Source organism: Kitasatospora sp. NPDC004615 (assembly GCF_042873545.1).
Classification (GTDB): Bacteria; Actinomycetota; Actinomycetes; order Streptomycetales; family Streptomycetaceae; genus Kitasatospora.
The window spans coordinates 1-57,671 of sequence record NZ_JBIALQ010000014.1 but is presented as its reverse complement, the minus strand read 5'-3'; the positions used below and the strand labels follow the sequence as shown (position 1 = coordinate 57,671).

The window sequence follows — 57,671 nt, the reverse complement described above, 5'->3', positions numbered from 1 at the left end:
GGCCGATGCCGACGCCGATCAGGTCGTACGGCTCGGGCTGCTGAGTGTTCATGACGTCCTGGGTCTCGGGCCGCGCGCGGATCATCAGGGCGGCGCGCTTGTCGGGGAGGTCGAGATCGGCGGCGCGGGTGAATCCGGCGGCGGTGAACGCCCGGACGGAGGGCGTGTTGCGGACGTCGGGTTCGGCGAGCACCCGGGTGCAGCGGGGTTCGTCCCGCAGCAGCCGGGCAGCGATCGCGTCGAGCAGCAGGGTGCCCAGGCCCCGGCCGCGGGCGGCGGGGGCGAGCAGCAGATGGATGCCCAGGTCGTGCGGGCGGGCGGGGTAGTGCGCGGCGAGCGGGTCGAGGTCGGCGCGGTACAGCTCGAAGTAGCCGGTGGGTTCGCCGTCGAGCAGCGCGAGGACGGGGCGGCTGCGGCCGTCGCCGTCGAGCTGCCCGGCGAGGTGCGCCGCGGTGGTCCCGGGCGGGCCCGCGAGGGCCCACCAGCGGTCGGTCTCCGGGTCGTTCATCCAGCCGGTGATCAGGTCCAGGTCGGTGCTCAACCGGACGGTGCGCAGGACGAGTTCACCGGCGCTGGTGGCGATGGGCCTCACGCCCGGGCCACCGGGTTGTCGATCTCCACGTACACCGACTGGGTCTCCACCGGGCCGACCAGTTCGTCCAGGCCGTGCAGCCGGGTCAGCAGGTTGGCCTTGCAGCGCAGGGTGGGGGCGTCCAGCAGGTGGGCGGGCAGCGTGGAGCGGGTGGCGGTGGCGGCGGGGCCGGACAGGAAGCGGCGCAGCGCGGCCAGCAGCAGTCGTTCGTCGGCGAGTTGCTGGGAGCCGAAGGCGCCGATCAGGCCGAGCACGTGGTTGATGCCGAGGTAGTAGGCGAAGCGTTCGTCGGCGACCGCGTCGGGGACGAAGGTGTCGCTGTGCGCGCCGAGTCCGGGCAGCATCCGGTGCAGCCGGTCGGCGTGCGAGGTGCGGAAGTAGTAGCCCTGGTTGTCGCGGTAGCGGCCGCCGGTGGGCCAGCCCTGCGCGTCGAGCAGGACCAGGCTGTTCTGCTGGTGGGCCTCCAGCGCGATGCCGGCCTGCCCGTCGAGCCAGAGGATCGGCAGCACCACGGCATCCAGGTAGCGCAGGAACCATTCGGTGGCCACGGTCGCCGCGGGTCGGCCGCTGCGGGCGGCGAGTTCGCCGATCAGCTGGGCGAGTTGCGAGCCGTCCGGGTCGATGGGCTGTTCGGCGACCAGGCCGGCCACGCACAGCGCCCGGTCGGCGGGGCCGAACGGCAGCTCCCGCAGCACGGTGTCCAGGCCGTTGGGGTCGCCGAGGGCGGGGTGGTCGACGCCGATCCAGGCCGGGTCGCGGACGATGTCGAAGCCGGGGTGGGCGGCCTGCCACTTCCGGCCCAGGCCGGCCTCCAGCAGCCGGTGCACCTCGACGCCGCGGTGGAGTTCCTTGCGCAGGTTCTCCCGGCGGGAGTTGGTGATCCGCAGGCCCAGCGAGAGTTTGAGCATCCACGGGGTGCCGGGTCGGCAGACGGTGCGCACCGAGCTGGTGGGGTGCCAGGGTTCGCCGTGCTGGCCGAGGTCGGTCAGCAGGCCCTGGTCCAGCAGGTCGGCGACGGCGGGACGGAGGGTCAGCTCCCGGGCCTGCCACGGGTGCAGCGGCAGTGCGGCGGTGCCGGCGGGCAGCGGGCGGCCGTACAGCTCGGCGGTGAGCCGCTCGGCGGGGGCGCCGGCGGCGGAGTCCGCGGCGAGCAGACTGCGGTCGACGGCCCACCAGTGCAGCCGGAACGAGCCGTGCAGCTCTGGCGAGTAGGCGGCGGACTGGGCGGGGCCGAGGCCGTCGCGGCTCTTCGGGGTGGGGTGCAGCGGGTGGCCGAGCAGCAGCGACTGTTCGGCGCGCAGGAACGGGTCGACGGGGGCGGAGGTGAACGTCCGCCGGTGGGCGAGGATCTCGGCGGTGCGGCCGACCGAGTCGGCCACCCGCGACGTGAGGTCGGCGAGCTGGCCGGGTTCGGGGCGGCCGGTGGCGCCGGCCACCAGGGCGGCGACGGTGACGGCGTCCACCGGGTGTTCGGCGTTGCCGGTGGAGACGGTGGCGGGGCCGAACCGGTGCCAGCCGCAGGCCGACCAGTGCCGCACCGGCGCGGACAACTGGGCGGCGCCGCCGAGGACGGGGATGCGCAGCAGGTCTCCGTCGGGGCGTTCGGCGGCGGTCTCCCGGGCCCAGCACCGCAGCAGGCTCTCGGTGGCGGCGTGTTCGGCGGCGACGGCCGGATCCGGGTGGAGCAGCAGGTCCGGGGTGGGGTGCCCGGCCGACGGCAGGACGACCGGGAGAACCTCGGTGAGGGTGGTGGACAAATCCGCTCCTTGAGCCGCGCGAGAGCCTTCGGGTAAGGGTTACCTATCCCGGAGCGCCGGATACAAAATCGCCTCACCCGTTCCAGTGAGTTTCCGTTGATCACCCGCGCAGCAGTCGGACGGCTGGGATCCTGACGGACCGTCACCATCACGGTTCGATGACCGGACGCCAACAGGACCGCACCGCCCGCCGGTGGTTCGCGCCCCGAATGAAAGACTGTCCCGGGGGAACGGACCGTTTCAGGGGGGTTGAGAGTGAGGGCACGGGGGGTGCTGGCCGCGCTGACCGCGGCAGTGCTGCTGGGCGGGGTGGCCGGCTGCGGCTCGGACGGCGGCCCGGGCGGGGACGGGAACCCGCACAGCTTCGCCGAGTTGAAGCGCTGGGGGTTCACCGAGTGGGATCACTGGGCGCAGCGGCACAGCTTCCGCAATCCGGTGGTGGCGGGCGCGTGGAGCGCCGAGACGATGGACCAGGCGCCGCCGCAGCAGCCCGCGCCGGCGCCCGAGTCGGCGGCACCTGAGTCGCCGTCGGCCTTGCCGTCCACGGGAACCGGTCCGGGCCCGGTCCCGGCGGTCGCCGCGCAGCCGGTGCCGCGGCCTTACACCAGCTATCCGGCGTCGGGGAAGGTCTTCCTGACCGCGCCGAACGGCGGCACCGGCCAGTGCTCGGCCACCGTGGTGGCCGATCCGGCGAACCCGGGCCACAGCAACCTGGTGTGGACGGCCGCGCACTGCGTCCATCCGGGCAAGGGCGGCGACTGGTACAAGAACCTGGTCTTCGTCCCGGCGTACAACAGCTCGGGCGCGGCCAGCGACCACCAAAAAGCCCCGCTCGCCGAGGTCGCCCCGCTCGGACAGTGGTGGGCGGACAAGGTGATCACCTCACCGCTGTGGACCACCGAGGGCACCAGGGGCGGGGACGCCGCGAACCAGTACGACTTCGCGGTGATCAAGGTGCACGGCCCGGAGGGCGAGAGCCGCTCGCTGGAGGAGGTGCTCGGCACCGCCGTTCCGGTCTGGTTCGACGCGCCGCGCGAGCAGCTCGCCATCCAGGCCTGGGGCTACCCGGCCGTCGCGCCGTTCGACGGGCAGGAGCTGGAGCGCTGCGACTCCGGCCGCCCGGCCGCCCGGAGCTTCGACGCCGCCCGCCCCGCGATGCTGGTGATCGGCTGCACCATGACGGCCGGCGCCTCCGGCGGCGGCTGGTTCGCCGACGGCCCGGACGGCCGCCAACGCCTGGTCAGCAACACCTCCATCGGCACCCAGGCGCACACCGCCCTGAACGGCCCCTACCTGGAGGGCGTGGCCCGCCAGGCCCTCGACTACATCTCCCGGAAGTGACCGCCCGTCACCTCCGCACGACCTTCTCGACCGAACGACGACCACGGGGGGAATCACCCATGACCGACCAGCACCGCGTGAAGCGCCGCATCCGGAACGCGTCCGCGGCCGCCCTGGTGACGGTACTCGCCGTCACCACCGCCGCCTGCCAGAGCGACAAGCCGAAGGCGAGCCCGGCGCCGGCCGGACAGTCCTCCGGGGCTTCGAACAAGGACTCCGTCGACATCGGCGACGTGCAGAACTTCCTTTCCCAGGTGCCGAACTGGAGCGCCGACGACTGGAAGAAGTGGGCGGCCAAGAACGGCTTCAAGCCCGAGGACATCGCGAAGATCAAGGACTTCTGGGACAAGAAGAAGCCTTCCGACCCGACGAAGAGCACCGAGATCACGCCGGACGCCCCCTCGATCAAGGACCTGACCCTCCCGACCCCCGTCAAGGCCAAGGCCCAGCCGCACCCGTACAGCGCGGACACCGCCGTGATCGGGAAGGTCTTCTTCCAGGCCCCCGACGGTCCGATGGTCTGCTCGGGCACCGTGGTCTCCGACCCGGCCCACCCCGGCAAGAGCAACCTCGTGTGGACGGCCGGCCACTGCGTCCACGACGGCAAGGGCGGCGACTTCTTCACCAATTGGATGTTCGCGCCCGGCTACAACCGCAGCGGTGTCACCAGCAACGGGAAGAAGCCGGAGATCACCTGGGCCCAGGCCGCCCCGATGGGCCGTTGGCTGGCCACCGACATGCTGATCATGCCGCAGTGGGCCAAGGAGGGCACCAAGGTCGGCACCGCGGCGATGCAGTTCGACTTCGCGGTGGTCCGGGTGGCCGCGCTCGACGGCTCCGACCGCTCGCTGGAGGAGACCGTCGGCTCCTCCGTCCCGATCTGGTTCGGCGCCAAGCCGGACGAGATCACCTCGCCGTCGGGGTACGGCTACCCGGGCGCCGCGCCGTACAACGGCGAGGAGCTGGAGCACTGTGACGCCCCCAAGCTCAGCCCGTTCGTCTTCGACCGCTCGCGCCCGCCGATGCTCGCCATGGGCTGCACCATGACCGGTGGATCCTCGGGCGGCGGCTGGCTCACCCGCCAGAACGGCAAGACGATGCTGTTCTCCAACGTGTCGATCGGCGACCACGTGAACGACTGGCAGGCCGGGCCGACCCTCGGCCCGGAGGCCAAGAAGATGTTCGACGCCTTCGTCGCCAAGAAGTAACCGGAATGCCGACGGGCGGCACACCACGAAGGTGTGCCGCCCGTCCGTCCGGATGCCTCAGGCCGTGACGACCGCGTACCGCTCCAGCTCGGCCGCCAGCACCGCCGCCACCTTGGCGTGCAGCAGCGTGCCTTCCGCGGTGTGCTCGGCGCTGATCAGCTCGCCCTCCGCGTGCACCCGCGAGACCAGGTCGCCGCGGGTGTAGGGGACCAGGACCTTGACCTCCACCGCGGGGCGGGGCAGTTCCTCGTCGATCAGGGTGAGGAGCTCCTCGATGCCCAGGCCGCTGCGGGCCGAGACCACGATGGCGTGCGGCTCGCGGCGCAGCAGGCGCTGGAGCACCGCCGGGTCGGCCGCGTCCGCCTTGTTGATCACCACGATCTCGGGCACGTTCTGTGCCTCGACCGAGACGATCACCTCGCGCACGGCGGCGAGCTGCGTCTCCGGCTCCGGGTGGGAGCCGTCCACCACGTGCAGGATGAGGTCGGCGTCGGCGACCTCCTCCATGGTGGAGCGGAACGCCTCGACCAGGTGGTGCGGCAGGTGCCGGACGAAGCCGACGGTGTCGGCCAGCGTGTACAGCCGGCCGCTCGGGGTCTGCGCCCGGCGGACCGTCGGGTCCAGGGTGGCGAACAGCGCGTTCTCCACCAGGACGCCGGCGCCGGTGAGCCGGTTGAGCAGCGAGGACTTGCCGGCGTTGGTGTACCCGGCGATGGCCACCGAGGGCACCTGGTGGCGTCGCCGCTCCTGCCGCTTGGTGTCGCGGCCCTTCTTCATGTCGGCGATCTCCTTGCGGAGCTTCGCCATCTTCTCGCGGATCCGCCGACGGTCGGTCTCGATCTTGGTCTCACCAGGACCACGGGTGGCCATACCGCCGCCCGAGGTACCGGAGCCACCGCCACCCATCTGCCGGGACAGCGACGCACCCCAGCCGCGCAGGCGCGGCAGCATGTACTGCATCTGCGCGAGCGAGACCTGCGCCTTGCCCTCACGGGACTTGGCGTGCTGGGCGAAGATGTCCAGGATCAGGGCGGTGCGGTCGACGACCTTGACCTTCACCACGTCTTCCAGGTGGATCAGCTGACCGGGCGTGAGCTCACCGTCGCAGACCACGGTGTCGGCGCCGGAGGAGGCGACCAGGTCGCGCAGCTCCTTGGCCTTGCCGGAGCCGATGTAGGTGGCCGCGTCGGGCTTGTCACGGCGCTGGATCACACCGTCCAGGACTTCGGAGCCGGCCGTCTCGGCGAGCGCGGCGAGCTCGGCCATCGAGTTCTCCGCCTCCTCGAGCGTGCCGTCCGTCCACACGCCGACGAGCACCACGCGCTCCAGGCGGAGCTGGCGGTACTCGACTTCGGTGACGTCCTGCAGTTCGGTGGAGAGGCCGGCGACACGCCGGAGCGCGGCGCGCTCGGATCGGTCGTACTGCTCTCCGTCGTAGTTGCCGAGGCCCTCGTCGATCGCCGCGAGGTCCTCGTCCATCAGGGCTTCCGCCTTGAGGTCGGCGAGGCGGTTGGCCGACTCGCTCGATCGGGTGCGGCTGTCGAACGTGGAGGTCATTTCATCCTTGGATTGATCGGGTGATGCTCTCGGACAACACGGCGGAACCGCCGTGAATTCCCCACGATGGTCGCACGCCCGCTGTGCCCGAGTCATCCCTTTTACCAGCCGCCACGACGGCCTCCGCCACCGGCCCCGGCACGGCCCGCTCCGCCCCGGCCGCCGGCGCCGGGGCCCGGCCGGGCAGCTCCTCGGGCCCGCCCGGCCGGTACACGTCGTACACGCCCGACACCCGGAAGATCGCCCGCATCACGGCGGGCAGCTTGGCGGCGTCGGCGAGTTCCAGGGTGTAGCTGTGCCGCACCCGCAGCTGGCGGGGCGGCTCGACGTCGGCGGAGAAGATCGACACGCCCTCACCGGAGATCGCGGCGGTCAGGTCGGCCAGCAGCCGGGGCCGGTTCAGCGCCTCGGCGTGCAGGGTGGCCCGGTAGCCCCACTGCGGGGCGCCGCCGGGCAGCCAGCGGACCGGGACCGCCCGGCGTCCGCCGCGCAGCATCCGGGTGCCGGCCGAACAGCCGGTCCGGTGCACCGCGACGACGCCGCCGCTCAGCACGATGCCGGTCACCGCGTCGGGCGGCACGGGCGTGCAGCAGCGCGCCAACCGGACGGCGGCGCCCGGCAGTTCGGGCACATCGGCGGGCGCGCCGGGTGCGGCGGCGGGCGACGCGGGCGGGGCGGCGGCGGGCACCGGGGCGCCGGCCGCGGGCGGCCGTTCGGCGGCGGGCGCGGGCAGCGGCCCGGCCGCCAGCCGGCGCTCGATGGCGAGCCGGGCGGCGGGGGTGCGGACGTACTCCAGCCACTCCCGGTCGGGGCCGCTGTCCTCGCCGGGCGGGGCGGTGAGCAGGCCGAGCACGTCGCCGTCGCGCAGTTCGGTGGAGAGCGCGGTGAGCCGGCCGTTGATCCGGGCGCCGATGCAGCGGTGGCCGGTCTCCTCGCCGATCAGGTAGGCGGCGTCCAGACAGCTGGCGCCGGCGGGCAGGTGCAGGGTGGTGCCGTCCTCGGTGACGGCGGTGATCTCGCGGTCGTCGCGCAGGTCGGCGGTGAGCGCGGACCAGAAGGCGTCCGGGTCGGGGGTGTCCTGCTGCCACTCCAGCAGCCGGGCCAGCCAGCCGGGGCGGGCGGGGTCGGTGCGGTCCTCGGGGTCGTCGGCGGCGCCCTGCCGGTCGGCGGTGCGCGGGTCACCGAGCGCGACCACGCCGGTCTCGGCGACCTCGTGCATCCGCCGGGTGCGCACCAGGACCTCGATCACCTCGCCGCCGGGCAGCGCCACCGCGGTGTGCAGCGACTGGTACAGGTTGAACTTGGGGGCGGCCACGAAGTCCTTGAACTCGCCGGGCAGCGGCGTCCAGCAGGTGTGCAGTTCGCCGAGCACCGCGTAGCAGTCGGCGTTCTCCTCGACCACCACCAGCAGCCGCCCGTAGTCGGCGGGCCGCAGCGCCGCGCCGTCCGGGCCGGCCCCGCGTTTGATCATCACCCGGTGCAGCGAGACCAGGTGCCGGGGGCGGACGGTGACGGCGGAGGAGATCCCGGCCTCGCCGAGCTGGCGGCCGAGTTCGGTGGCGAACGGGGCGAGCACGCCGTCGGCCCAGCCGCCGGCCACCGCGCCGGTGTCCGCGTACTCCTCGGGGTGCAGGGTGGCGAACACGATGTCCTCCAGCTCCGCCTTCACCACCTGGATGCCGAGCCGTTCGGCGAGCGGGATCAGCACGTCCCGGGTGACCTTGGCGATCCGCACCTGGCTGGCCGGCTTCATGTGCCGGATGGTGCGCATGTTGTGCAGCCGGTCGGCGAGTTTGATCACCATCACCCGGACGTCGTCGCCGGTGGCGACCAGCATCTTGCGGAAGGTCTCGGGTTCGGCCGCCGCGCCGAAGTCGACCTTCTCCAGCTTGGTGACGCCGTCCACCAGGTACGCGATCTCCGGCCCGAAGACCTCGGCGACCTGATCGAGCGTCACTTCGGTGTCCTCGACGGTGTCGTGCAGCAGCGAGGCGACCAGCGTGGTGGTGTCCGCTCCGAGCTGGGCGAGGATCATGGTGACGGCGAGCGGGTGGGTGATGTACGGCTCGCCGCTCTTGCGGGTCTGCCCGCGGTGGCTCTCCTCGGCGACCCGGTAGGCCCGGGCCAGCAGCGCCAGATCGGCCTGCGGGTGGTGCACCCGGTGCGCCTGCACGATCGGTTCGATGGCGTCGGGGACGGGCGTCCGCCCGGTGGCGAGCAGCGCCGCCCGGCCGGCCCGGCCGAGCGCCGCACGGCTGAAGCGGCTCGCCTGCTGCTTGGACGGCGAGCCCGCCAACTCGGAGCGGATGGTCATCTGCACCTCCGGCAGCAACACCGGAGCGACGGCCGACCCGGTGGTCCATGCTACCGAGCACAGCACGTTCGGCGAGCCCCCGCTTCGGCTCTGCCACCGGTATCACCCGAACGGGGGGATTAGCCGGATAGCGGCGTGGGAAGCGGGAGCTGACGGTTCGTCCAGCTGACCTGCCGTTACACCAGGACGCCCTCGGCGACGATCACGGCGGGGCCGGTCATCTCGATCCGGCCGTCGGGGAACTCCTCGATCACCAGCCGCCCGCCGGGCAGGTCGACCGTCCAGCTGACGGCCCGTCCGGTGTCCGCCGGGTCCAGTCCCGCGCGGCGGATCGCGGCCACCGCGACGGCGCAGGCGCCCGTCCCGCAGGATCGGGTCTCGCCGGAGCCGCGCTCGTGCACCCGCATCGCCACGTGCCGCTCGCCGCGGTCCACCACGAACTCCACGTTCACGCCCTGGGGGTACACGCCCTGGGGCGCGGTGGCCGGCGCGTCGTACAGGAGCCCGGCGTGCGCGAGGTCCTCGACGAACGCGACGGCGTGCGGATTGCCCATGTTGACGTTCAGCGCGGGCCAGCTGCGGTCGTCGACGGTGACGGTGATGTCGTCGGGGCCGGGCAGCACCGCGCGGCCCATGCCCACGGTGATCTCGCCCGGGGTGCCGTCGGCGGCGTCCTCGGCGATCCGCACCTGCTTCACCCCGGCCCGGGTGGCGACCGCCAGCTCGCCCGGCTTCGCGTGCCCGGCGTGCACCAGGTAGCGGGCGAACACCCGCACCCCGTTGCCGCACATCTCGGCGATCGAGCCGTCCGCGTTGCGGTAGTCCATGAACCACTCGGCCTGCCCGGCCATCCCCGCCGCCACCGGCTCGGCCGCCGAGCGCACCACCCGCAGCACGCCGTCCGCGCCGATCCCGGCCCGCCGGTCGCACAGGGCGGCGACGGTGGCCTCCGACAGCTCCAGCTCACCGTCCGGGTCGGGGACGATCACGAAGTCGTTCTGGGTGCCGTGCCCCTTGAGGAAGGCCGTTCCGCTGATTCCGCTGTGCTCGCTCACACCGCCGATGGTAACGGCCGCGAAGTGCTAACCGCGCAGGTGGACGACCCGCCAGACGGCCAGCGCCAGGGCGACGGCCACCAGCAGGGTGTAGACCACGATGGCCTTCCAGCCGGCCCGCTCCGAGGAGCCCCGGCGCGGCACGCCCGGCCACTTGTAACCGGCCCGGCGGGCGGCCATCGCACCCCAGCCGACCGAGGCGGCGGTGATCAGCAGGCCGAGCATCCCGATCATCGCGGTCGCGCCCTCGCTGCCGAAGGCCAGCGGGAAGGCGAACATCAGCGAGCCGAACATCACCGTTCCGGCGATCGGCAGGATCTGCCACCAGCGCAGCCGGCGGCGCGGCCGGATGTCCCGCACGTGCACCACGCCCGGCGCGGTGGCGAGGTCGTCGATCGCGGGAAGCGCCACCGCGTACGAGGTGGTCGGGACGGCCAGTTCGGGCAGCGTCTCGGAACCGTCGGACACGTCGCCCAGCAGCTCATCGGTTTCGGGGCCGGTACCCGTTGACACGCGGCCTCCCCTGACGGCTCGACGCGAACTCCGGAGCTCGCGGGCGGTGAGGCCGGCCCGCGTGCCGGGCCTCGGTGCTACCGATGATGGCACGCGGCAAGACCCGGACAGGGCGTCCCACGGGGTGATCGGGTGATCCGATGCCAGGACGTGATCCGGCCGTGACCGCCGGTACCTCCTGCACCTGCGTCTGCCGGTGCAACTGCCCGGGCGACTGGCCTGATCACGCCCCTGGGCAGCCGAAATCCGCCGGTCAGCCGGTGTCGCCGGGGCGTTCCGGGCGATCAATCAGTTCCATTGCGCGGCCCAGGAGTTCGACCGGATCGGCGCCCTCCGGACGGTCCAGCCAGTGGATCCGGTCGTCCCGCCGGAACCACGACTCCTGCCGCCTGGCGAACCGCCGGGTGGCCCGCACCGTCTCCGCCCGCGCCTCGTCCTCGGTGCACTCGCCGGCGAAGAACGCCAGCACCTGCTGGTAGCCCAGCGCCCGGCTCGCGGTCAGCCCCTCGCGCAGCCCGACCCGCTCCAGCGCCCGCACCTCGTCCAGCAGGCCGGCCTCCCACATCCGGTCGACCCGCAGCTCGATCCGCCGGTCCAGCTCCGGCCGCGGCACCTGCACACCGATCTGCACCGCCTCGTACACCGCGCGCTGCGTCGGCAGGTTCGCGGTGAACGGCTGCCCGGTGATCTCGATGACCTCCAGCGCCCGGACGATCCGCCGCCCGTTGCTGGTCAGGATCGCCTCCGCGGCCGCCGGGTCCAGCTCGGCCAGCCGCCGGTGCAGCACGCCCGGCCCGACCCGCTCCAGCTCCTCCTCCAGCCGGGCCCGCACCTCGGGGTCCGTACCGGGGAACTCCATCACGTCGATCGCCGCCCGCACGTACAGGCCCGAACCGCCCACCAGCACCGGCACCCGGCCGGCCGCCAGCAGCCGGTCCATCTCGGCCCGGGCGAGACGCTGGTACTCGGCCACCGAGGCGGTCTCGGTGACCTCCCAGATGTCCATCAGATGGTGCGGAACACCGCCGCGCTCGTCCTCGGGCAGCTTGGCGGTGCCGATGTCCATGCCCTTGTACAACTGCATCGAGTCGGTGTTCACCACCTCCCCGCCGAGCTCACGGGCGATCGCCACCGCCAGATCGGACTTGCCGGCCGCCGTCGAACCGACCACCGACACCACCCGGCGCGGACGTACAGAAGAAGAAGAGGAGGAACCGCTCACCCCACCAGTCTCGCAAAACCCGGGCACCTCTCGTGTCGCGACCTCGTTGGCCGGGGAAGATCAGCTATGCCTGGTACCGATCTGACACGAAAAGCGAGGAACGCCCCATGGGTCTGATGGACAACCTCAAGGGCAAGGCCGAGGAACTCAAGGACAAGGCCAGTGAGCTGGCCGGAAAGCACGGCGACAAGATCGACAACATGGTGGACAAGGCCGGCGAGACCATCGACAAGGCCACCAAGCACAAGTACAGCGAAAAGATCGAGAAGAGCACCTCGGCCGCCAAGCACGCCCGCGACGACTTCGCGGCGAAGCCCAAGGACGACTGAAACCTCGCGCCCCGGTGGCCTGCTGGCGATCAGCGCCAGGAGGCCACCAGGTAGCCGACACCGTACGGAGCGTCCTCGTACCGCAGCTCGCCGCCGAGCGAGGCACCCTCCGCCGCGCCCGCCAGCACCTGCCAGGGCGCCCGGCCCTCCGCGAGCAGCTCCGCCGAGAGGTCCGCGTCCAGCGCGGCCAGCGCCGTCACGTCCGCCGCGGCCAGCGCCGCCGCCACCGCCCCGTCGTAGCCCTCGGCCCGCTCGTCCAGATACCCCGGAGCCTTCACCGAACGCCGGGCACTGCCGTCACCCAGCACCAACAGACCCACCCGATCAGCGAGTTCGGCCAGCCCCCGGCCCAGCCCCAACAACCGCTCGGCAGCCGTGTCCGGCCGCACCGCGACGGCATGCGTCGGCACCTGGACGCCCGCCTCCTCCAGCAGCCACGCCCCCACCGTCAACGCCGGCGAAAGCTCCGGGCCGTCCACCCCGCCCAGCGGCAGCTTCACGGCCTTCGGCACCCCGTACCGACGGAACGACCCCGCCCCGCCCTCGGTCCACACCCCGGCCTTGTCGCCCGTCCCCACCACGACGACCAGCTCGACATCCGCGAGCCCCCGCACCGCGTCCAGGCACGCCCCCCGCAACGCCTCCGTCTCCCCCGCGGCCCCCACCGCGACCTCGGGCACGAGCAACGGCGGACACGGGCACACGGCGGCGGCAACAAGCATGCCGATCACTCTACGCGGTGCGAAAACAGGGGCGCGGGGATACTTGCGCGAGCTGGCGGGTGACCATTCAGGGGCGCGGGGAACTGCGCGCCAAGCGCACACCACGTCCGCAAGGTCGCGATCACGTGCAGGTCATTGCCCTGCGTCGCGACCTTGCGGTGGGGTTCCTTCCGCTACGCGCAGTTCCCCGCGCCCCCGGTTTCGCACCCACCAGCCGCAGGCACGGGAGCCGGAACGCCGATCGACGGCAGGCCCAGCATCACGCCGGCCGCCTTCGCAGGCGCAGCCTGTCGCTTCTCCCACGCGTCCCCCGCCCGGGTGCGGCGCACGCCGAGCGCGGGGCCCTCCGCGAGGAGGTGGTGCGGGGCGGCGTAGGTGATCTCGACGGTCACCACGTCGCCGGGGCGCACGCCCCCCTCGGGGCGGGTGAAGTGCACGAGCCGGTTGTCGGGCGCGCGGCCGGAGAGGCGGTCCGTCCGGTCGTCCTTCTTGCCTTCGCCCTCGGCGACCAGGATCTCCAGCTTGCGGCCGACCTGCTTCTTGTTCTCCTCCCAGGAGATCTCCTCCTGGAGGGCGATCAGCCGGTCGTAGCGCTCCTGCACCACGGCCTTGGGGATCTGGTTCTCCATCTCGGCGGCCGGCGTCCCCGGGCGCTTGGAGTACTGGAAGGTGAACGCGTTGGCGAACCGGGCCTCCCGGACGACGTGCAGGGTCTGCTCGAAGTCCTCGTCGGTCTCGCCGGGGAAGCCCACGATGATGTCGGTGGAGATGGCGGCGTCCGGCATCGCGGCGCGCACCTTCTCGATGATGCCGAGGAAGCGTTCCTGCCGGTAGGAGCGTCGCATCGCGCGCAGCACGGTGTCGGAGCCGGACTGGAGCGGCATGTGCAGCTGGTGCATCACGTTCGGCGTCTCGGCCATCGCGGCGATCACGTCGTCGGTGAAGTCCTTCGGGTGCGGCGAGGTGAAGCGGACCCGCTCCAGGCCGTCGATCTCCCCGCACGCCCGCAGCAGCTTGGAGAACGCCTGCCGGTCGCCGAGGTCGGAGCCGTAGGCGTTGACGTTCTGGCCGAGCAGGGTGACCTCGACGACGCCCTCGGCGACCAGCGCCTCGACCTCGGCGAGGATGTCGCCGGGCCGGCGGTCCTCCTCCTTGCCGCGCAGGGCGGGGACGATGCAGAAGGTGCAGGTGTTGTTGCAGCCGACCGAGATGGCGACCCAGGCCGCGTACGCGGACTCGCGCCGGGTGGGCAGGGTGGAGGGGAAGGTCTCCAGCGAGTCGAGGATCTCGACCTGCGCGGTCCGCTCGATCGCGGCGCGTTCGAGCAGGGCGGGCAGGTGGCCGATGTTGTGGGTGCCGAAGACCACGTCGACCCAGGGGGCCTTGCGGACGATGGTCTCGCGGTCCTTCTGGGCGAGGCAGCCGCCGACGGCGATCTGCATGCCGCGGTTGGCCTGCTTGGCGGGGGCGAGCCGACCGAGGTTGCCGTACAGCTTGTTGTCGGCGTTCTCGCGGACCGCGCAGGTGTTGAAGACCACCAGGTCGGGTTCGCCGTCGTCGGCGGCCTTGGCGTACCCGGCCTCCTCCAGCAGCCCGGACAGGCGCTCGGAGTCGTGGACGTTCATCTGGCAGCCGTACGTGACGACCTTGTAAGTTCGCAAGCTCTCCTCCATACCCACAGAGCAAGGGTACGGGCAGCGGAAGGGGCCTCCCGCCGGGCGGTCTCGGCTGGCAGTATCCCTGCATGGCTGCTTCGACCGATCCGCCCAGAACCACCGGTGCCGTGCTGCGTTCCGCGGTGCGCAGTCCGCTGGTGCGCGTGCTGGCGGTGTTGCTGCTGGTGGTGGCCGGTGCGAGTGGGTGGTGGGTGTCCTCGGCGCGGACGGGGTCGGGGCCGCGTGGGGAGGCGGCGTTCGCGACCGGGGTTCCGCGCGGGGTGTACGACCGGTACGGGGTGCTGCTGAAGGACTCGATGCGGTCGGCGATGCCGGGGGTGAAGGTCCGGCTGGACAACTCCGAGGGCTCGTTGGACAACCTGAAGCGGTTGGTGTCGGGCCAGGACGACTTCGCGATCGCCACGGCGGACGCGGTGGCCAGCTTCCTGAAGGACCAGGACCGGCCGAAGCCGGACCTGCGGGCGATCGCCCGGCTGTACGACGACTACATGCAGCTGGTGGTGCCGGCGGATTCGCCGGTGAAGACGGTGTCGGACCTGCGCGGCCTGCGGGTGGGGGTGGGCCAGGACGGGTCGGGCGTGAACCTGGTGACCAAGCGGCTGCTGGAGGCGGCGCACCTGAACCCGGGCACGGACATCCAGCCGAAGAAGCTGGGGGTGGGCGACGCGGCGGACGCGTTGCAGGCGAAGCAGCTGGACGCGTTCTTCTGGTCGGGCGGCCTACCGACGGCGGCGCTGACCGACCTCTCGGAGCACACCCCGATCCGGATCGTGCCGCTGGGCGAACTGTCGGATCCGCTGCACAAGTTGGAGGGCGGCGGGATGGACGCGTACCGGGCGGCGACCATCCCCGCGGACGCCTACCCGCTGGCGGGGCCACCGCACACGCCGGTGCCGACGGTGGCGGTGCCGAACCTGCTGGTGACCCGGGCGAGCATGGACCCGGCACTGGTGGAGGCGCTGACCCGGGTGGTGATCGACAGCCGGGACCGGATCGGCGGCGAGGTGCACGCGGCGCAGCTGGTGGACCTCCGCACCGCGGTGTACACCGATCCGCTGCCGCTGCACGAGGGCGCGAAGCGCTACTACCAGTCGGTCAAACCCTGACGTCAGTTCCACTTCCGGCGCGGCACGGTGAGCAGCACGCTCAGCCCGTTCGGTTCGGCGGTCGCGAAGCCGAGGCTGCCGCCGCCGGCCAGCAGCAGGGTGCGGGCGATGGAGAGGCCGAGGCCGGAGCCGTCGACGTTCTGGTGCCGGGAGGAGCGCCAGAACCGGTCGCCGATCCGGGCGAGTTCCTCCTCGGTGAGGCCGGGTCCGGCGTCGGTGACGGTGGCGGTGACCTCGTCCTTGGTGATGGTCAGGCCGACCCGGACGGTGCTGCCGACGGGGGAGAACTTGAGCGCGTTGTCGAGGACGGCGTCCAGCGCGCTGCCGAAGCCGATCGGGTCGGCCCAGGCGTGCGCCATCGGCGGTCCCTGCCACTGGAGCCGGACCTGGCGCCGGTCGGCGAGCGGCTGCCAGGCGTCGGTCCGGGTGCAGACCAGTTCGGCCAGGTCGACGGGTTCGGGTTCGGGCCGGGAGCCTTCGGCGGTGGCGAGTCCGAGCAGGTCGTCGAGGACTCGGGCGAGCCGGGCGCCCTCCTCGCGGACGGCGGCGAGTTCCTCCTCGCTGCCTTCGGGGAGGTCGAGTCCGATTAGTTCGACCCGGAGCATCAGTGCGGCCAGCGGGTTGCGCAGCTGGTGGGAGGCGTCGGCGACGAAGGCCCGCTGCTGGTCGATGGCGAGCACCACGTGGTCGGCCATGTCGTTGAACGAGCGGGCCAGGCGGCGCAGTTCGGGAGGTCCGCCGCTGGGGGCGACCCGGGCGCCGAGCCGTCCGGTGGCGATGTCGTGGGTGGCCCGGTCGAGGGTACGGACGGGGCGCAGCACCCAGCCGGTGAGGCGCATGGCGAGCAGGATGGCGACGATCATGGCGAGCGCCTCGCCGCCGGCCAGCACCAGCCAGCGGTGCAGGATCCGGGCGCGCAGCGGGCCGGTGGGCGATTCGGTGAGCACCACGGCGACCACGTCGCCGTCGCGGACCACGGGCAGTGCGACGGTGAGGGTGCGGTCGGTGGTCCACGGCCACACCTGGGGCGGGTTGTGGCTGCGCCGGCCGGCCAGTGCCTCCCGGTAGGCCTGGGCGCCGGGGCCTTCCTCGGGGGCGTGCCAGTCGCCGGGGGCGACGGCGACGGCGCTGCCGTCGCGCTGGAAGACGCCGATCCGGGCGCCGTACAGCTCGCGGTAGCGGGCGGCTTCGGTGGTCAGGGCGTGCCGCCGGCCGTCGTCGCCGGGGACGGGCTGCGGGTCGCCCTTGACGGCGCTGGTGCTGGCGCCGCCCTGGGTGGGCAGGTCCTGGGCGAACCGGGCGGCGTCGTCGATCCGGTCGACGACGACCTTGGACTGCTCGGACGAGGCGATCAAGTAGGCCAGCGGCACTCCGAGGGCGGCCAGCACGCAGGCCATCAGGGCGATCAGGATGCCGAGCAGGCGGTTGCGCACGGGTGGTCAGCGCTCCGCGGTGTCGCCGGCGGGCCCGGCCGGGCCCTCGGGGTCGTCGGGGATGAGCCGGTAGCCGACGCCGCGGACGGCCTCGACCAGGCCGGGCAGGCCGAGTTTGGTGCGCAGTGAGCCGATGTGGACTTCCAGGGTGCGGCCGTTGCCCTCCCAGCCGGAGCGCCAGACCTCGCTGAAGATCTGCTCGCGGCGGTAGACCACGCCGGGGCTCTGGGCGAGCAGCGCCAGCAGGTCGAACTCCTTGCGGGTGAGCGGCACGTCGCGTCCGTTGACGCTGACCCGGCGGCGTTCGCGGTCGATCTCGACGCCGCGGGAGGCCAGCGGGCCGTCGAACTCGGGGCCGCTCTCCTCGGCGCCCTTGGGGGTGCCGCGGCGGGCCACCGCGTGGATGCGGGCGAGCAGTTCGCCCATGTCGTACGGCTTGACCACGTAGTCGTCGGCGCCGAGGTTGAGTCCGTGGATGCGGGAGCGGATGTCGGCGCGGGCGGTCACCATGATGACCGGGACGCCGCTGCCGGCCCGGATCCGGCTGCACACCTCGAAGCCGTCGCGGTCGGGCAGTCCGAGGTCGAGCAGCACCACCCGGTAGGGCTCGCTGCCGTCCGGGACGAGCGCGTCCAGCGCTTCGTGGCCGCTGCGGGCGTGCCGGACCTGGAAGCCGTGCCGGCCCAGCACCGCGACCAGAGCGGCGGCGACGCGGTCGTCGTCCTCGACCAGGAGCAGGCGCATCGGGCTCCTTCCTGCGGTGTTCGCCGGTGTGCGTGCGGGCCGCCGTCGGCAGTCGGGCGGCATGGCTCGGTCCGATGTGGAACCGGGCCATCCTGGCATCCACTCCCATCCGGCGTCACCAGGTCAACCGCATCGGCCGGTCCGTTACAGCTCCGGTATTCGACGTGCGGTGACTACCTGGCGTAGCCGAACCGTGATCCTCAAGTTCAGCTCAGATCGGCTGACTGGACGTCGTGTACCTGCCTAAAGTCGCCCCGTTCGGGGGGCCGAGAGCTCCGCCGGCTCCGGCCCCCCAGACATCAGACGGACCATCACCGGCTCTGCGGACCAAGCGAGTTGGCCCCGGGTTCGGAGGACGAGGGAGCGGACGGCGATGACCGAGAACAGTGTCGAGCTGCGCGAAACCGCGCCGTTGGTGGCCCTGCGCGGGGTGAACAAGCACTACGGCGCCCTGCACGTGCTGCAGGACATCGACCTGGAGATCGCCCAGGGTGAGGTCGTGGTGCTGATCGGCCCGTCCGGCTCCGGCAAGTCGACGCTGTGCCGCACCATCAACCGGCTGGAGACCATCGACTCCGGGACGATCGAGGTCGACGGCAAGCCGCTGCCGGCCGAGGGCCGCGAACTGGCCCGGCTGCGTGCCCAGGTGGGCATGGTGTTCCAGTCCTTCAACCTGTTCTCGCACAAGACCGTGCTGGAGAACGTGGTGCTCGCCCAGGTGAAGGTGGGCAAGGTCGCCAAGGCCGAGGCCGAGAAGACGGCCCGCGAGCTGCTGGAGCGGGTGGGCGTCGGCGCCCAGGCCGACAAGTACCCGTCGCAGCTGTCCGGCGGCCAGCAGCAGCGCGTGGCGATCGCCCGCGCGCTGGCGATGAACCCGAAGGTGATGCTCTTCGACGAGCCGACCTCCGCCCTCGACCCGGAGATGGTCAACGAGGTGCTCGAGGTGATGCGTTCGCTCGCCGCGCGGGGCATGACCATGGTCGTGGTCACCCACGAGATGGGCTTCGCCCGCTCCGCGGCCAACCGCGTGCTGTTCATGGCGGACGGCCGGATCGTCGAGGAGAACACCCCCGACGCCTTCTTCACCGCGCCGCGCTCCGACCGTGCCAAGGATTTCCTGTCCAAGATCCTGCAGCACTGAGTCCCGCAGTCGATCAAGCGTCAGTAATCGTCAGTTCGCAGTGGCCCGGAGCCTGCCGTGGCCCCCACCCGAGGAGAAGAACGACCGCATGAAGGCCCGTCGCACTGTTGCCGCCGCCCTGTCCGTTCTCGCCCTGACGGCAGTCGCCGCCTGCGGCAAGGACGGCTCCCCGAGCGAGACCGCCGCCCCCAACGGCTCGGCCGCCCCGCAGCTGCCGACCTACACCGTCAAGACCGACGCCAAGCTGGACGGTTCGCCGGCGTGGACCGAGGCCAAGAAGCGCGGCAAGCTGAAGATCGGCGCCAAGGCCGACCAGCCGTTCCTCGGCTTCGAGGACGTCCAGACCACCAAGCGCAGCGGCTTCGACATCGAGATCGCCAAGATGATCGCCGCCGACCTCGGCTTCTCGGCCGACCAGATCGAGTTCTCCACCATCGCCTCCGCCAACCGTGAGACCGCGATCACCGGCGGCCAGGTCGACTACTACGTCGGCACCTACTCGATCACCCAGACCCGCAAGGACAAGGGTGTCGCGTTCGGCGGCCCGTACTACATCGCCGGACAGTCGCTGCTGGTGAACAAGGACAACACCGAGATCACCGGCGCCGAGTCCACCAAGGGCAAGTCGGTCTGCACCGCCACCGGTTCGACCTCGATCACCAACATCCAGAAGTACGAGGCCAAGGTCGTCCAGTTCGACAACTACTCGCTCTGCGTGGAGAAGCTGCTGACCAAGGAGGTCGACGCGGTCACCACCGACGACTCGATCCTCAAGGGCTACGCCGCGAAGAACCAGGGCAAGCTCAAGGTCGTCGGCACCCCCTTCTCCGAGGAGCGCTACGGCGTCGGCCTGAACAAGGGCGACGCGGTGCTGCAGAAGGCGATCAACGACGCCCTGAAGGCGCACGAGGACAACGGCGACTGGAAGAAGGCGTACGACGCCACCCTCGGCCTGTCCGGCTCCGCCGCGCCGAGCATCCCGGCCCTGGACCCGATCGCCGGCTGACGTCCGGTCAGATCCAACTACTGAGAAAGGAGGGCCGCCGGCATGGGATTGATCTTCGAGAACGGAAACTTCTCGGCATTCGCCGAGGGTTTCCTGCGGACGATCGAACTGAGCGCGCTCAGCGCCCTCTTCGCCCTGATCCTGGGCGTCGTGCTGGCGGCCTTCCGGGTCTCGCCCGTCCCGGTGCTCCGAATATTCGGCACCGCCTGGGTGACGATCTTCCGCAACACCCCGCTGACCCTGCTGTTCTTCGCGGTGACCTTCGTACTGCCGCCGCTGGACGTGCACTTCAGCAGCTTCACGCTCGCGGTGATCGCGCTCAGCGCCTACACCGGCAGCTTCGTCTGCGAGGTACTGCGGGCCGGCATCAACACCGTGCCGATCGGCCAGGCCGAGGCGGCCCGCTCGCTCGGCATGGGCTTCGGCCAGACCCTCCGGCTGGTGGTGCTGCCGCAGGCGGCCCGCTCGGTGATCGCCCCGATGGGTTCGGTGTTCATCGCCCTGCCCCGCAACTCGGCCATCGCCGGCGCCTTCAACGTGCCTGAGCTGTTCAGCTTCCAGAAGGTCCTGTCCGAGGAGGCATACGACATCTTCGCCATCTTCTTCTGGATCGCGCTCGCCTACCTGGCGATCAGCTTCAGCATCAACGCCGTGTTCTCCACCCTGGAGCGTCGTGTGGCGGTGGCCCGATGAGCACCCGCGCCGCCTCCGTCCTGTACGACGTCCCCGGCCCCCGGGCCCGGGTCCGCAACCTGATCCTCGGTCTGCTCGGCCTGGCCGGCATCGCCGGCCTGATCTGGTACGTCGTCGTCCGTCTCTCCGACGCCGGGCAGTTCGACGCCATGCTCTGGTCGCCGTTCGAGTACACGGCCGTCCAGCAGCGCATCCTCGACGGCGCGCTGTCCACCCTGGAGGCCTTCGGCCTGGCCGCGGTCGGCTCGCTGGTCCTCGGCTCGCTGCTCGCCGCCGGCCGGCTCTCCGACCACTTCCCGGTGCGCGTCGCCAGCAATGTGGTGGTCCAGTTCTTCCGGGCCATGCCGCTGGTCATCATGATCTTCGCGCTGTACCGCGCGGCGTTCGGCGCCCAGCCGATGTGGGCGCTGGTGATCGGTCTGACCCTCTACAACGGGGCCGTGCAGGCGGAGATCATCCGCTCCGGCATCAACGCCGTCCCCCGCGGCCAGGCCGAGGCGGCCTACGCCCTGGGCCTGCGCAAGACCCAGGTGATGGGCATCGTGCTGGTGCCGCAGGCCGTCCGCTCGATGCTCCCGGCGATCATCGGTCAGCTGGTGGTCACCCTCAAGGACACCTCGCTCGGCTACATCATCACCTACCCCGAGCTGCTGTGGCAGATGAAGCTCATCGCCTCCAACTCGGACGGCTACCCGTACATCCCGGTGGTCCTGATCGGCACCCCGATCTACATCGCGATGTGCCTCGCCCTCACCGCCCTCGCCCGGTGGATCGAGTCCCGCGGCCGCCGCGGCGCGAGCCGCCGCAGCACAACCGCTGCTTGACGGACACCCAGGTGATCTGTTGCATTGCTCTTCGTGACACCACCTGGGACCTCCCACCCGGCAGCTGACGAAACGGCCGCCGGCACCGCCGGCCAGAAGGCCCCGACATGGATCCAGTGATCATCGTCGGGGCCGGGCCGGTCGGTCTCGCCCTCGCCCTCGCCCTGGCCCGCAGCGAAGTTCCCAGCGTGGTCCTCGACGAGGGCACCGGCGTCTGCCCCGAGAGCCCCCGCACCGTCGTCCTCGGCTCCGACACCGCCGCCTTCCTCGCCCGCATCGGCTACACCCGGGTCGGCTCCGACGCCGCCCGCTGGGACGCCTTCACCGTCTGGCGCCGCCGCGCCGAGGTACTGCGGCTGCCGCTGGACGACGAGCCGGTCCTGCACCTCGCCCAGCACCGCCTCCAGCGCGGCCTGCGCGACGCCGCCACCGCCACCCCGCTGATCCGCCTCCTCCCGCGGCACCGGGTGGTCGAACTCGCCCAGGACCGCGACGGCGTGACGGTCCGCACCACCTCCGCCGACGGCGAGACCAGCTGGCGCGGCAGCCACCTGGTCGGCTGCGACGGTGCCCGCTCCACCGTCCGCAAACTCCTCAAGGTCCGCTTCCCCGGCCGTCCCGCCGTCGACCGGCACGCCGTCGCCACCGTCCGCGTCGACCTGCCCTTCCCCGGCGAGGCCCGGCTGCACCGCGAACCCCCGTGGCGCGGCGACCGCGAAGCCTCCGCCCGCCCGCTGCCCGACGGCGTGTGGCGACTCGACTGGCGGCTGCCCCCCGGCCGGCCCCAGCCCACCGAACCCGTCGACCCGCACGCCACCTGGCCGGGCATCGTCACCGGCGACACCCTGCTCACCCGGGTCACCTCCGCGCTCACCGGCTGGTGCGGCGAACTCCCCCCGCACCAACTGCTCGCCGCCGCCGACCACACCTACCAGCAGCGCCTGGCCGGCCGCTTCCGCACCGGCCGCTGCTTCCTGGCCGGCGACGCCGCCCACCTGCACGGCGCGCTCGGCATGCAGAACCTCGCCGACGGCCTGCGCGACGCCGACAACCTCGCCTGGCGGCTCGCCCTCGCCTGGCACCTGCCGCCCGGCGGCTCCCCCGCCGACAGCGCCCTGCTCGACGGCTACGAGACCGAACGCCGCGGCGCGGTCGGCGCCCGCCTGCGCGCCGTCGACCAGACCATGCCGCTGCTCCGCCCGCTGCGCGGCTGGGCCCAGACCCGGCGCGCGCTGATCTCCGGCTCCTTCCGCAAGAACGCTCCGCTGCTCGCCGACGGCCAGCTCGGCACCGGCCGCTTCGGCGGCGCCCCCGCCTACCCGGCGACACCCTCCGGCGTCGCCGTCCGCCTCCCCGAGCAGCGTGGCACCGGCCGCGGCACCTCACTCACCGAACAGCTCGCCCCGACCGCCCCCGGCGTCCAGGTTCCCGACCTGCCCGTGGTCACCGCCGACGGCACCGCCGACACCCTCCGGGCCCGCCTCGGCACCGCGTTCCTGCTCCTCCTGGTCGCCCCCGGCACCACCGTGTGGTCCGCCGAGCACTGGCTCGGCACCGGCCTGATGCCCCGCCTCACCGAACTGGCCGACGCCCTGCCCGTCCCCACCGAGGTCCTGGTCACCGACGCCTACCCGGGCGCCACCCCCCACACCGTCCTCCTCATCCGCCCCGACGGCCACCTCCTCGGCACCACCCCCGGCCTCCACCCCGAAACCCTCCACACCCTCACCGCGCCCTTCCAGGGCGAGCACCACCAGGGCGAGCACCACCAGGGAGGGCACCACCAGGGGCGCGGGGAACTGCGCGAAGCGGAAGACGCTCAACCGTGAGATCGCGCCGCGGACCATGACTTGCACGTGCTCGCGACCTGGCGGACGGGCTTGCGCTTGTCGCGCCGTTCCCCGCGCCCCGGTTCCGCGCCCACCCGCGCCCTGCCCTCGCTAGCGCGCCACCTCTGTCGCACGACTTTCTCGCACCACCGTGATCCGAATCTGCCCCGGGTACGTCAGTTCCTCCCGCACCTGCCGAGCCACGTCCCGCGCGATCTCCTGAGCGCGCACGTCGTCCACCTTCTCCGGCTGCACCATCACCCGGACTTCCCGCCCGGCCTGCATCGCGTAGACCTTGGTGACGCCGTCGTGCGCCCGGGCGATCTCCTCCAGCCGCTCCAGCCGCCGGACGTACGCCTCCACGGACTCCTTCCGCGCGCCGGGACGCCCGGCCGAGCAGGCGTCCGCGGCCTGGGTGAGCACCGCCTCGACGGTTTTCGCCTCGACCTCGCCGTGGTGGGCCGCTATCGCGTGGACGACCTCCGCCGACTCCCCATGCCGCCGGGCGAATTCCGCGCCGATCAGGGCGTGACTGCCGGCCACCTCGTGGCTGAGTGCCTTGCCGATGTCGTGCAGCAGCGCCGCCCGCCGTACGGGCTCGGGGTCGACGCCGAGTTCGGCGGCCATCATCCCGGCCAGGTGCGCGGACTCCACCAGGTGCCCGAGCACGTTCTGCCCGTAGGAGGTGCGGTACCGCAACGTCCCGAGGGTGCGCACCAGTTCGGGCGCCATCTCGCCGACGGTGCCGATACCGACGGTGAGCAGCGCGTCCTCCCCGGCCCGGATGCACAGCCGTTCGACCTCGCTGCGGCTGCGCTCGTGCGTCTCCTCGATCCGCGCGGGGTGGATCCGCCCGTCGGTGAGCAGCGACTCCAGGGTGAGCCGGGCGCTCTCCCGCCGGACGGGGTCGAAGCAGGAGAGCTGGACCAGCCCGGGGGTGTCGTCGACGATCAGGTTGACGCCGGTGACGGCTTCGAAGGCCCGGATGTTGCGGCCTTCCCGGCCGATCACCCGGCCCTTCATGTCCTCGCTGGGCAGCCGGAGCGTGGTGACCACGGTCTCGGCGGTGTGTTCGGCGGCCAGCCGCTGGACGGACGAGGCGATGATCTCGCGGGCGCGGCCCTCGCCCTCGACGACGGCCTGCCGTTCGATCTCCCGGACGGTCAGCGCGGCTTCCCGGCGGGCCTCGGCCTCGGCGCCGCGGACCACTTCGTCACGGGCCTGGGCGGACGTCAGCCCCGCGGTGCGTTCCAGCAGCAGCCGGCTTTCGGTGTCCCGTTCGGCGAGTTCGCCGCGCACGCGCTCGGACTCGGTGGCGCGGGTGGCGAGTTCGTCCTCGTGCTGGTGCAGGCGGTGGAGTTCGGCGGTCAACCGCTCCTCGCGGCGGTCGAGTTCGGCGCGGCGCTGCCGGAGCATCCGGAAGCCGACGGCCAGCACCAGGCCGAGCGCGACGATCAGTAGGCCCGCAACCAGCAGCAGAGAGGACCCGCTTCCGGTGTTCTGAGCGATCCCCATCCGGCCACTCCCCGTCCTGCGCGCGGCCGCTGAGATGACCTCCGCGATCGTCCAGCCACTGAGTGCGAGGCTAGGCCGAGGTTACGAAACGGTCAAGATGCGATCGAGAATTGGCTCCGATGATCCGATCAGCAGTCATCATGTCCTCCCGCCGAACAGCGCCGAACAGCGCGGAACGGCACCGGCCGAGACTCCGCGCTACCAGTCCTCGCCCTCCTCCGCCGGCTCCGCGTCCAGCGCCTCCCGGACCACCCGGTACGCCAGGCCCTCCGAGTAGCCGCGCCGGGCCAGCACCCCGACCAGCCGGCGCATCCGCACCTCCCAGTCCAGCCCGGCGGTGGAGCGCAACTTCCGTGCCACCAGCGCCCGGGCGGCCTCCGACTCGTCCTCGGCATCGACCTGCAGCAGTGCCTGCTCCGCGGTCTCGCCGGTGACGCCCTTGGTGCGCAACTCCTGGGCCAGCGCCCGCCGGGACAGTCCGCGCACCGCGTGCCGGGACTCCACCCACGCCTCGGCGAAGGCGGCGTCGTCGATCAGCCCGACCTCCTCCAGCCGGGACAGCACCTGCTCCGCGACCTCGTCCGGGATCTCCTTGCGGCGCAGCGCATCGGCCAGCTGCTTGCGGGACTTGGCGGCCCCGGTGAGCAGTCGCAGGCAGATGTCCCGGGCCCGCTCCGCCGGATCCCCCTGCTCGGCGGCAGCCCCCTGCCCACGCCGCTTCCCCCGCGCGCCTGCCTCGCCCGCCGGACGCTCCGGACCCTCCGAACGCTCCGAATCCTTCGAACGCTCGGACTTCGCCCGCCGCTTCGGCCGCGGCCGCTCCCCCGCCGGTGCCGCGACCGGCAGTTCACCCAGCGCGCTGCGCCGCCGACGCCGCCCCCCGGCCAGCTCGGACGCCCGCATCAGCCCGGGCAGCTCCCCCACCGCGGGCGACTCGCCCGAAGGCGGATCTCCCGCCGCAGGCGGCTCTTCGGCGACCGCCGCGAACCAGTCGGGCGGGCCGGAAGGATCGTCGTCCTCCGCGACCGCCGCGAACCAGTCCGGCGGGCCGGATGCGTCGTTCTGCTCGTCCGCCCATACGCCCGCACCGGGCTCGTCCTCGGACGGGCCCGGTGCCGGGTGGTCGGCGTGATGCCGGTGTGTCAACGGTTCAGCCCTTGGCGGCGGCCGCCGTCTTCTTGGCGGCCGCCTTGGCGGGGGCGGCCGCCGCCGGGATCTCCACCGCGGGGGCGTCGCCCTCGCCCTCGGCCGGCTTCGGGCCGATGCCGAGCTTGCCCTTGATCTTGGCTTCGATCTCGTCGGCCAGCTGCGGGTTGTCGCGCAGGAAGTTGCGGGCGTTCTCCTTGCCCTGGCCGAGCTGGTCGCCCTCGTAGGTGTACCAGGCGCCGGACTTCCGGATGAAGCCGTGCTCCACGCCCATGTCGATCAGGCCGCCCTCGCGGCTGATGCCCACGCCGTAGAGGATGTCGAACTCGGCCTGCTTGAACGGCGCGGCGACCTTGTTCTTGACGACCTTGACGCGGGTGCGGTTGCCGACCGCCTCGGTGCCGTCCTTCAGGGTCTCGATGCGCCGGATGTCGAGGCGGACCGAGGCGTAGAACTTCAGCGCCCGGCCACCGGTGGTGGTCTCGGGGGAGCCGAACATCACACCGATCTTCTCGCGCAGCTGGTTGATGAAGATCGCGGTGGTGTTCGACTGGTTCAGCGCACCGGCGATCTTGCGCAGCGCCTGGCTCATCAGACGGGCCTGGAGACCGACGTGCGAGTCGCCCATCTCGCCCTCGATCTCGGCGCGCGGGACCAGCGCGGCCACCGAGTCGATGATCACCAGGTCGATCGCGCCGGAGCGGATCAGCATGTCGGTGATCTCCAGCGCCTGCTCACCGGTGTCCGGCTGGCTGACCAGCAGGGCGTCGGTGTCCACGCCGAGCTTCTTGGCGTACTCGGGGTCGAGCGCGTGCTCGGCATCGACGAAGGCGACGGTGCCGCCGGCCTTCTGGGCGTTGGCGGCCAGGTGCAGGGTCAGGGTGGTCTTGCCGGAGGACTCGGGGCCGTAGATCTCGACCACTCGGCCGCGAGGGATGCCGCCCACGCCCAGCGCCACGTCGAGCGCGGTGGACCCGGTGGAGATCACCTCGACCGGCTCGTTCGCCTTCTCGCCGAGGCGCATCACCGAGCCCTTGCCGAACTGCCGTTCGATCTGGGCGAGTGCGGCCTCCAGGGCCTTCTCGCGATCCGTTCCTGCCATGGCTTCCACCCTCGGGTTCTGTCCGTTGCGCTTCATCGTCATCGACGCTAGCGCGTCCCACCGACAAACGGCCCAGATCGGGCTCGGCCTGTGGAAAACTCTGCGCCGAAGCGTACAAAGAACACACGTTCGAATCCAGTCGAAGGTCACCCGACACACCGCGGCCCCGCCCCCGAACCTTCGGGGACGGGGCCGCGACAGCGCACCGGCCGCTGCTTATCCGTGCTGGCCGGAGTCCGTCGGCGTGCCGCTCTGCTGGCCGGCGAACCGCCAGTCGCCGACGCCCTCGGTGGGCCGCGTCTGCACCCCGTTCACCTGGTACTGGGAGTCCGCGGGGCTGTTCCCGGTCTGCGGCGCGCCACTGGCGCCCTGGCCCGGCTGGCACCCGTCCCCCTTGGCGGGCGCCGGGCCGACGATCGACAGGGTGACCGTGTTCTGCGGCACGCCGGGCGTGCCCGCCCCGTCGAAGACGCTCAGCTGGACGCTCCTCGTCTGCTGCCCAGCAGTCTTCCCGGGCGCCGGGATGCCGGCCAGCGTGTCGCGCTTCTGCCGCGCCCCGTCGACGGTCGAGTACAGGTCGATGATGTCATCGGTGGAGCTCCAGGACTTCTGGACGGACGCCTCCGTCGGCTTCTCGAGCGACGGGTCCGCGGCGTGGCGCTCCTGCCAGATCGCCACCGCCTGCTCATACGCCTTCTCCTTCGGGGCGAGCGGCCAGTGCGACTTCCAGACCTGCCACTTCTTGCCCTCGGTGGTGCCCTCCGTGACCATCTGCCGCTGGGGCTTGAGCGGGTCCCGCCCGTCGGCCTGCGGCTTCGCCGACGCTCCCGCGCAGTCGCCGGCGGCGGCCTGGACCGCCTGCACGTTCGAACCGTTCCCGCCGAAGCCGTACAGGCCCGCGGCCGTGCCGCCGCCCAGCGCCACCACCGAGGCCAGCGTGAGTGCGCCGAGCATCGTGCGGCGCCGGCGCCGGATCCGCCGTCCGCCGTCCAGGATGCCGTCGACCGGCACCGGGCCGATCGTCACGGCCTCCGCTGCCGCCGCGAGCCCCAACTCGACCGGCTGGTCCCCACCGACCTCGGGCATTCCGTTCTCCCCCGCAGTCATACCGCACCTCCCACACGCGTCATGTCCGTCAGTTCCTTCAGCCCCGCGGTCGCCCGCAGTTTCGCTATCCCCTTGGCCGCGTGGCTGCGCACGGCCCCCGTCGAGCAGCCCATGGCGGCGGCCGCCTGGCTGTCGGTCAGGTCTTCCCAGTGCCGGAGCACCACGGCCTCGCGCTGCCGGGGCGGCAGTGCGGCGAGTGCCGTCAGCAGCACCCGGCGCTGGTCGGAGCGGGCGTACCCGTCCTCGGTCCCGGCGGTGTCCGGCACGGCGTCGACGAGCACTTCCGGTGCACGGCGCCGGAAGCGGCGGGCGTGCTGGTTGATCATGATCCGACGCACGTAGCTGTGCGCGTCGTCGGCACGGCGCACCTTCGACCAGGCCGCGCAGGTCCGCTCCGCCGCCGATTGCGCGAGGTCCTCGGCCGCGTGCTGGTCACCGGTCAGCAGGTACGCCGTCCGCAGCAGCCAGGGCCAGGCGCCGACGATGAACGCCCGGAACTCCTCGTCCGGACCGATCTGTTTGTCGCCCATGAACACCTCCTCGCCCATCAAGAGCCCAGCGGTGGGGCAAACCGCTTACTCATGCGACGACCGACCTGCCGGACGTCTCCGGACGGCAGGTCGGTCGTGGTGCGGGGCGCGGGTGGTCAGACCTCGGAGCGGCGCTCCTCCGGCTCCGCACCGGCGTCGGCCGCCCCGCCGCTCACCATCTGCCGCAGTCGCCGCACGGCCTCCCGTCGCCGCTGGCGGCGCTCCTCGCCGCGGTCGATCCGCGGGTCGTCCTCGACCTCGTAGCGCCGCACGTAGGTGCCGACGAAGCCCTGCAGGGTGGCGGCGGCGGGGATGGCGATCAGTGCGCCGACCGCGCCGAGCAGCGCGGCGCCGGCGATCACCGCGCCGAAGGCGACGGCGGGGTGGACGTCGACGGTCTTGGCAGTGATCCGCGGGTGCAGCAGGTAGTTCTCGATCTGCTGGTAGACGATCACGAAGCCGAGCACCCACACGGCGTCCACCGGCTGGCCGGTGAGCGCGACCAGGACGGGCAGCGCGCCCGCCAGGTAGGTGCCGATGGTGGGGACGAACTGCGACATGACGCCGACCCAGACGCTGAGCGCGGCCGCGTACGGCAGTCCGATGATCGTGAAGAACGCCCAGTGCCCGAGGGTGGAGACCAGCGCCAGCACCGCCCGGGAGTACAGGTAGCCGCCGGTCTTGGCGAGCGCGATCTCCCAGGCGCGCAGCACCTCGGCCTGCTTGGTGGGCGGCAGCATCGAGCAGACGGTGCGCCGCACCCGGGGGCCTTCGGCGGTGAAGTAGAAGGTGAACAGGCCGACGGTGAAGGCCTGGAAGAGCCCGCCGACCACGGTGCCGGTGACGCCCCAGACGTTGTCGGCGGCCTGCTGGGCGTACTTCTCGATGGTGCCGGAGTCCTTGAGCACCTGGTGCTGGAGCTGGTCGAGGGACAGCTCGGTGTGGAAGGTGTGGTTGATCCAGTCGATCAGGTCGTGCAGCATCTGCGGCAGCTTCCCCGCGACCTGGGTGACCTGGTCGACCATCAGGGTGCCGAGCGCGGTGAGGAAGCCGGCGACGGCCAGGCCGACGCCGATGAACACCAGGAAGGTGCCGACGCCGCGGCGCACGCCGCGGGCGGCCATCCGGTCGACGGCGGGTTCCATCGCGAGCGACAGGAAGAACGCGACCAGCAGCATCACGAACAGGTTGATCAGCTGGTGGAAGGCCCAGTCGGCGAGCTGGAACAGGCCGACGCCCACCAGTGCGAGCAGCATCGCCTTGGGCAGCCAGCGCGGCATCGCACCGCTGCCGGCGCCGCCGCGGCGCAGCCGGTGGCCGGTGGGGTCGGCGGTGTCGCCGCCGCTCTGTGCGCCCGGCGGGGCGCTCACGGGGAGGTGTTCGTCGGAAAGCTGGTCGGGGGTCTCTGCACTGCTGGCCACCGACCAAGTCTCACCCAACGGCCGGCGAATCGGGTCACCGCAGCTGTGCGGACACTCCCTGGGTGACGCAGACCACTCGCCACACGTCCTTGGCCTCCCAGCCGGCGTCCAGTGCCTGGCGGACGGTGCGGCCGTCGAGTTCGGCCATCACGTGGTCCTGGGCGAAGGACTCCGCGTACGCCTCGCCGAAGTGCAGGTGCATCCGTCGCCAGAATTCGGTCAGCCTCATGCGCCCAGTATCCGGTACCGGCAGGTCAGTGCGGCAGGGCGAGGATGCCGGAGCCGTAGTAGTCGCGGTTCTCGCAGCCGACCGGCAGGGTCTGCACGCAGTTGCCGTCGGCGGCCCGGGTGAGCGCGGCGGTGATCCGGTCGGGGTCCCAGTCGGGGTGTTGGGCGGCGACCACGGCGACGGCGCCGGTGACGTGGGCGGCGGACATCGAGGTGCCGGCCAGGGCGGCGTACTTGCCGCCGGGCCAGTCGGAGATGACGGCGCCGTCGGTGCCGCCGTCCGGGTCGCCGCCGGGTGCGGTGAGGGAGATCCGGCCCCGGCCGTAGTTGCTGTAGGAGGCGGGCAGGCCGTTGCGGTCGACGGCGCCGACGGTGACCACGCCGGGCAGTTCGCCGGGCAGCCGGATGCATTCGGTGCCGAGTTCGCGGTCCTGCGGGGGGCCGCCGGTGCGGTCGTTGGGGCTGCGGTGGTCGGGCCGGGTGGCGGCGAGGTCCTGGGCGTCGTTGCCGGCCGAGGCGACCACCACGGCGCCCTTGCGCTGGGCGTAGGCGACGGCGCGGCCGACGGCGGCGATCAGCGCGGCCTGGTCGGCGTCCTCGGGGCAGTTGTACTTCCACGGGTCGGCGAAGTAGCTGTCGTTGATGGCGCGGGCGCCGTGGTCGGTGGCCCAGAGCATGCCGCAGACGATGTTCTCCGCGTAGTACTGGCCGAGCGGGCCGAGCAGCCGGACGGCGGCGATCCGCACGCCGGGGGCGACGCCGGTGACGCCGTGGCCGTCGCGGGCGGCGCCGACGATGCCGGCGACGTGGGTGCCGTGGCCGCTCTCGTTGATGGCCGGGTCGGGCCGCCAGGCGCCGCTGCGGGAGTCGGGGCGGCCGTCGGCGCACGACGCGGAGGCGGCGGGGTCGACGGCCTCGCGCAGGTCGGGGTGGGTGTCGTCGACGCCCGAGTCGAGCACCGCGACGGTGACCTGGGACAGCTGCTGGGCGGTGGGGACGGCGCCGGTGCGGTCGGCGGAGCGGTCGGCCGGGCGGTCCAGCGGCGGGTGCAGCAGCGCGGCGTGGCCGACGGGGCGTTCGACGGCGCCGATCATGGCGAGGTTCCAGTCGCTGTGCTCGCCCGGGTCGGGGACGGTGGCGGTGCTGTCGTCCTGGGCCTCGATCGCGTCGGTGGTGCCGGCACCCGGTCCGAAGGCGGCGCCGGCCAGCGGCCGGGGCGGGGACGGCACGGGAACGGTGCGGGTGGCGCCGACCGCGGCTATCCCGGGCCGGGCGCGCAGCTTCTCGGCGAACCTGCCGTCGGCGTAGGCGAGCACTGCGCCGATCTGCGGGTAGCCCTGGACGACCTGCCCGCCGGCCGCCCGGACCTGGTCGGCGGCGTGGTCGGCGCCCTGGGCGTCGGCGCGCTCGTCCAGCACCAGGTAGCTGAGGTAGCTGCTGTCGGTGCCGGTGACGTAGGGGACGGCTCCGCCGAGCAGCAGTCCGGAGAGCAGGGTGGCGCCGAGGATGCGGGCGCTGCGGCGCCGTGGGGTGCTGTCGGGGGCCTGGCTCACCTGCTCCATCGCACGCTCCGCTCGTCGGCCGGGCCGGACGCCCGAGGGGTCGGGCGTCCGGTTCCTCACGATATGAGCGATTTATACGATTTGCTGAGCGGGCTGCGGCAGACGGTGACCACCCCCTGACCTGTCAGCGCGTCGGGGCACCATGGGTGCATGGCCACCTCCGTCCCCGCCCCGTCCCCGAACCCACTGGACGGCTTCGCGCCGGCCACCCGGTCCTGGTTCACCGGCGCGTTCGCCGCCCCCACCGAGGCCCAGTCCCGGGCCTGGGCGGCGATCCGGCTGGAGACGGACGTCCTGGTGGTCGCCCCGACCGGCTCCGGCAAGACCCTGGCGGCCTTCCTGTCCGCCCTGGACCGGCTCAGCTCCACCCCGCCCCCGGCCGACCCCAAGCGCCGCTGCCGGGTGCTCTACATCTCCCCGCTGAAGGCCCTCGCGGTGGACGTCGAACGCAACCTGCGCGCCCCGCTGGCGGGCCTGCGGCAGGCCAGCGTCCGGCTCGGCCTGCCCGAGCCCGAGGTGCAGGTCGGCATCCGCTCCGGCGACACCCCCGCCGCCGACCGCCGCAAGTTCGCCACCCACCCGCCGGACATCCTGATCACCACCCCCGAGTCGCTGTTCCTGCTGCTCACCTCCGCCTCCCGGGAGGCGCTGCGCGGCATCGACACGGTGATCCTGGACGAGGTGCACGCGGTGGCCGGCACCAAGCGCGGCGCGCACCTGGCGCTCAGCCTGGAGCGACTGGACGAGCTGCTGGACCGCCCGGCCCGCCGGATCGGCCTGTCCGCCACCGTCCGCCCGGTCGAGGAGGTCGCCCGCTACCTGAGCCCGCAGCGCGGCGCGGCAATCGTCCAGCCCGGCAGCGACAAGCGTTTCGACCTGTCCGTGGTGGTGCCCGTCCCCGACCTCGCCGACCTGCCCGCCACGCCCGCCGAGGAGTCCGACCCGCAGCGGCAAAGCTCGATCTGGCCGCACGTCGAGGAGCGGATCGTCGACCTGGTGCAGGCACACCGCTCGACCATCGTGTTCGCCAACTCCCGCCGCCTCGCCGAGCGGCTGTGCAACCGGCTGAACGAGATCGCCTACGAGCGGGCCACCGGTGCCCCGCTGCCCGAGTCGCACGCCCCCGCCGAGCTGATGGGCGGCTCCGGCGCCGCCGCCGGCGCCCCGCCGCTGCTGGCCCGGGCGCACCACGGCTCGGTGTCCAAGGAGCAGCGCGCCCTGGTCGAGGAGGAGCTGAAGGCCGGCCGGCTGCCCGCCGTGGTCGCCACCTCCAGCCTGGAACTGGGCATCGACATGGGCGCCGTCGACCTGGTGGTGCAGGTCGAGTCACCGCCCTCGGTGGCCTCCGGCCTGCAGCGGGTCGGCCGGGCCGGGCACCAGGTCGGCGCGGTCTCCACCGGCGTGGTCTTCCCCAAGTACCGGGGCGACCTGGTGCAGTCCGCCGTGGTCACCGAACGGATGCGCTCCGGCGGCATCGAGGCCCTGCGGGTGCCCCGCAACCCGCTGGACGTGCTCGCCCAGCAGCTGGTCGCGACGACCGCCCTGGACACCTGGGACGTGGACGAGCTGCTCGCGCTCTGCCGCCGCGCCGCCCCGTTCGCCACCCTCCCGCAGTCCGCGTTCGACGGCGTCCTCGACATGCTGGCCGGCCGCTACCCGTCCGACGCCTTCGCCGAGCTGCGCCCCCGCCTGGTCTGGGACCGCGTCGCCGGCACCGTCACCGGCCGCCCAGGCGCCCAGCGCCTCGCCGTCACCTCCGGCGGCACCATCCCCGACCGCGGCCTGTTCGGCGTCTTCATCGCCGGCGCAGACCCGAAGAAGGGCGGCGGCCGGGTCGGAGAGCTCGACGAGGAGATGGTCTACGAGTCCCGGGTCGGCGACGTGTTCACCCTCGGCACCACCTCCTGGCGGATCGAGGAGATCACCCACGACAAGGTGCTGGTCACCCCCGCCCCCGGCATCCCCGGCCGGCTGCCGTTCTGGAAGGGCGACTCGCTCGGCCGCCCGCTCGAACTCGGCCGCGCCGTGGGCGCGTTCGTCCGCGAGGTCGGCGCGATGGAGCCCGCCGCCGCCACCGCCCGGCTCCGCGAGGCCGGCCTGGACGACTGGGCGTCCGGCAACCTGCTCGCCTACCTCGCCGAACAGCGCGAGTCCTGCGGCCACCTGCCCGACGACCGCACCATCGTGGTGGAACGCTTCCGCGACGAGCTCGGCGACTGGCGCATCATCATCCACTCCCCCTTCGGCGCCCAGGTGCACGCCCCGTGGGCGCTGGCCATCGGCGCCCGCCTGCGGGAGAAGCACGGCCTCGACCCGCAGGTGATGCACGGCGACGACGGCATCGTGCTGCGCCTGCCCGACGCCGACCTGCTGGCCGACTTCCCCTCCGGCATCGCGGCGCCGCCCGCCGACGAGGCCCCGGTCGGCGCCGACGCCGCCGTCTTCGACTCCGGCGACATCGAACAGCTCGTCACCGACCAGGTCGGCGGCTCCGCCCTGTTCGCCGCCCGCTTCCGCGAGTGCGCCGGCCGCGCCCTGCTGCTGCCCCGCCGCAACCCCGGCAAGCGCACCCCGCTCTGGCAGCAGCGCCAGCGCGCCTCCCAACTCCTCGAGGTCGCCGCCGAGTACGGCTCCTTCCCGATCGTGCTGGAAGCCGTCCGCGAATGCCTGCAGGACGTCTTCGACGTCCCCGGCCTGGTCGAGCTGATGCGCGACCTGGAGTCCCGCGCCGTCCGCCTGGTCGAGGTCACCACCCCCGAACCGTCTCCGTTCGCCCGCTCCCTGCTGTTCGGCTACGTCGCCCAGTTCCTGTACGAGGGCGACTCCCCGATCGCCGAACGCCGCGCCGCCGCCCTCTCGCTGGACTCCCGGCTGCTGTCCGAACTGCTCGGCCAGGCCGAACTGCGCGAACTGCTCGACCCGAAGGTGCTCGCCGACCTGGAGGCCGAACTCCAGCGCCGCACCCCCGAGCGCCGGATCAAGGACGCCGAGGGCGTCGCCGACGCCCTGCGCCTGCTCGGCCCGCTCGGCGAGGACGAACTCACCGAACGCGGCGCCGAACCGCTCTGGGCCCTGGAACTCGAAGCCGCCCGCCGGGTCATCCAGGTCCGGATCGGCGGCCACCTGCGCTGGTCCGCCATCGAGGATGCCGGCCGCCTCCGCGACGCCCTCGGCACCCCACTGCCGGTCGGTGTCCCCGAAGCCTTCACCGAGCCCGTCAAGGACCCGCTCGGCGACCTGCTGGCCCGCTACGCCCGCACCCACGGCCCGTTCACCGCCCACGAGGCCGCCGAACGCTTCGGCCTCGGCAGCGCCGTCGTCACCGGCACCCTGCACCGCCTGACCGCCGCCGGCCGCCTGGTCCAGGGCGAGTTCAGGCCCGAAGCCACCGGCACCAGCACCACCCCCGAATGGTGCGACGCCGACGTCCTGCGCCGCCTGCGCCGCCGCTCGCTCGCCGCCCTCCGCCACGAGGTCGAAGCCGTCCCCCCGAAGGCCCTGGCCGCGTTCCTCCCCCAGTGGCAGCACCTCGCCGGGCACCGCCTGCGCGGCGCCGACGGCCTCTACCGGGTCGTCGAACAGCTCCAGGGCACCGCCCTGCCCGCCTCCGCCCTCGAGAAGCTCGTCCTGCCCGCCCGCCTCACCGACTACTCCCCCGGCCTGCTGGACGAACTGATGGCCGCCGGCGAGATCGGCTGGTCCGGCGCGGGCGCACTGCCCGGCAAGGACGGCTGGATCAGCCTCCACCTGCCCGAGAACGCCCACCTGCTGCGCCCCGAACCCCTGCCGCTCACCCCCGGCCCCGTCCACACCGCCCTGCTGGAGGCGCTCACCGGCGGCTACGGCGCGTTCTTCCGGCAGCTCGCCGAACGCGTCCCCGACACCCCGGACGCCGAGATCGTCGAAGCCCTCTGGGACTTGGTCTGGGCCGGCTACGTCACCAACGACACCCTGGCCCCCCTGCGCAACCTGCTCGGCTCCGGCCGCACCGCCGGCGCCACCGCCCACCGGGCGCCCCGCTCCACCCCGCGCGGCCGCTACGGCGGCGCGGGCCGCGGCCTGGCCCGCCCCAGCTCCCGCTCCGGCCCGCCGACGGCCGCCGGCCGCTGGTCCCTGCTGCCGTCCTTCGGCGGCGACCCGACCGTACGGGCCGCCGCCCAGGCCCAGGCCCTGCTGGACCGCCACGGCATCCTCACCCGCGGCACCGTCACCGCCGAACGCGTCCCCGGCGGCTTCGCCGGCGTCTACCGCGTCCTGGCCGCCTACGAGGAACGCGGCAAGGCCCGCCGCGGCTACTTCGTGGAAGGCCTAGGCGGCGCGCAGTTCGCCATGGAGGGCGCCGCGGACCGCCTGCGCTCCGTCAACTCCCGCCTGGAGCGCACCAACGGCGACTGGTCCACGAGCACACCCGCGGAGGCCCCGCAGGCAATCGCACTGGCCGCCGCCGACCCCGCCAACGCGTTCGGCGCGGCGCTGCCCTGGCCGGAACCCCCCGCGGACACCACCGGCGCCCACCGCCCCGCCCGCAAGGCCGGTTCGCTGGTCGCCCTGGTCGACGGCGAGCTGGTCCTCTACCTCGAACGAGGCGGCAAGTCACTGCTCACCTGGTCCACCGACGCCCCGACCGTCACCGCGGCCCTCACCGCCCTGTCCCAACCCCTCACCATCGAACGCGTCAACGGCCACCCCGCCCTCACCAGCCCCCTGGGCCCCCACCTGGAAACGGCCGGATTCCACCCCACACCCAAGGGCTACCGGATTCGGTGAAGCAACCAGGGGAGCGGGGAACTGCGCGACAAGCGCACACCACGTCCGCAAGGTCGCGCTCAAGTGCAAGTCACTCTCCCGCGTCGCGATCTTGCGGTTGGGTGCCTTCCGCTTCGCGCAGTTCCCCGCGCCCCCGGTTTCGCACCCGCTCGCTCTGCTCTCCCCGGTTTCGCAACGTCCGCGCGTGCACCGGAATGAGCCCCGCCCCCCACCAGCCCGCCGCAAGCATGCCGAGGGCGGCACCGCCATCTCTCGCGGTGCCGCCCGTAAGCAGCAGTATCAGACCCAGGCCCACCAGTGCTGTCGCACCCAGCAGCAGCGCTCTGCGCAACGCGGGCATTGCGCCCCTCCTTCACCCGGCGCTCCGCGAGTGCGGAACGGTCGAGGTCCGGTCAGGCCGCCACCACGTCCATCGCCGCCTTGGGCGAGATGGATCCGGACCGGTCGACGCCGGGGGCCGGCAGCGGAACCGGTTCGAGCACCGGCCTCAACAGGTCACCCTCGGAGAGGGTGGCCATCGCCGCAAGTTCGGCGAGCGACAGTTCGTCGCTGACCTCGCGCATGACCTCCGACATCCGCACGTCGAGTGCGTCGCAGATGGCGGAGAGCAACTCGGAGGACGCCTCCTTCTGACCCCGCTCGACCTCGGAGAGGTACCCGAGCGAAACCCTGGCGGCTGCCGACACCTCGCGGAGTGTGCGGCCCTGGCGCTGGCGCTGCCGACGCAGCACATCGCCAAGCAGGCGACGGAGCAGAATCATCGGTGCCTCCCTCCTCGGACTGCGGATCGAGATGTCACGACCCCACCGTACCGCCTTGTCCGTGTCCCGTGCGGGGACCGGGGTCGTGTTCACTCTGGGCTGCAAGGCGTCCCCTCCCCTGTTCTTCCCCTTCCGGGCCGTCGAACCACCCGTGACGGGCAGATGTCCGGCTCCGGACGCCCGGTCGAATCCTGGTCGACGCGGGGGCGGTCCGACCGGGTTCGGCCCGGCCGGAGCATCCGGTGTAACACGTTCCTCCATCGGCTGCTGCGGGTTCACGGGTTTCGGCCCGCCCCGGCCCGGCTGCCGGTGATGGTCAGCCGTTGGCGTCGGGCCCGGTCAGCCGGCGCAGCAGCAGATCGAGCGCGGCGTCCACCGACTGGTGCCGGATTGTGTCACGCCCACCCGACAACCGGAGCGGCAGTGCTTCTGTTCCCCGCGCTCCGGCGAGGCCCACGTACACGGTGCCGACGGGCTGTCCGTCCTGCGGGTCGGGCCCGGCGACGCCGGTGGTGGCCAGGGCCCAGTCGGAGCCGAGCAGGTGCCGTGCCCCCTCGGCCATCTGCCGGGCCACCACGGGGTGGACCGGTCCGTACACGTCCAGCAGGCCTTCGTCGACGCCGAGCACGGACGCCTTCAGGTCGGTGGCGTACGCGGTGACCGAGCCCCGGAACACCGCGGAGGCGCCGGGGACGTCGACCAGGGTGGCGGCCAGCAGGCCGCCGGTGAGCGACTCGGCGACGGCCAGGGTGGCGCCGTCGGCCCCCAGCGCCGCGAGCAGGCGGGCGGCGAGGTCACTCACCGCGGCGCTCCCGGGCGATGCCCTCGCGGCGCAGCCGGACCGCCTGGACCACGTAGTCGAGGCCGGTGCCGACGGTGAGGACGACGGCGATCGCCATCATCACCGCGCGGCCGGTGGCCAGCGGACCGGTGAGCACCAGGACGTACATGCCGACGGCGATGCCCTGGGCGAGGGTCTTGAGCTTCCCGCCGCGGCTGGCCGGGATGACCGCGTAGCGGATCACCCAGAACCGCATCAGGGTGATGCCGAGTTCGCGGGCCAGGATCACGGCGGTGACCCACCAGGGCAGGTCACCGAGGATCGACAGGCCGATCAGGCCGGCGCCCATGATCGCCTTGTCGGCGATCGGGTCGGCGATCCGGCCGAAGTCGGTGATCAGGCCCTTGCTGCGGGCCAGCGCCCCGTCGAACACGTCGGTGATCATGGCGACGGCGAACGCCGCCCAGGCGAACGCCCGCCACTTGGGGTCGTGCCCGCCGTCGGCGAACATCAGCGCCACGAAGACCGGGACCAGCAGCAGCCGGAACATCGTCAGGACATTGGCGATGTTCCACAGGCCGGGCTGCGGCGGCGGGACGGCGGCCGGGGTCGGCCGGGTCTCGGCCGGGGCCCCCGGCCCCTTGGTCATACGTCGGCTCCGAGCTGCGTGATCGCCTCGGCGACCAGGTCGACGCCCTCGGTGCCGACCACGGTGGCCCGGTAGAAATGCCCGATCTCGGCGTCGTCGGCGCCGAGCAGGGTGGTCAGGCCGTCGGTCTCGGGGGCCTGGTGGACGGCGCGGCCCTCGACGACACCGTCCTCGATCGACTCGACCAGCACGGTGACCTCGCTGCCGACGCGCTGTTCGGCGCGCTGCGCGGTGAGTTCCTCGGCGAGCTTGGAGAGCCGGGTGACGCGGTCGTCGACCACGTCCTGGTCGAGCTTGCCGTCGTAGCCGGCGGCCTCGGTGCCGTCCTCGTCGGAGTAGCCGAAGACGCCGATGGCGTCCAGGCCGGCGTGCGTGATGAACCGTTCCAGCTCGGCGAAGTCCTCCTCGGTCTCGCCGGGGAAGCCGACGATGAAGTTGGAGCGGGCGCCGGCCTCGGGGGCCTTGGCGCGGATCGACTCCAGCAGGCCGAGGAACTGCTCGGTGGAGCCGAAGCGGCGCATCCGGCGCAGCACGGCGGGCGCGGAGTGCTGGAAGGACAGGTCGAAGTACGGCATGACCTTGTCGGTTCCGGTCATCACGTCGATCAGGCCGGGGCGCATCTCGGCGGGCTGCAGGTAGCTGACCCGGACCCGCTCGATGCCCTCGACGGCGGCGATCTCGCTGAGCAGGGTCTCCAGCAGCCGGATGTCGCCGAGGTCCTTGCCGTACGAGGTGTTGTTCTCGGAGACCAGCACGACCTCGCGCACGCCCTGCCCGGCCAGCCAGACGGCCTCGTTCAGCACGTCGCTGGGGCGGCGGGAGATGAAGGAGCCGCGGAAGGCGGGGATGGCGCAGAACGAGCAGCGGCGGTCGCAGCCGGAGGCCAGCTTGATCGAGGCGACCGGGGCGTCGTCCAGGCGCTTGCGCAGGGTGCGCGGGCCGGAGGCGGGGGCGAGGCCCTCGGGGAGGTCCTCGGGGGTGCCGTGGCCGGGCAGCGCGACCTCGGCGGCGGCGGCCTGGCGTTCGACGGGGGTGAGCGGGAGCAGCTTGCGGCGGTCGCGGGGCGTGTGGGCCTCGACGTGGCCGCCGGAGAGGATGGTGTTCAGGCGGGTGGAGATGTCGGCGTAGTCGTCGAAGCCGAGGACGCCGTCGGCCTCGGGGAGGGCGTCGGCGAGTTCCTTGCCGTAGCGCTCGGCCATGCAGCCGACGGCGACCACGGCCTGGGTACGGCCGTGGCCCTTGAGGTCGTTGGCTTCGAGCAGGGCGTCGACGGAGTCCTTCTTGGCGGCCTCGACGAACCCGCAGGTGTTGACGACGGCGACATCGGCTTCGCTGGCGTCGTCGACCAGCCGCCAGCCATCGGCCTCCAGTCGCCCGGCGAGTTCCTCGGAGTCGACCTCGTTGCGGGCGCATCCGAGCGTGACCAGGGCGACAGTGCGGGGTTCAGGCATGACGCCAAGATTAACGCGCGCCCCCCGGTGGAGTTCCCCCCGGAGGGCGCGCGATCTGTTCGGGCGGCCGGATCAGCCCGCCTGCGGGTCGCCCGGGGTGTACGTGAGGTGCACCACCTGGCCGTCCTGACCGGCCGGACCGAGGTCCTTGCCGTTGACGAACAGGTGCACGGCCCCGGCGTTGCCGATCACCAGAGTGATCTTCTTCGGGTCGGTGAAGGTCTGGTCCTGGCCGGCTTCCAGGTTGTTGGAGAACAGCGACTTGCCGCTGCTGTCCTTGGCGGTGACCCAGCTCTTGTCCTGCCCGGCGACCAGCTTGACGGTGACCTTGTCGGCGGGGGCGGCGGCGACCGCTCCGGTGCCCGTCTCGGGGGCCGGCGGCTGCGCGGAGGCCTCCAGGGTGGCCGGGGCGGAGACGCCGGACGGCAGCGGGGCGCTGGCCGCGCCGGGGCCGTTGTCGGTGGAGGACGAGGAGCCGACCAGGTTGTAGCCGATCAGCACGACCACCGCGACGATCGCCAGGACCATCGCGGCGGTCCAGTTCGGGCGGCGGTGGTCGGTGACCTTGACCGGCCCGACGTCGAACAGCCGGGCCGCGGGCGCGGCGCCGCCGTGCTCGGCGTCGTAGCGGGCGACCAGCGCCTCGCCGTCCAGGCCGACCTCGCGGGCCAGCAGCCGCAGGTGGCCGCGGGCGTAGAAGGCGCCGCCGCAGCGGTCGAAGTCGTCGGACTCGACGGCGTGCACGATCGGCACCCGGATCCGGGTGCGGGTGCTGACCTGGTCGACCGTCAGGCCGGCGTCGATCCGGGCCCTGGCGAGCAGCCGCCCGATGCTCGGCCCGTCGGCGGCGTGACTCGGCTCCGCAGGCGGCTCTGGGTTGACGGAGGCGAGCGCGGAGGAGCCAAGGGCGGAGCGGCGGGGGAACTTGCCGATGGTCACTGGGCACGCCTTTCGAGCGGAGGCCATCTGCTGAGTAACCAGTCTAGGGGTGCTGCCGTAACGTTTCTCAACCGGAGGGGGCCCGAACGTGCCACAGCCCTGCCACAGAAGTTGACGGGCGGTCACCTCGCTTCCCGGCCACCGGCGACCGCCCGCCGCTCACCCCCTCAGCGTCATCAGGACCCCGTCCAGCTCGTCCGGCTTGACCAGCACGTCGCGGGCCTTGGAGCCCTCGCTGGGGCCGACGATGCCGCGCGACTCCATCAGGTCCATCAGCCGGCCGGCCTTGGCAAAGCCGACCCTCAGCTTGCGCTGGAGCATCGAGGTGGAGCCGAACTGGGTGGTGACGACCAGTTCGACGGCCTGGACCAGCAGGTCGAGGTCGTCGCCGATCTCCTCGTCGATCTCCTTCTTCGGGCCGGAGCCGACCACCACGTCGTCCCGGTAGCGGGCGGCCAGCTGGTCCTTGCAGTGCTGGACGATGCGGGCGATCTCCGCCTCGGTGACGAACGCGCCCTGCATCCGGACCGGCTTGGACGCGCCCATCGGCAGGAACAGCGCGTCGCCCTTGCCGATCAGCTTCTCCGCGCCGGGCTGGTCGAGGATGACCCGGGAGTCGGCCATCGCCGAGGTGGCGAAGGCCAGCCGGGACGGCACGTTGGCCTTGATCAGGCCGGTGACCACGTCCACCGAGGGGCGCTGGGTGGCCAGCACCAGGTGGATGCCGGCGGCGCGGGCGAGCTGGGTGATCCGGACCACCGAGTCCTCGACGTCGCGCGGGGCGACCATCATCAGGTCGGCCAGCTCGTCGACGATCACCAGCAGGTACGGGTAGGGCGTCAGCTCGCGTTCGCTGCCGAGCGGCGGCTGCACCGTGCCGGCCCGCACCGCGGCGTTGAAGTCGTCGACGTGCCGGAAGCCGTAGGCCGCCAGGTCGTCGTAGCGCATGTCCATCTCGCGCACCACCCACTGGAGGGCCTCGGCGGCCTTCTTCGGGTTGGTGATGATCGGCGTGATCAGGTGCGGGATGCCCTCGTAGGCGGTCAGCTCGACCCGCTTGGGATCGACCAGCACCATCTTGACCTCGTCGGGGGTGGCGCGCACCAGCACCGAGGTGATCAGGCAGTTGATGCAGGACGACTTGCCCGCGCCGGTGGCGCCCGCCACCAGCACGTGCGGCATCTTCGCCAGGTTGGCCATCACGGTGTGGCCCTCGACGTCCTTGCCCATGCCGACCACCATCGGGTGGGTGTCCTCGGCGGCGGTGCGCGAGCGCAGCAGGTCGCCGAGGGTGACCATCTCGCGGTCCCGGTTGGGGATCTCCACGCCGACCGCGGACTTGCCGGGGATCGGCGAGATGATCCGCACGTCGGGGGTGGCCACCGCGTAGGCGATGTTCTTCGCCAGCGCGGTGATCCGCTCGACCTTCACCGCCGGGCCGAGCTCGACCTCGTAGCGGGTGACCGTCGGACCGCGGCTGAAGCCGGTGACCCTGGCGTCCACCTTGAACTCGGCGAACACCCCGGTGAGCTGGCTGACGATGTCGTCGTTGACCTGCGAGTGGGCCTTGGCCGGGGCCCCGCGCTCCAGCAGGTCCATCGACGGCAGGGAGTAGGCGATGTCGCCGGACAGCTGGAGCTGTTCCATCCGGACAGGCGCCTCGCCGTGGCCGTCGGGCGCCTCGGACGGCCAGGGCTCCTCCGGGGGAGCGGTGTTGTCCTTCACCTGGCCGACCATGCTGGCCACGGTGGGCGAGCCGGCCACGCCGAACAGCAGCGCGCCGTCCACCAGGTCCGCGGCGGCGCCGGCGGCCAGGTCGCGGGTCTGGTACGGGTCCTTCTCGAACGAGACCGGCACCGGGGCGGACGCCTGGTCCTCGTCGCTCTTGCGGCGACGGCGCCTGCGGGGGGCCTCGTCCTCGATGGTGATCGGCAGCGCGTCGGGGTCGGCATCCTCCGGCGGGGCGGTGGAGTACTCGCGCTCCCCGGTGCCGGGCTCGCCGTCGGCGTCCTCGTACTCGCCGGGCAGCGGCTCGGCGACGCCCAGGCGGACGCCCAGCAGGCGCAGGCGCTGCGGGATGCGGTTGATGGGGGTGGCGGTGACCACCAGCAGCCCGAAGAAGGTGAGCAGCAGCAGCAGCGGGACGGCCAGCGGCGGGCCGGCGGCGGCCATCATCGGGGTGGACACGGCCCAGCCGATCAGGCCGCCGGCCTGCCGGATCCGGGTGGCGCCGGTGCCCATCGCGGGCGCGCCGCAGCCGATGTGCACCAGGCCGAGCACGGCGATCACCAGCGCGGTCAGGCCGATCACTATCCGGCCGTTGGCCTCCGGCAGCTCGGGGTGGCGCATCAGGCGGACCGCGACGGCGCCCAGCAGGAACGGCACCAGCACGTCGAGCCGGCCGAACAGGCCGGAGACCACGGCGGTGGCGGCCTCGCCGAACCACCCCTGCGGGCTGGCCCAGGTGCCGGCCGCGACGACCAGGGTGAGCGCCAGCAGCAGCAGGCCCACGCCGTCCTTGCGGTGCTCGGGGTGCAGGTTGCGGGCGCCGTGCCCGTAGCTGCGGAACACCGCGCCGATCGCGTGCGCCAGGCCCAGCCAGATCCGCCGGACGGCCCGGAAGAGTATCGGCCTGGGCGCGGGCGCCGCGGGTGCGGCGGCGGGCGCCTTCTTGGCCGGGGCCTTCTTCGCCGGAGCCTTCTTGGCAGCGGGCTTCGCGGCGGATTTGGCGGCGGATTTGGCGGGGGCGGCCTTCTTGGCGGCTGTCTTCTTGGCCGGCCCGGGCTTGCTGGTGCGTGCGTCGGCGCTTCCGGGCGTTCGTGTGGCCATGGGTGGCAGCCTACCGGCGCCACCGGGCCCCGGACATGCGCGGGCGCACTTCGGCGGGTTGCACCGTCGACGTACCGTCAGCGGCCAGCGAACCACTCGAACGAGTGACGCTGACAGCCGTTCAGTTCGCGCCGGGGCGCAGCGCGTCCAGGGCCCGGCGCAGGCCGGCCAGTTTGCGCTCCAGGTGGGCGGCGGTCGCGGCGGCGCCGGCGCTGTCGGCGGTGGCGTCGAGCTGCTTGGTGAGCGCCTCGGCCTGTTCCTCGACGGCGGCCAGCCGGGCCGACAGCTCGCCGAGCAGCGCCCCGCCGATGGCCGGTTCCTCGTCCGTCTCCAGTTGCAGGCGCAGCAGCGCGGCCTGCTCCTTGAGCTGGGTGTTCTTCACGTACAGGTCGACGAAGACGGAGACCTTGGCACGCAGCACCCACGGGTCGAAGGGCTTCGAGATGTAGTCGACCGCGCCGGCCGCGTAGCCGCGGAAGGTGTGGTGCGGACCGTGGTTGATCGCGGTCAGGAAGATGATCGGAATGTCCCTGGTCCGCTCGCGGCGCTTGATGTGCGCGGCGGTCTCGAAGCCGTCCATGCCGGGCATCTGAACGTCCAGCAGGATGACCGCGAAATCGTCGGTGAGGAGCGCCTTGAGCGCCTCCTCGCCCGAGGAGGCGCGTACGAGCGTCTGGTCGAGCGCGGAGAGGATCGCCTCCAGGGCGAGCAGGTTCTCCGGACGGTCGTCGACCAGGAGGATCTTCGCCTTCTGCACCAGGACCCGCCCTCCTGCCGGTTGTTTCCCCAGAGCGGGCACCTTCGTGCCGCCCATCACTGCCCCGGTCATGCTAGCCGTACCCCCTTGCCTGCCACAGGCCCGGTGCCGGCCGTCACCGTCCGGTCACTGTTGGCAACGACGGGTGACCTTACCGGGTTCCCGGCCGGGGCCGCCAGCGCGGGCGGCCCCGTCGGGCGGCGGTTACCTGACGGGCAGGTGCTGGCGCATCACCGCCAGCAGGTGATCGGTCTCCACCGGCTTGGTGATGTGGTCGGTGGCGCCCGCCTGGAGGCTCTTCTCGCGGTCGCCCTTCATCGCCTTGGCGGTCAGCGCGATGATCGGCAGCCCGGCGAACCGGGGCATCCGGCGGATCTGCTCGGTGGTCGCGTAGCCGTCCAGCTCCGGCATCATGATGTCCATCAGCACCAGGGCGACGTCCTCGTGCTGTTCGAGCATCTCGATGCCCTCGCGGCCGTTCTCGGCGTACAGCACGGTCAGGCCGTACTGCTCCAGCACGCTGGTGAGGGCGAACACGTTGCGGATGTCGTCGTCGACGATCAGCACCCGCTCGCCGTCGAAGCGAACCTGGGTGCCGGCGCTGGTGCGCACCGGGTCGCCCTGGCGCGGGATGCTCTCCTCGGCCGCGCGCGGGGCTTCCTCGGGGCGGGCGGTGCGGCGGCGTTCCAGGGTGGAGCGGCGGCGTTCCTCGACCAGGCCGCGGGCCTCCTGGGTCCACTGCTCGGCGGGCGTACGGGAGGGCTCCAGGGCGCGCGGGACGGCGCCGCGCTCCAGCGCGACCGGCTCGGGGCCCTCGCTGCGCAGCGGCAGGTAGAGCGTGAAGGTGGAGCCGCCGCCGAGTTCGCTGGCCACGTGGATCTCGCCGCCCAGCAGCCGGGCGATCTCCCGGCTGATGGACAGCCCCAGGCCGGTGCCGCCGTACTTGCGGCTGGTGCCGCCGTCGGCCTGCTTGAACGCCTCGAAGATCTCCCGCAGCTTGTTGCCTGGGATGCCGATGCCGGTGTCGGAGACCGAGAAGGCGATCAGCTGCTCGTCGGGGTCGCCGATGGTGCCGGTCTCCAGCAGTTGCTCGCGCACGTGCTGGGGGGTGTCCGGGCCGGACACCGGGCGGATCATCAGCTCGACCGCGCCGGCGTCGGTGAACTTCACCGCGTTGGAGAGCAGGTTGCGCAGCACCTGCTGGAGGCGCTGCTCGTCGGTGTGCAGGGTGACCGGCAGGTCCGGGGAGACCCGGACCGCGAAGTCCAGGTTCTTCTCGGCGGTGAGCGGCCGGAACGCGGCCTCCACGTAGTCGACCAGCTGGACCAGGGCGATCCGGGCCGGGCGGACGTCCATCTTGCCGGCCTCGACCTTGGACAGGTCGAGGATGTCGTTGATCAGCTGGAGCAGGTCGCTGCCCGCGCCGTGGATGGTCTCGGCGAACTCGACCTGCTTGGCGGACAGGTTGCCCTCGTTGTTGTCGGAGAGCAGCTTGGCCAGGATCAGCAGCGAGTTGAGCGGGGTGCGCAGCTCGTGCGACATGTTGGCGAGGAACTCGCTCTTGTAGCGGGAGGCCAGCGCGAGCTGTTCGGCGCGCTCCTCGAGGATCTGCCGGGCCTCCTCGATCTCGCTGTTCTTGATCTCGATGTCGCGGTTCTGCTGGGCGAGTTGCTCGGCCTTCTCCTGCAACTCCTCGTTGGTGCGCTCCAGTTCCTCCTGGCGGGCCTCCAGCTCGGCCGAACGCATCGACAACTCGGCGGTCAGCCGCTGGGATTCGAGCAGCAGGCCCTCGGTCTTGGTGTTGACCGAGATGGTGTTGACGGTGACGCCGATCTGGTCGGCGATCTGGATCAGGAAGTCCAGCGCGACGGTGGTGAAGCTGGAGAAAGTGGCGAGTTCGATCACGCCGAGCAGCCGGTCCTCGAACAGCACCGGCATCACCACCACATGCGCCGGGGAGGATTCGCCGAGGCCGGAGGAGATCTTCAGGTACCCGGGCGGGGTCTCCTTCAGCACGATCGGCCGCTTCTCCACCGCGGCCTGCCCGATCAGGCCCTCGCCGAGCCGGAACGTGGTGGGCATGGTGCGCCGGTGGTAGCCGTAGGAGCCGATCAGGCGCAGCACGATGTCGTTCTCGTCGTCGTCCTCGGTGACGAGTTCGGCGGTACGCCCGGCGGGCTGGGCGAGGAAGAACGCGCCGTGCTGGGCGGAGACCACCGGGGTGAGCTCGCTCATGATCAGCGAGGCGACGGCGGACAGGTCGCGGCGGCCCTGCAGCAGACCGGACATCCGGGCCAGGTTGGACTTCAGCCAGTCCTGTTCCTTGTTGGTCCGGGTGGTCTCGCGCAGGTTGGCGATCATCTGGTTGATGTTGTCCTTGAGCTCGTCGAGCTCGCCGGACGCGTCCACGTTGATCCGCAGCGACAGGTCGCCCCTGGTGACGGCGGTGGCGACCTGGGCGATCGCGCGCACCTGCCGGGTCAGGTTGTTGGCGAGTTCGTTCACCGACTCGGTCAGGTCCTGCCAGGTTCCGGCCACGCCGGGGACGCGGGCCTGGCCGCCGAGCCGGCCGTCGGTGCCGACCTCGCGGGCGACCCGGGTGACCTCGTCGGCGAACGCGGACAGCTGGTCGACCATGGTGTTGATGCTGGTCTTGAGCTCCAGGATCTCGCCGCGGGCGTCCACGTCGATCTTCTGCGAGAGGTCGCCGCGGGCGACCGCGGTGATGACGAGCGCGATGTTGCGGACCTGGCCGGTGAGGTTGTTGGCCATCAGGTTGACGTTCTCGGTCAGGTCCTTCCAGATGCCGGCCACGCCCGGCACCCCGGCCTGGCCGCCCAGCATGCCGTCGGTGCCCACCTCGCGGGCCACCCGGGTCACTTCGAAGGCGAACGCCGACAGCTGGTCGACCATGGTGTTCAGGGTGTCGGCGAGCGCCGCGACCTCGCCGGCCGCGTCGACGGCGATCTTCTTGGACAGGTCGCCGCGGGCCACCGCGGACGCCACCTCGGCGATGTTTCGCACCTGGGAGGTGAGGTTGGACGCCATCAGGTTGACGTTGTCGGTCAGGTCGCGCCAGATGCCGGAGACACCGGAGACCCGGGCCTGACCGCCCAGCATGCCGTCGGTGCCGACCTCGCGCGCCACTCGGGTGACCTCGTCGGCGAACGCGGACAGCTGCTCGACCATGGTGTTGACGGTGGTGACGAGCTCGCGGATCTCGCCCTTGGCGTCAACGGTGATCTTCTTGGAGACGTCGCCCCGGGCCACCGCGGTGGTCACCTCGGCGATCGAACGCACCTGACTGGTCAGGTTGTTGGCCATCAGGTTGACCGAGTTGGTCAGGTCCTTCCAGGTGCCGGACACCCCGGGCACGCTGGCCTGGCCACCGAGGATGCCCTCGGTGCCGACGTCCCGGGCGACCCGGGTGACCTCGTCCGCGAACGCCGAGAGCTGGTCGACCATGGTGTTGATGGTGTTCTTGAGCTCGAGGATCTCGCCGCGCGCGTCGACCTGGATCTTCTGCGACAGGTCGCCCTTGGCGACCGCGGTGGTGACCTGCGCGATGCCGCGGACCTGCGAGGTGAGGTTGTTCGCCATCGAGTTGACGTTCTCGGTCAGGTCCTTCCAGACACCGGCCACGCCCGGCACCTGCGCCTGACCCCCGAGGATGCCCTCGGTACCGACCGCGCGCGCCACCCGGGTCACCTGCTCGGCGAAGCCCGACAGCTGGTCGACCATGGTGTTGATGGTGTTCTTGAGCTCGAGGATCTCGCCGCGGGCGTCGACCTCGATCTTGCGCGACAGGTCGCCCTTGGCGACCGCGGTGGTCACCTCCGCGATGTTGCGGACCTGCGCGGTCAGGTTGGCGGCCATGAAGTTCACCGAGTCGGTCAGGTCGCGCCACACACCGGCCACGCCCGACACCTGCGCCTGACCGCCCAGGCGGCCCTCGGTACCCACGTCACGGGCCACCGTGGTGACCTGCGCGGCGAAGGAGTTGAGCTGGTCCACCATGGTGTTGACGGTGTTCTTCAGCTCCAGCATCTCGCCGTCGACATCGACGGTGACCTTCCGCGACAGGTCGCCGCGGGCCACCGCGGTGGTCACCTCGGCGATGTTGCGCACCTGCGCGGTCAGCCGGCCGGCCATGGTGTTGACGGAGTCGGCCAGGTCCTTCCAGGAACCGGAGACGCTGCGCACCCGGGCCTGACCGCCGAGCTTGCCCTCGGTGCCGACCTCGATCGCCACCCGGGTCACCTGCTCGGTGAACTCGCTCAGCTGGTCGACCAGCCCGTTCACGGTGCGGCCGACCTTCAGGAACTCGCCGCGCAACGGGTAACTGGCGCCGGTGGTGTGCACCGAGCGCAGCTCCATGGTCTGCGTCAGGTCGCCCTCGGCGATCGAGGACAGCACCCGGCCGACCTCGGCCATCGGCCGGGCCAGATCGTCGATCAGCGCGTTGCAGTTGTCGACGGCCGCCATCCAGGCGCCCTCGCCCACACCGGTCTCCAGGCGCTCGGACAGCCGGCCCTCGCGGCCCACCGCCCGCCGCACCCGGGCCAGTTCACCCGTCAGGTGCTGGTTGCGCTCGGCGACCTCGTTGAACACCGCGGCGATCTCCGCCAGCAGGCCGTCGCCCGGGAAGGTCAGCCGGCGGCGGAAGTTGCCGTCGCGCATCGCGGTCAGCGCAGCCAGCAGCTTGCGCAGCTCCGCGGGCTCCGCGCCGCGCTGACCGGGGCCCTGGCGCCGGCCGCCGGCCCGGGCGGGCGGCGCCGACCGCGTGCCGCGCGCAGCGGCCGTCGTGGTTCCGGACACGTCCTTGGTCGCCGAACTCAACGGGGCCCTCCCAGGTCCTCACTGTCACCGCGGCGGAAGGGCCGGAGAAACGGCCCGTGGATTCCCCGCCGTCCCCTCGACCGTACTGCGGTGGTGACGGCACACGGACCCCCCAGTGTGACAGCACTGGCACCCGGTGTCGGACCGGTTGTGGAGGGTTTTCGCGGGCGACCAGGGGAACGACCGGAGAAAGTCGTGAAGGAAATCACCCCCAGGGGCTTGTTTCAGCTCCCCGCCCCCGCGGGGTACCAACCGGAAAGTAGGGTGGAGGGCCGCACCGGGTCGAGGCGACCCCGCCCTGGCCCGCCGCAGATCCCGCCCCACCCGACGTACCAGCAGCAGAGGAGACGTGGCCGTGGTCACCGCGCGCGCAGCCGCCACCTTCGAACCGGTCGACCGGTCGGCCGCCGCGGCCCGCGGCTTCGTCCGGGACGCCCTGCTCGGGTGGGACCTGCCCGAGGTGGTGGACGACGCCGTGGTGCTGGTCAGCGAACTGGTCACGAACGCCGTGGTGCACGCCGGGACGGCCGCCGAGGTGGCCTGCGTGCGCGAGGAGGAAACCGTCCGGATCGAGGTCAGCGACCGGCACCCCGAACGCGGCCAGACCTCGTTCGCCAACGTGACGCTCAACTCCGACCGGTACGCCGACCCGGACAGCGAGGGCGGCCGCGGCCTGCTCATGTGCTCGGCGCTGTCCAGCAGTTGGGGCATCGAGTACGCGGCCGGCCGGAAGACCGTCTGGTTCCGCCTCGCCCTGCCCCAGCAGCAGCCCGGCACCCGGTACGTGCTGCCCAGCCTGCCCGGCGGCGAACTGCCCGCCGCGGACGGGCCGGTGCGGGTCGCCGTGGTCCAGCTCGACGACCACGGCCGGATCCGGCACTGGAACGCCGACGCCGAATCACTCTTCCAGCTCCCCGCCGACGCCGTGTTCGGCCGCCCCTGGGCCGAACTCGCCGTCTGGCCGCAGACCCCCGGCCTCGGCCTCGGCGACACCCTGCGCCTGGCCCGCTGGGAGGGCAGCTACACGGTGCGCGGCGGCGACGGCGCCGCCCGCGAGGTGTACGGCGCCCACGTCCGGCTGCGCGACAGCGGTGGCGCGCCGATCGTGATGTGCCTGCTGGTGCGCGAGTCCGACCGCGCGGTGCTGCGCACCCCGGGCACCGCCGCCTCCACCGAGGCCGCCACCACCGCCGTCGAACCGCTCGACCTGCTGGTCGGCCCGGTCGCACCCGACGACCTGTCCAGCCTGCTGCAGCGGATCGTCGAACGCGCCCGCGACCTGCTCGACGCGGACGCCGCCTACCTGATGCTCACCAGCGAGGACGAGACCGAGTTCGAACTGCGCGCCGCCACCGGCCTTGCCGGCCCGGCCCGCCGCTTCGCCCGGCTGCCGATCGACGGCGGCGCCGGCCGCTTCGACTCGGCCCGGCTCCCGGCCGTCCACGAGGACCTCGCGGTGCGGCCCGGCGCCGCACCGCTGCTGGCCGGCACCGACCTGCGCTCGCTGATCACCGTCCCGCTGAAGGTCGAGGGCCGCCTCACCGGCTCGCTCGGCGTGGCCGCCGCCCCGCCCGGCCGCTACGACAACGAGGACGCGCTGCGCCTCCAGTTCGCCGCCGACCGCATCGCGCTGGCCCTGGAGAGCGCCCGGCTCGGCGAGCTGGAGCGGCTGCGGCGCGGCTCGCTGTCCTTCCTGGTGGAGGCCTCCGACCTGCTCGCGGGCACCCTCGAGCACGAACAGACGCTCGCCCTGATGGCGCAGATGGCGATCCCCACCCTGGCGTCCTGGTGCGCCGTCTACACCACCGCGGACGCCGCCGCCGGCGCCGACCTCGCCTTCGTCCTGCACGAGGACGAGGACCGGATCGACGCGCTGCGCGCCCTGCTCGACAAGACCCCCGCCCCGGAGGCGGTGTACAGCCCCGGCGCCCGCACCTGGGCCGCACCCGCCGAGACCGCCCACGCGCTGGGCCTGGCCGACAGCCCCGAACTGGCCGGGCTGCTCGGCGAGACGGTGGTGCTGCCGCTGTCCGCCCGCAACCGGGTGATCGGCCTGCTGGTGCTCGGCACCCGGCGCGGCGTCCGGTTCCGCCAGGAGATCCTGGAACTCGGCGAGGACCTCTCCCGCCGGGCCGCCCTGGCGCTCGACAACTCCCGCCTGTACTCGGAGCGCACCGCCATCTCGCAGGCCTTCCAGCGCGCCCTGCTGCCGCCGGAGCTGCCGAAGATCCCCGGCGTCGAGGTCGAGGTGTTCTACCAGGCCGCGGGCGAGGGCAACGAGGTCGGCGGCGACTTCTACGACCTGTTCCCGATCCGCGAGGGCACCTACGGCTTCGCCATCGGCGACGTCTGCGGCACCGGCCCCGAGGCCGCCTCGGTCACCGGCCTGGCCCGCAACTCGCTGCGCCTGCTGGCCCGCGAGGGCCTGAGCGCCCCGCAGGTCCTCACCCGGCTGAACGCGGCCATCCTGGACGAGGGCAGCCGGGCGCGCTTCCTCACCCTGCTGTACGGCGAGCTGACGCCCCGCGAGGACGGCTCCACCGCCCTGTCGCTGGTCTGCGCCGGCCACCCGCTGCCACTGCGGCTGCGCACCGACGGGCAGGTCGACCAGGCCGCCTCGCCGCAGCCGCTGCTCGGGGTGATGGACGAACTCGACCTGACCGCCGAGGAGTTGGTGCTCGCCCCGGGCGAGGTGCTGCTGTGCGTGACGGACGGCGTCACCGAGCGCCGGGAGGGCCGCCGGATGCTCGGTGACGACGGCCTGATCGAGGTCCTGACCGGCTGCGCGGGCCTCACCGCCGGCGCGGTCGCCGCCCGGGTGCACCGCGCGGTGGAGCGCTTCGCACCCGAGCCGCCGTCCGACGACATGGCGATCCTGACCCTGCGCATCCCGACCCAGCGGCTCAACTAGTCACGTTTTGCTCACACTTGCTCGTTCAGCGCGGTTCACAAGGGTACAAATCCCGGAGGCCGGGTAGACCGTAGGCGCCGGGGGATTCCACCCCGGAGGGCATCGACCGGCGGCTCGGCCGCCGGTTCTCTCATTCGCCGCAGCCGCCGCACCCGTCTTCGGTGCGCCCACGACCCGGCACCCGGAACCACCTCGCACACCCACCCTTCACCGCGATCTCGCCATGCCCTGGCGCAGAGTGAAAGGAGCCTCCGGTGAGCAATGACGCCTCCGGGGCGAACGCCCGATCCGCAGACGCGGGTCCTCTCGGTTACCTGGCCCTCGGTCTCACCCTGCTCGCGTACGGCCTGCTCGGCACCGGTGTCCTCAGTGGCACCTCGTCCGGCGGCGCCTCGTCGCTGGCCCACCTGGTCGGCGGGGTGACGCTGTTCGTCGCCGGCCTGTGGCAGTTCCGTGGCGGCGACCGCTTCAGCGGCACCGCGTTCACCGCTCTCGGCGCCTTCTGGGCGACCTGGGCGGCGGCCGGCGGGGCCGGCCGGCACACCGCGGGCCTGTTCCTGCTGCTGTGGGCGCTGCTGGCGCTCACCCTGACCGCCGCCTCCTGGGGCGACGGCCTGCTCGCCCGCGCGGTCTACGGCCTGCTGACGCTGTCCCTGGTGCTCAGCGCCATCGGTGTCCTCAGCGACACCGGCGGCTGGGGCAAGGTCGGCGCCTGGATCGCCGCCCTCTCCGGCCTGGCCGCCTGGTACTGGGCTACCGCCACCCTCACCGGCGGACGCTGGGGCCGGGTGGCACTCCCGGTCAAGTAACCGTCGCAGTCCCCGAGGCCCGGACGCCACCCCCACGGCGCCCGGGCCTCGGCATGTCCGCACCCATCTCCGCTGGTCAACGCCCTTGATGAAACCCTTACTTGACGATTCGTCGGATCGTCAGTTCTATAGTGCTAGGAAGCTAGATAAATGAGGTTGTGGTGATCGAGTTCCACATCGAGCCCCGGTCCGGTGTCGCCCCTTACCTGCAACTGGTCCACCAAGTACGACAGGCCCTCCGACTGGGCCTGCTGCACCAGGGCGACCGGCTGCCGAAGGTCAAGGACGTCGCGGCCAAGGTCGCGATCAACCCCAACACCGTGCTCAAGGCTTACCGCCAACTGGAGAACGAGGGCCTGGTCTCCCCCAAGCCCGGCGTCGGCACCTTCGTCACCGGCACGCTCGGCGACCCCGCCACGTCCGAACACGAGCCGCTGCGGCAGGAGTTGCGCCGCTGGCTGGCCTCGGCCCGGGCCGCCGGACTGGACCCGGAGTCCATCGAGGCCCTCTTCCTCCAGACCTTCCGAAGCACCGTCGAAGAGGAGCGATGACCGCGATCGTCGAAACCCGGGCGCTGACCAAGCGCTACGGCCGCCGCACGGCCCTGGCCGACTGCACCCTGACCGTCCCCGCCGGACGCGTCGTCGGGCTGGTCGGCCCCAACGGCGCCGGCAAGTCCACCCTGCTGCAGCTCACCTGCGGCCTGCTCACCCCCACCAGCGGCACCGTCGAGGTGTTCGGCCGGCCCCCGGCCGCCGACAGCGCCCAACTCGGCCGGGTGGGCTTCGTCGCCCAGGACACCCCCACCTACGCCGCCCTGAGCATCAACGACCACCTGCGCCTGGGCGCCAAGCTCAACCCCCGCTGGGACGCCGCCCTCGCCGACCGCCGCATCCGGCAACTCGGCCTCGACCCCACCCAGCGGGCCGGCCGCCTCTCCGGCGGCCAGCGCGCCCAGCTCGCCCTCACCCTCGCCGTCGCCAAACGGCCCGAACTGCTGCTGCTGGACGAACCGGTGGCCGCCCTCGACCCGCTCGCGCGGCGTGCCTTCCTGCAGAGCCTGATGGAGTTCGTCGCCGAATCCGAGTCGCAGGCCACCGTGGTGCTCTCCTCCCACCTGGTCTCCGACCTGGAACGGGTCTGCGACCACCTGATCGTGCTGGCCGGCTCCCGCATCCAGGCCGACGGCGAGATCGACGACCTGCTCGCCACCCACTTCCGGCTCACCACCGCCCGCCGCGACGCCGACACCCTGCCGGCCGGCATGCGGGTGATCCACGCCGAACACACCGAACGCCAGAGCACCTTCGTGGTCCGCGCCGACGCCGCCGTCGACGACCCGTCCTGGGTGATGGAACCGCTCGGCCTGGAAGACCTCGTCCTCGCCCACCTCGAAACCGCCGCCGACCCCCGACCCGCCCTGGAGCTCCAGCGATGATCTGGCTGACCTGGCGCCAGTTCCGCGCCCAGTTCATGGTGGCCGCCGCCGTACTCGCCGCCGCCACCGCCTTCCTGCTGATGTCCGGCCTGGACCTGCGGGACAAGTACCACGACCTGACGTCCGGCTGCCCCGGCGGCGGCTGCGCCGACGGGAACCAGCTGATCGACACCTACGCCTTCCCCTACTGGACGGGTACGACGCTGGTCATCGTGGTGCCCGCACTCATCGGGGCGTTCTGGGGCGCGCCGCTGATCGCCCGCGAGCTGGAGACCGGCACCCACCGGCTGATCTGGAACCAGGGCATCGGCCGCGGCCGCTGGCTGGCCGTCAAACTGCTGCTGGTCGGCGCCACCGCCGTGATCGTCACCGGGCTGCTCAGCCTGCTGGTGACCTGGTTCTCCGCCCCGCTGGACCACCTCAGCCACGACCGCTTCACCCCGGTACTGTTCTCCGCCCGCGGCATCGTCCCGCTCGGCTACGCCGCGTTCGCCGTCGCCCTCGGCACCTGCCTCGGCCTGTTCCTGCGCCGCACCGTCGCCGCGATGGCCCTCACCCTGGCCGCCTTCGCCGCCGTCCAGGTGCTGGTCCCGCTCGCCGTCCGCCCCCACCTCGAGCAGCCCGTGCACAGCGTGATCGCACTGGACGCCGACGCCCTGAGGTCCACGCGGATGCTCGGCTTCACCGGCGCCCACGGCCCGTCCGCGACCTTCGTGGCCGGCATCGACAAGCCCGGCGCGTGGATGCTCTCCAACAGCTCGCCCGTCCAGGACAGTTCCGGCCGGACCCTCACCCTCGGCACCCAGCCGTGCGCGAACAACAGCCACGACGTCCCGTCCGAGGAATGCCTCGCCCAGGCGAACCTGCACGTCGCCGTCGACTACCAGCCCGCCGACCGCTACTGGCCGTTCCAGTGGATCGAGACCGCGATCTACCTCGCCCTCGCCGCCGCCCTGGCCGCCCTCACCACCTGGGGCCTGCACCGCCGCCTCGGCTGATCAACACACAGGAGCGGCCGAAGCCAACGCAACTGGCTTCGGCCGCCCCCTCACCCTACGACCGACCGAGTCACCGGCTGAACGATCCCGCAATCCACTCCCGCCCCACCGGCCGATTGCTAGGGTCTCCGATCGGAGGCTACGCATGGGCCAGTGGCAGGTGGGCACGGAGACGCTCGCCGCATGCCGTTTTGCGTTCTCGCCGCTGGTCGAGACCGTCGCCACCCTCGGCATCCTCGCCGAGATCCGGCCCGAACCCTGGCGCCGCGCCTGGCTCGCCACCCACCAGCCCGCGTTCCACCAGCACCTCGCCGCCTCGCCCCAGCTCGCCGACTGGCTGGCCGGCCGCCAGGCCGCCTACTGGCCCACCGAGTTCCGGCTCCCACCGCCCGACCCGGACGCCACCCCGCACGAGTTCGACCTCACCGGGCTCGACCTGGCCCCCGCACTCGCCGAACTCCTCGGCTGGACCTGGCAGCACGTCGTCCGCCCCGAATGGCCGGCCCGCCTGCGTGCGCTGCGCGCCGACGCCACCGGCCGCCGCCGCCTCGCCGACCACCACGGCTGGCCCGCCGCCCTCCCCGTGCTCGGACCCAGGCACCGCTGGCTCTCCACCGGCCGGCTCCAACTCACCGTCCCCACCGACGGCCCCCCGGACGCCGAGCTGCTGTTCGTCCCGACCGGCGCCCGCCACGGCTGGATCACCCAGGACGCCACCCGGGTCGCCGTGATCTACCCGATCTCCGCCGCGCCCGTCCCCACCCCGCGCACCCCGCCCGCCAGCCTCGGCCGCCTGCTCGGCAGCGCCCGCGCCGAACTGCTCGCCGGCCTCGACCGCCCGCGCGACACCGTCCAGCTCGCCACCCTCACCGGCCTCAGCCCCGCCGCCGTGGACGACCACCTCACCGTGCTGCTCGACGCCCGCCTGGTCGCCGGCGCCCGCTCCGGCACCGCCGGCCGCTACTACCGCACCGCCCTCGCCGAAGCCCTGCTCTCCGCCCAGCCCGGCTGAGCCCGTCAACCCTCCACCGCGCTGGACTCCCGCTCCTGCTCCTCGGGAAGTACCGCCACCGCCTCCTCCGGCTCCTCGGGCCGGCGCCACCCCGACAGGGCCGCCTGCACCAGGTAGACGGTCAGCAGGATCGCCAGCGCCACCAGCCCGTCCGCCCAGAAGTGGTTGGCCGTCACCACGACCACCCACACCGTCACCAGAGGGTGCAGCACCATCAACCACCGCCACGGCCCGCGGGCGACCGTGATCACCGCCACCGCCGTGATCACGCACCACGCCACGTGCACCGAGGGCATCGCCGACAACTGGTCCGCCACCACCCCCGCGACCGCGTTGCCGTACACCGACTGCCCGTACTGCGCCGCCAGATCCACGAACCCGTTCCCCGGCAGCATCCGCGGCGGCGCCACCGGAATGAACTGGATCAGCAGACACACCGCCGTGGTCGCCACCACCGTGGTCCGCACCCACGCGTACCGCTGACGGTGCCGCAGGAACAGCCACAGCAGCACTATCAGCATCACGCCGAAGTGCATCGTCGCGTAGTAGTAGTTCGCCGCCTGCACCAGCCACGGATGCCCCACCACCGACCGCTGCCAGTCCGCCTCGTCCGGCAGCCCCAGTCCCAGCTCCGTCCGATGGATCCAGTCCGCCCGGTCCAGCGCATGGTCCGTCCCCACCAGCGACAGATGCCCCACCACCTGCCACAGCGCGAACAACGCCAGCAGCGTCCCCGCCTCCCGCAGCACATCCGCCGCGACCCGCCCCCGACGCCACTCCCCCGTACTGGCCCGCCGCGCGGCCACCCGACCGACGGTGAACGCCGCTCCGTACAGCGCCGCGGAGGCCGCGGCCGAGGTTTGCCAGGTCAAGGTCAGGTTCTGCATTTGCGAAGGCTATCCGGAAATTTTCCGGCCGGGAATGCAAAGAAGCCCCCTGACATCCCGTCAGGGGGCTTCTTCTGAAGAATTGTTCGGCGGCGTCCTACTCTCCCACAGGGTCCCCCCTGCAGTACCATCGGCGCTGTGAGGCTTAGCTTCCGGGTTCGGAATGTAAC

General features: G+C 72.5%; 45 protein-coding genes and 1 rRNA gene (1 of these 46 running past the window's edge). 16 read left to right on the top strand and 30 right to left on the bottom strand.

The genetic code is table 11. The annotated features are described in order from the left end of the window. Together ACFYS8_RS33955 and ACFYS8_RS33950 are read right to left on the bottom strand one after the other, a co-directional pair. On the bottom strand, positions 1-592 hold the start of the coding sequence (locus tag ACFYS8_RS33955; RefSeq protein ID WP_387648784.1) for a GNAT family N-acetyltransferase. It extends 1,313 nt beyond the left edge of the window; the window shows 592 of its 1,905 coding nt (coding positions 1-592); the start codon lies at positions 590-592; the stop codon falls past the left edge of the window. Then, a complete protein-coding gene (locus tag ACFYS8_RS33950) occupies positions 589-2,349 on the bottom strand; it encodes an IucA/IucC family protein (protein ID WP_387648782.1) in 1,761 nt (586 codons plus the stop codon). Before ACFYS8_RS33950 ends, ACFYS8_RS33955 begins: the two co-directional genes overlap by 4 nt. Before the next feature lie 255 nt (positions 2,350-2,604). Here ACFYS8_RS33950 and ACFYS8_RS33945 point away from each other — a divergent pair, with 255 nt between their 5' ends. Together ACFYS8_RS33945 and ACFYS8_RS33940 are read left to right on the top strand one after the other, a co-directional pair. Next, positions 2,605-3,690: a trypsin-like serine peptidase gene (locus ACFYS8_RS33945; RefSeq protein ID WP_387648781.1), complete on the top strand. Its 1,086-nt coding sequence runs from the start codon at positions 2,605-2,607 to the stop codon at positions 3,688-3,690. A 59-nt stretch (positions 3,691-3,749) separates the two neighbouring features. Then, on the top strand, positions 3,750-4,898 hold the full coding sequence (locus ACFYS8_RS33940; protein ID WP_387648778.1) for a trypsin-like serine peptidase: 1,149 nt from the start codon (positions 3,750-3,752) through the stop codon (positions 4,896-4,898). Positions 4,899-4,955: 57 nt separating this feature from the next. Here ACFYS8_RS33940 and hflX read toward each other — a convergent pair whose 3' ends face one another. From hflX to miaA, 5 genes are all read right to left on the bottom strand, one after another. Further along, on the bottom strand, positions 4,956-6,455 hold the full coding sequence (hflX, locus tag ACFYS8_RS33935) for a GTPase HflX (RefSeq protein WP_387648776.1): 1,500 nt from the start codon (positions 6,453-6,455) through the stop codon (positions 4,956-4,958). A 1-nt stretch (position 6,456) separates the two neighbouring features. Then, a complete protein-coding gene (locus tag ACFYS8_RS33930) occupies positions 6,457-8,769 on the bottom strand; it encodes a RelA/SpoT family protein (protein WP_387648774.1) in 2,313 nt (770 codons plus the stop codon). Between the two features lie 176 nt (positions 8,770-8,945). Then, a complete protein-coding gene (gene dapF / locus ACFYS8_RS33925; protein WP_387648771.1) occupies positions 8,946-9,824 on the bottom strand; it encodes a diaminopimelate epimerase in 879 nt (292 codons plus the stop codon). A gap of 27 nt (positions 9,825-9,851) precedes the next feature. Then, complete coding sequence (locus ACFYS8_RS33920) at positions 9,852-10,337, bottom strand: hypothetical protein (protein WP_387648770.1); 486 nt, start codon at positions 10,335-10,337, stop codon at positions 9,852-9,854. Between the two features lie 253 nt (positions 10,338-10,590). Then, positions 10,591-11,559 carry a tRNA (adenosine(37)-N6)-dimethylallyltransferase MiaA gene (gene miaA, locus ACFYS8_RS33915; RefSeq protein WP_387648768.1) on the bottom strand — a complete coding sequence of 323 codons (969 nt, stop codon included), beginning with the start codon at positions 11,557-11,559 and terminating at the stop codon, positions 10,591-10,593. Positions 11,560-11,666: 107 nt separating this feature from the next. Between miaA and ACFYS8_RS33910 the strand changes: the two genes are divergently transcribed. Further along, a complete protein-coding gene (locus ACFYS8_RS33910) occupies positions 11,667-11,888 on the top strand; it encodes an antitoxin (protein WP_387648766.1) in 222 nt (73 codons plus the stop codon). Positions 11,889-11,917: 29 nt separating this feature from the next. Here the strand turns inward: ACFYS8_RS33910 and ACFYS8_RS33905 are convergent, their stop codons facing one another. Next, entirely contained in the window at positions 11,918-12,610 is a 693-nt protein-coding gene (locus tag ACFYS8_RS33905) for a class III extradiol dioxygenase subunit B-like domain-containing protein (protein ID WP_387648763.1), read from the bottom strand. A gap of 173 nt (positions 12,611-12,783) precedes the next feature. After that, a complete protein-coding gene (gene miaB, locus ACFYS8_RS33900) occupies positions 12,784-14,283 on the bottom strand; it encodes a tRNA (N6-isopentenyl adenosine(37)-C2)-methylthiotransferase MiaB (protein WP_387648761.1) in 1,500 nt (499 codons plus the stop codon). Positions 14,284-14,354: 71 nt separating this feature from the next. Here miaB and ACFYS8_RS33895 point away from each other — a divergent pair, with 71 nt between their 5' ends. Beyond that, entirely contained in the window at positions 14,355-15,392 is a 1,038-nt protein-coding gene (locus tag ACFYS8_RS33895; protein WP_387648758.1) for a TAXI family TRAP transporter solute-binding subunit, read from the top strand. A 2-nt stretch (positions 15,393-15,394) separates the two neighbouring features. Here ACFYS8_RS33895 and ACFYS8_RS33890 read toward each other — a convergent pair whose 3' ends face one another. Beyond that, entirely contained in the window at positions 15,395-16,825 is a 1,431-nt protein-coding gene (locus ACFYS8_RS33890; RefSeq protein WP_387648757.1) for a sensor histidine kinase, read from the bottom strand. Positions 16,826-16,831: 6 nt separating this feature from the next. Then, positions 16,832-17,569: a response regulator transcription factor gene (locus tag ACFYS8_RS33885; RefSeq protein WP_387648754.1), complete on the bottom strand. Its 738-nt coding sequence runs from the start codon at positions 17,567-17,569 to the stop codon at positions 16,832-16,834. A gap of 373 nt (positions 17,570-17,942) precedes the next feature. On the opposite strand from ACFYS8_RS33885, the gene ACFYS8_RS33880 reads away from it, so the two are divergent. From ACFYS8_RS33880 to ACFYS8_RS33860, 5 genes are all read left to right on the top strand, one after another. Then, the gene (locus tag ACFYS8_RS33880) at positions 17,943-18,710 is read left to right on the top strand and encodes an amino acid ABC transporter ATP-binding protein (protein ID WP_387648751.1); all 768 of its coding nucleotides are present in this window, start codon (positions 17,943-17,945) and stop codon (positions 18,708-18,710) included. Between the two features lie 88 nt (positions 18,711-18,798). Beyond that, the gene (locus tag ACFYS8_RS33875; RefSeq protein WP_387648748.1) at positions 18,799-19,716 is read left to right on the top strand and encodes a glutamate ABC transporter substrate-binding protein; all 918 of its coding nucleotides are present in this window, start codon (positions 18,799-18,801) and stop codon (positions 19,714-19,716) included. Positions 19,717-19,758: 42 nt separating this feature from the next. Then, positions 19,759-20,409, top strand: a complete 651-nt coding sequence (locus tag ACFYS8_RS33870; protein ID WP_387648746.1) for an amino acid ABC transporter permease — start codon at positions 19,759-19,761, stop codon at positions 20,407-20,409. Next, positions 20,406-21,233 carry an amino acid ABC transporter permease gene (locus ACFYS8_RS33865; RefSeq protein ID WP_387648744.1) on the top strand — a complete coding sequence of 276 codons (828 nt, stop codon included), beginning with the start codon at positions 20,406-20,408 and terminating at the stop codon, positions 21,231-21,233. Before ACFYS8_RS33870 ends, ACFYS8_RS33865 begins: the two co-directional genes overlap by 4 nt. A gap of 107 nt (positions 21,234-21,340) precedes the next feature. After that, positions 21,341-23,062 carry an FAD-dependent monooxygenase gene (locus tag ACFYS8_RS33860; protein ID WP_387648742.1) on the top strand — a complete coding sequence of 574 codons (1,722 nt, stop codon included), beginning with the start codon at positions 21,341-21,343 and terminating at the stop codon, positions 23,060-23,062. A gap of 111 nt (positions 23,063-23,173) precedes the next feature. Here ACFYS8_RS33860 and rny read toward each other — a convergent pair whose 3' ends face one another. From rny to ACFYS8_RS33820, 8 genes are all read right to left on the bottom strand, one after another. Continuing rightward, positions 23,174-24,577, bottom strand: a complete 1,404-nt coding sequence (gene rny / locus ACFYS8_RS33855; RefSeq protein ID WP_387648739.1) for a ribonuclease Y — start codon at positions 24,575-24,577, stop codon at positions 23,174-23,176. A 198-nt stretch (positions 24,578-24,775) separates the two neighbouring features. Next, positions 24,776-25,723, bottom strand: coding sequence for a regulatory protein RecX (locus tag ACFYS8_RS33850; protein WP_387648737.1), 948 nt, complete (start codon positions 25,721-25,723; stop codon positions 24,776-24,778). A 4-nt stretch (positions 25,724-25,727) separates the two neighbouring features. Next, on the bottom strand, positions 25,728-26,825 hold the full coding sequence (gene recA / locus ACFYS8_RS33845; RefSeq protein WP_387648734.1) for a recombinase RecA: 1,098 nt from the start codon (positions 26,823-26,825) through the stop codon (positions 25,728-25,730). 216 nt (positions 26,826-27,041) lie between these two features. Continuing rightward, positions 27,042-27,932 (bottom strand): hypothetical protein, encoded by an 891-nt coding sequence (locus ACFYS8_RS33840; RefSeq protein WP_387648731.1) that lies wholly within the window; start codon positions 27,930-27,932, stop codon positions 27,042-27,044. Next, the gene (locus tag ACFYS8_RS33835; protein WP_387648728.1) at positions 27,929-28,462 is read right to left on the bottom strand and encodes a SigE family RNA polymerase sigma factor; all 534 of its coding nucleotides are present in this window, start codon (positions 28,460-28,462) and stop codon (positions 27,929-27,931) included. The genes ACFYS8_RS33840 and ACFYS8_RS33835 overlap by 4 nt, the downstream gene beginning before the upstream one ends. A 116-nt stretch (positions 28,463-28,578) precedes the next feature. Beyond that, positions 28,579-29,883, bottom strand: a complete 1,305-nt coding sequence (locus ACFYS8_RS33830) for an AI-2E family transporter (protein WP_387648726.1) — start codon at positions 29,881-29,883, stop codon at positions 28,579-28,581. Between the two features lie 34 nt (positions 29,884-29,917). Continuing rightward, positions 29,918-30,112 carry a DUF3046 domain-containing protein gene (locus ACFYS8_RS33825; RefSeq protein WP_387648722.1) on the bottom strand — a complete coding sequence of 65 codons (195 nt, stop codon included), beginning with the start codon at positions 30,110-30,112 and terminating at the stop codon, positions 29,918-29,920. Positions 30,113-30,137: 25 nt separating this feature from the next. Continuing rightward, on the bottom strand, positions 30,138-31,673 hold the full coding sequence (locus ACFYS8_RS33820; protein ID WP_387648720.1) for a S8 family serine peptidase: 1,536 nt from the start codon (positions 31,671-31,673) through the stop codon (positions 30,138-30,140). A gap of 150 nt (positions 31,674-31,823) precedes the next feature. Here ACFYS8_RS33820 and ACFYS8_RS33815 point away from each other — a divergent pair, with 150 nt between their 5' ends. Next, the gene (locus ACFYS8_RS33815) at positions 31,824-36,440 is read left to right on the top strand and encodes an ATP-dependent helicase (RefSeq protein ID WP_387648717.1); all 4,617 of its coding nucleotides are present in this window, start codon (positions 31,824-31,826) and stop codon (positions 36,438-36,440) included. A 70-nt stretch (positions 36,441-36,510) separates the two neighbouring features. Here the strand turns inward: ACFYS8_RS33815 and ACFYS8_RS33810 are convergent, their stop codons facing one another. From ACFYS8_RS33810 to ACFYS8_RS33770, 9 genes are all read right to left on the bottom strand, one after another. Further along, the gene (locus ACFYS8_RS33810; protein WP_387648714.1) at positions 36,511-36,780 is read right to left on the bottom strand and encodes a hypothetical protein; all 270 of its coding nucleotides are present in this window, start codon (positions 36,778-36,780) and stop codon (positions 36,511-36,513) included. A gap of 52 nt (positions 36,781-36,832) precedes the next feature. Beyond that, positions 36,833-37,201, bottom strand: a complete 369-nt coding sequence (locus tag ACFYS8_RS33805) for a helix-turn-helix domain-containing protein (protein ID WP_030457965.1) — start codon at positions 37,199-37,201, stop codon at positions 36,833-36,835. A gap of 316 nt (positions 37,202-37,517) precedes the next feature. Then, positions 37,518-38,003: a CinA family protein gene (locus ACFYS8_RS33800; RefSeq protein WP_387648711.1), complete on the bottom strand. Its 486-nt coding sequence runs from the start codon at positions 38,001-38,003 to the stop codon at positions 37,518-37,520. Continuing rightward, the gene (gene pgsA, locus ACFYS8_RS33795) at positions 37,996-38,631 is read right to left on the bottom strand and encodes a CDP-diacylglycerol--glycerol-3-phosphate 3-phosphatidyltransferase (protein WP_387648709.1); all 636 of its coding nucleotides are present in this window, start codon (positions 38,629-38,631) and stop codon (positions 37,996-37,998) included. The genes ACFYS8_RS33800 and pgsA overlap by 8 nt, the downstream gene beginning before the upstream one ends. Beyond that, positions 38,628-40,082 carry a 30S ribosomal protein S12 methylthiotransferase RimO gene (gene rimO, locus ACFYS8_RS33790; RefSeq protein WP_387648706.1) on the bottom strand — a complete coding sequence of 485 codons (1,455 nt, stop codon included), beginning with the start codon at positions 40,080-40,082 and terminating at the stop codon, positions 38,628-38,630. The genes pgsA and rimO overlap by 4 nt, the downstream gene beginning before the upstream one ends. A gap of 72 nt (positions 40,083-40,154) precedes the next feature. Beyond that, the gene (locus tag ACFYS8_RS33785) at positions 40,155-41,048 is read right to left on the bottom strand and encodes a helix-turn-helix domain-containing protein (protein WP_387648704.1); all 894 of its coding nucleotides are present in this window, start codon (positions 41,046-41,048) and stop codon (positions 40,155-40,157) included. A 132-nt stretch (positions 41,049-41,180) separates the two neighbouring features. After that, entirely contained in the window at positions 41,181-43,850 is a 2,670-nt protein-coding gene (locus tag ACFYS8_RS33780; RefSeq protein ID WP_387648701.1) for a DNA translocase FtsK, read from the bottom strand. A gap of 121 nt (positions 43,851-43,971) precedes the next feature. After that, positions 43,972-44,610, bottom strand: a complete 639-nt coding sequence (locus ACFYS8_RS33775; protein ID WP_380488803.1) for a two-component system response regulator — start codon at positions 44,608-44,610, stop codon at positions 43,972-43,974. Positions 44,611-44,811: 201 nt separating this feature from the next. After that, the gene (locus tag ACFYS8_RS33770; RefSeq protein ID WP_387648930.1) at positions 44,812-49,287 is read right to left on the bottom strand and encodes a HAMP domain-containing protein; all 4,476 of its coding nucleotides are present in this window, start codon (positions 49,285-49,287) and stop codon (positions 44,812-44,814) included. 514 nt (positions 49,288-49,801) lie between these two features. Between ACFYS8_RS33770 and ACFYS8_RS33765 the strand changes: the two genes are divergently transcribed. From ACFYS8_RS33765 to ACFYS8_RS33740, 6 genes are all read left to right on the top strand, one after another. After that, the gene (locus tag ACFYS8_RS33765; protein ID WP_387648699.1) at positions 49,802-52,357 is read left to right on the top strand and encodes a SpoIIE family protein phosphatase; all 2,556 of its coding nucleotides are present in this window, start codon (positions 49,802-49,804) and stop codon (positions 52,355-52,357) included. A 254-nt stretch (positions 52,358-52,611) separates the two neighbouring features. Next, positions 52,612-53,166 (top strand): GPR1/FUN34/YaaH family transporter, encoded by a 555-nt coding sequence (locus tag ACFYS8_RS33760; protein ID WP_387648695.1) that lies wholly within the window; start codon positions 52,612-52,614, stop codon positions 53,164-53,166. A gap of 161 nt (positions 53,167-53,327) precedes the next feature. Beyond that, on the top strand, positions 53,328-53,717 hold the full coding sequence (locus tag ACFYS8_RS33755; protein WP_380488798.1) for a GntR family transcriptional regulator: 390 nt from the start codon (positions 53,328-53,330) through the stop codon (positions 53,715-53,717). Continuing rightward, the gene (locus tag ACFYS8_RS33750; RefSeq protein WP_387648692.1) at positions 53,714-54,604 is read left to right on the top strand and encodes an ABC transporter ATP-binding protein; all 891 of its coding nucleotides are present in this window, start codon (positions 53,714-53,716) and stop codon (positions 54,602-54,604) included. Before ACFYS8_RS33755 ends, ACFYS8_RS33750 begins: the two co-directional genes overlap by 4 nt. Next, the gene (locus ACFYS8_RS33745) at positions 54,601-55,602 is read left to right on the top strand and encodes an ABC transporter permease subunit (RefSeq protein WP_387648689.1); all 1,002 of its coding nucleotides are present in this window, start codon (positions 54,601-54,603) and stop codon (positions 55,600-55,602) included. Before ACFYS8_RS33750 ends, ACFYS8_RS33745 begins: the two co-directional genes overlap by 4 nt. A gap of 145 nt (positions 55,603-55,747) precedes the next feature. Continuing rightward, positions 55,748-56,614 (top strand): winged helix-turn-helix domain-containing protein, encoded by an 867-nt coding sequence (locus ACFYS8_RS33740; protein WP_387648686.1) that lies wholly within the window; start codon positions 55,748-55,750, stop codon positions 56,612-56,614. Between the two features lie 5 nt (positions 56,615-56,619). Here the strand turns inward: ACFYS8_RS33740 and ACFYS8_RS33735 are convergent, their stop codons facing one another. Together ACFYS8_RS33735 and rrf are read right to left on the bottom strand one after the other, a co-directional pair. Next, a complete protein-coding gene (locus tag ACFYS8_RS33735) occupies positions 56,620-57,501 on the bottom strand; it encodes a phosphatase PAP2 family protein (RefSeq protein WP_387648683.1) in 882 nt (293 codons plus the stop codon). An 84-nt stretch (positions 57,502-57,585) separates the two neighbouring features. Then, positions 57,586-57,671, bottom strand: a 5S ribosomal RNA gene (rrf, locus tag ACFYS8_RS33730); the annotation flags it as partial.

What these genes read in the sequence shown, in the direction of transcription:
- pgsA (WP_387648709.1), bottom strand. Translation starts at nt 38,631, where the DNA reads ATGACCAAGGGGCCGGGGGCCCCGGCCGAGACCCGGCCGACCCCGGCC.
- ACFYS8_RS33885 (WP_387648754.1), bottom strand. Translation starts at nt 17,569, where the DNA reads ATGCGCCTGCTCCTGGTCGAGGACGACGACCGCGTCGCCGCCGCTCTG.
- ACFYS8_RS33785 (WP_387648704.1), bottom strand. Translation starts at nt 41,048, where the DNA reads ATGGCCTCCGCTCGAAAGGCGTGCCCAGTGACCATCGGCAAGTTCCCC.
- ACFYS8_RS33745 (WP_387648689.1), top strand. Translation starts at nt 54,601, where the DNA reads ATGATCTGGCTGACCTGGCGCCAGTTCCGCGCCCAGTTCATGGTGGCC.
- recA (WP_387648734.1), bottom strand. Translation starts at nt 26,825, where the DNA reads ATGGCAGGAACGGATCGCGAGAAGGCCCTGGAGGCCGCACTCGCCCAG.
- ACFYS8_RS33750 (WP_387648692.1), top strand. Translation starts at nt 53,714, where the DNA reads ATGACCGCGATCGTCGAAACCCGGGCGCTGACCAAGCGCTACGGCCGC.
- ACFYS8_RS33910 (WP_387648766.1), top strand. Translation starts at nt 11,667, where the DNA reads ATGGGTCTGATGGACAACCTCAAGGGCAAGGCCGAGGAACTCAAGGAC.
- ACFYS8_RS33820 (WP_387648720.1), bottom strand. Translation starts at nt 31,673, where the DNA reads ATGGAGCAGGTGAGCCAGGCCCCCGACAGCACCCCACGGCGCCGCAGC.
- ACFYS8_RS33860 (WP_387648742.1), top strand. Translation starts at nt 21,341, where the DNA reads ATGGATCCAGTGATCATCGTCGGGGCCGGGCCGGTCGGTCTCGCCCTC.
- ACFYS8_RS33835 (WP_387648728.1), bottom strand. Translation starts at nt 28,462, where the DNA reads ATGGGCGACAAACAGATCGGTCCGGACGAGGAGTTCCGGGCGTTCATC.
- rimO (WP_387648706.1), bottom strand. Translation starts at nt 40,082, where the DNA reads ATGCCTGAACCCCGCACTGTCGCCCTGGTCACGCTCGGATGCGCCCGC.
- ACFYS8_RS33780 (WP_387648701.1), bottom strand. Translation starts at nt 43,850, where the DNA reads ATGGCCACACGAACGCCCGGAAGCGCCGACGCACGCACCAGCAAGCCC.
- ACFYS8_RS33940 (WP_387648778.1), top strand. Translation starts at nt 3,750, where the DNA reads ATGACCGACCAGCACCGCGTGAAGCGCCGCATCCGGAACGCGTCCGCG.
- ACFYS8_RS33825 (WP_387648722.1), bottom strand. Translation starts at nt 30,112, where the DNA reads ATGAGGCTGACCGAATTCTGGCGACGGATGCACCTGCACTTCGGCGAG.
- ACFYS8_RS33815 (WP_387648717.1), top strand. Translation starts at nt 31,824, where the DNA reads ATGGCCACCTCCGTCCCCGCCCCGTCCCCGAACCCACTGGACGGCTTC.
- ACFYS8_RS33875 (WP_387648748.1), top strand. Translation starts at nt 18,799, where the DNA reads ATGAAGGCCCGTCGCACTGTTGCCGCCGCCCTGTCCGTTCTCGCCCTG.
- ACFYS8_RS33880 (WP_387648751.1), top strand. Translation starts at nt 17,943, where the DNA reads ATGACCGAGAACAGTGTCGAGCTGCGCGAAACCGCGCCGTTGGTGGCC.
- ACFYS8_RS33740 (WP_387648686.1), top strand. Translation starts at nt 55,748, where the DNA reads ATGGGCCAGTGGCAGGTGGGCACGGAGACGCTCGCCGCATGCCGTTTT.
- ACFYS8_RS33770 (WP_387648930.1), bottom strand. Translation starts at nt 49,287, where the DNA reads ATGCGCGACGGCAACTTCCGCCGCCGGCTGACCTTCCCGGGCGACGGC.
- ACFYS8_RS33735 (WP_387648683.1), bottom strand. Translation starts at nt 57,501, where the DNA reads ATGCAGAACCTGACCTTGACCTGGCAAACCTCGGCCGCGGCCTCCGCG.
- rny (WP_387648739.1), bottom strand. Translation starts at nt 24,577, where the DNA reads ATGGGGATCGCTCAGAACACCGGAAGCGGGTCCTCTCTGCTGCTGGTT.
- miaB (WP_387648761.1), bottom strand. Translation starts at nt 14,283, where the DNA reads ATGGAGGAGAGCTTGCGAACTTACAAGGTCGTCACGTACGGCTGCCAG.
- ACFYS8_RS33895 (WP_387648758.1), top strand. Translation starts at nt 14,355, where the DNA reads ATGGCTGCTTCGACCGATCCGCCCAGAACCACCGGTGCCGTGCTGCGT.
- ACFYS8_RS33870 (WP_387648746.1), top strand. Translation starts at nt 19,759, where the DNA reads ATGGGATTGATCTTCGAGAACGGAAACTTCTCGGCATTCGCCGAGGGT.
- ACFYS8_RS33810 (WP_387648714.1), bottom strand. Translation starts at nt 36,780, where the DNA reads ATGCCCGCGTTGCGCAGAGCGCTGCTGCTGGGTGCGACAGCACTGGTG.
- ACFYS8_RS33930 (WP_387648774.1), bottom strand. Translation starts at nt 8,769, where the DNA reads ATGACCATCCGCTCCGAGTTGGCGGGCTCGCCGTCCAAGCAGCAGGCG.
- ACFYS8_RS33865 (WP_387648744.1), top strand. Translation starts at nt 20,406, where the DNA reads ATGAGCACCCGCGCCGCCTCCGTCCTGTACGACGTCCCCGGCCCCCGG.
- ACFYS8_RS33840 (WP_387648731.1), bottom strand. Translation starts at nt 27,932, where the DNA reads ATGACTGCGGGGGAGAACGGAATGCCCGAGGTCGGTGGGGACCAGCCG.
- ACFYS8_RS33805 (WP_030457965.1), bottom strand. Translation starts at nt 37,201, where the DNA reads ATGATTCTGCTCCGTCGCCTGCTTGGCGATGTGCTGCGTCGGCAGCGC.
- ACFYS8_RS33905 (WP_387648763.1), bottom strand. Translation starts at nt 12,610, where the DNA reads ATGCTTGTTGCCGCCGCCGTGTGCCCGTGTCCGCCGTTGCTCGTGCCC.
- hflX (WP_387648776.1), bottom strand. Translation starts at nt 6,455, where the DNA reads ATGACCTCCACGTTCGACAGCCGCACCCGATCGAGCGAGTCGGCCAAC.